The sequence below is a fragment of the Shewanella gelidimarina genome, from assembly GCF_023283945.1.
GTDB lineage: Bacteria > Pseudomonadota > Gammaproteobacteria > Enterobacterales > Shewanellaceae > Shewanella > Shewanella gelidimarina.
Map to the genome: position 1 here is coordinate 115344 of NZ_JAKIKW010000007.1, position 57671 is coordinate 173014.

The window sequence follows — 57671 nt, forward strand, 5'->3', positions numbered from 1 at the left end:
TATAAGCTAACTGTTTATTTTGCTTAGTCCTTGTTCGAGTACAAACTACTCCCATTCGCTCGCGTTGTAAGATTTGCGCCCCTTTACTTAGATATAAGAGGGTTATTATTCTGCCTCAAAGGTACTCTACTGCTATTAGTTAACATCAGAAAACCCAAGCTATATAACAGTTTCAATGACTTAAACCCCTAGCGAACAAAAAAACCACAAACAGATGTAAATCTATAACACATTGGTAAAGTAATTATTATTTTTGCCGATAAATAATATGGTTGCCGTTCTAGGATTGAGAAATAATTATGAAAGAAGTTAAGTTTCGCTGGGTCGATAAATACCTTATCCATATGACGTTAAAATCAAAATTTGCGGTTATGGCAATAATTCCTATTTTTACTTTGATAGGTTTCACACTTGTATTAAGTGATCATTTCGATGAAAACCTACAACAATCTCAACTAATACAAGCGCAACAATATAATCAAAAAATGAGCGATGCGCTCGACAAAGCCTATCAATTTGTTGCAGATGAAGACAAACAGCCTTTTTTAAATGCGTTAAACGGTGATATCAGCCTATATGATGAGAATGAGGCTAGTCGAGATGCCAAATCTTTAGCAAGTCAAGGCGGAGGAGCTCAAGTACAAGGTAACCGTATTGAAAGTGTCAGCCGCAGCCAAAACGGCTTGATAACAGTATCGAATATTGCATTCGAGCAACAGAGCAGCAACGGTTATTTTATCTACGGTACGCTTGCTGGATTGATTCTGTTAATTTTAATCACCAGTTACTATATCTCTAGCTTTGTCGGTGGCGCGCTATACACCAATGTTATGGCGTTAAAGAGAGCGGCTGATGGCGATCTCACTGGTCGACTTAACTTTTTTGAAGTCAAAGATGAGTTTAGTATCTTAGCGATTAGTATCGATACCTTGGTTGATCGGCAGCATAAGCTGGTCACCCAAATGACCCATGCCAACACCCAGATCCGTAACGTAGTGCAAGCATTTAGAGATACTGCTCAAGAAGGCCAGTCGCTGGCAATGAACCAAAGGCAACATTTAGATTCTCTTGCGACCGCAATGGAAGAGATGACAGCGGCAGTGAAAGAGGTTGCCCGTAATGCAGAGCAGTCTTCTATAGAGACCCAAGAAGCAAATAACCAAGTTGATGCAGGCTCCCGAGACATCGCTGTGACAGTGGATGCTATTGGTGGTCTCAGTAATGAAATTGCGCAAGCGTCTGATGCTGTCAATAATCTTAACGAAAACGCCGCAAAGATTGATGAAGTGGTGACTACCATTAATGCTATTTCCGAGCAAACTAATCTGCTCGCGTTAAATGCTGCAATTGAAGCCGCAAGAGCCGGTGAACAAGGTCGAGGTTTCGCCGTCGTCGCTGACGAAGTCAGAACGCTAGCGGGACGAACTCAAGCCGCGACCGTTGAGATAAAATCGATGATCGAGGCGCTTCAATCTGGTTCGAGAAATCTAAAACATGTTATGAGCCGTACGGTCGAAAAGGCTGAAGAAGGTAAAAAACATGTGCTCGATACCGGTAACGATCTTCAAGGCATTGCACATCATAGTGCTAAGGTCTACGAAATGAGCATATTGATTGCAACATCCGCCGATGAACAATCTGCCGTTGCCAATGAGATTGCCACCAACTTAATGGAGATCCGCAATCAATCCCACGATGTTGAGCAATCCGCTAATCAATCGGTTGCAGGCTGCGATGAACTGCACGCAACAGCGGAACAACTTGATACATTGTTGATAGGGCTCAAAATATAGTTAACATTGTTAATATAAAAAAGGGTAGCACTTTAGTGCTGCCCTTTTTTGTGTCACTATCTAAATTGTTACAATCCTAATAGTGTATTGTTTTACAATAATTTAACAAGGCTTGTATACTTGACCTATCGTTTCAATTTTATCCTTAAACAGTATGGATGCTCGTTAAGGAAGCAACTCACTATTTGAGCGTAACTTTAGCATGCAAAATCGTAAGAACCGCCCCCCTAAATTGACTGATTGGCGTAAAAGTTTACCGATGAAATTCATGTTCATCCAACTCGCGGTGGCTACAATCATCATCTTAGCCAGTGTTTGGTTTCTTAAGTCTATTGAAATAAATCGACTTATTGATAATCAGCAAACATTGAATATTAATGTCGGTAAAGCGATTACGGCAACTTTGCAGCAAAAAACCAATCGAATTGAACGTTTAGCCGTCTCTATTAGCGCGCTTGGTGAACTGTACCAGCACAACCCTTCTCTTTTAGACGAAAGTATTCCAGCATTACTCGATCAGTTAGGCCAAGAAGCGGTTATTCTCGGCGGTGGAGTTTGGCCCGAGCCCAAGGCTTTTGACAAAGATAAACGTAAAGATAGCCATTTTTGGGCACGTAACCCCGGCGGGAAACTGCTCAAAATTGACGATTACAACCAAGACGACAACCCGAATTACTACCAAGAAAACTGGTATATCCCAGCAAAGTATTACCCTGCAGATACCACATATTGGTCTAAATCTTATATAGACCCTTTTACACAAGACCCAATGATTACCGCCTCGGTGCCGATGTGGTCTCATCATGAGTTTATTGGCGTATCTACCGTTGATATTGCGCTATCGAGCCTCGACGGTTTTTTCAAAACAGCCCTATCAGGCCAAAGGGGCTATGTATTTGCATTGGATCAGCAAAATAGGTTGCTCTCATTCCCAAGCCTAGATACTGATCTTACTGAAGAGGGAGTCCTAAAGCGTTTATTTCAACCTTTTGCTGATTTCACCGAACAATATGAGTCGTTCAAACCACTGCAAGCTAGAATAGATGAAATTGACGCCGAGTTTATGCGCCAGGCCAATATAGACAGGGCTTACACTGCAAAGCAACTTGAAAATGTCACGGCAAACATCCCCCCGAATGAACGTGCCAAACTTACCGCGCTGATTAACCAAAATGCCAAAAACAAACTGCAAAGTGTTCAGTTAATTGCCAGCATAGAGCTCGACAACGATCCGCAACTGCAAGAGCCTGTTATCGTCACCGTTTTCTTAATGCCGGGGACCTATTGGAAAATCATTCTTGTGACGCCATTAACAGCGGTAGAAACCAGCGCTAAGTCGATGGCGAGTTCCGTAGGTCTTTATTTAGTGGGCATTCAGATTTTTGCACTGATGTTGTTATTTATTTTGCAAAACAAACTCTTTATTAACCCCATTAGTCGAATGGTAAACGCACTGAACAACAGCAACTCTGCATTGATTGAACTTGAAAGCAGTAATCGAAAAGATGAGATTGGCATGCTCGCAAAAGCATTCAGTTCTCGTACGCACCAATTAGAGATCGCACTGGCCAGTTTAGATGCCACCAACCTTGCTTTAGAAAAGCAGTTGGAGGTTCAACAGCTAGCACAAGCAGAACTAAAAGAGAGTAAAGAGCAGCTCAATTTGGTATTGAACTCCGCGCATAACTTAATATTCATCAAAAATATCAATGGTGAGCTCACACTTGTTAACGATCAATTCTGCCGTACTGTTGCGTTAAATCGAGATGATATTATTGGTGTAAGAGACCATTTAGTATTGCCCAGAGATGTCGCCAAAATAAATAGCGACAACGACAAGATGGTTCTCACGCAGAAACGAGAACTCAGTTACGAGCAAGCATTCCCAAGTGAAGGTAACTTTCACACCTATTTAGTCACCAAATTTCCAATATTGAACAGTCAACAAGAGGTTGTATCCATAGGCACGATTGCATTTGATATTAGTGAAACCAAAAAGCTTGAGCTAAAAAACAAAGCCCAGTTTGAGATCCTCAGGCAAGAAAAGTCCAAAAACATCCGTTTCATTGAAAAATTGGAACAGACCAATAGACGACTACAAGATGAAACAGCACAAGCACGCATACAATCAAATAAGGAGTTTAACTACGAAAAAGTTAAACTCGATAATCAAGCACTATACCCTACCCTAGTGGCAAACCTTGTCAGGCCAATATTTCGACAGCAAGATGAACTCGCAGCCAAGGCTTACCGCTTATCAAATGGGTCCCTTAATGCGGCTGATTTTGGGGTGGAGTTGACCGAACAGACAGAACGGTTAAGACATTTAGAATACTTACTTTCAGCGCAAGACTACGGGGCTAAGCCAATTGATTTAGTCCAACTATTAGAGCATATCATCGCGCTATTACGGCCTAAGTTTGTCGACGCCGATATTGACCTAGAGATCCAAAGTGATAATAGACTCATCGTAGACGGTATCCACTGGCACTTTTTAATCCTGTTTTATAGGCTCATTAATAACACGTTAACCGATGCATTTGATCCTCATCAAACGAACAAAAGTATTAAGCTTATTTTGGTGAAACAGAAAAATGAGCTGGTCATCACCGTGTATGATAATGGCAAAGGATTTACCACAAACCAGCGGGATGCATTACAGCTGCAAATTACTGAAAATGAAATTCATGGCACAATATCTACATTGTCGGTGTGGCTGCAAAGTGAGTTTAACGGAAAAGTACAATTGCGCAGCTTGCAGGCTGAAGCTCAGTATAAAACACAAATCAGTTGCTCTTTATCGCTAACATAAAAAAACACTCATTAGAGTGCTTTTTTATGCGCCTAAAGAGCGTCAATCAAGCTACATTGATACATCCACAATATAATGACCTTGTATCCAGTTTCGGCCGATTAACAGCTTGTAGGTCATTTTACTTCTATCTCGTAGATTAACTTTAACTTTATATTCTTCACCTAACTCGCCAATCTTGAGTTCAACCATGTAGCGAGTTTCACTGCCTTGCGCGTTGCGAATAAGTGATGTTTCAACGATACGAGATTTTACGACCTTAGACTCACCCTTTTCATTCTCAGTGGTAAAATGAATCACCTTACCGACATTTTTATTCATGTCGGTCTCTTCATTTTCAATCTTAAAGTCAACGGCATGTAAGGAGTTTTCTACAGCCCCCGTATCAATACGAGTTTTAAACATCATACCTGACTCAACAATACTGATCGGAGCGGTCGGGCCAATATACTTTTTATCAGAAACATCCACTACATAGCGGCCTTTGAGCCAGTTACGGCCAATGAGCAATTTATAATCCATATGGCTACGATCACGTAAATTAACTCTTACCTTTCGCTCTTCTCCTTTAAAGCCAACATCTAGGTCGACCATATAGCGTGTTTCTGTGCCTTGAGAATTACTGACTGTCGATGTCTTAACAATCTTAGCTTTTATGCGTTTAGACTGACCCTTTGCATTTTCCGTCGTAAAGGACAACGTTTTACCGATGTTGTCCTTCATGTTTTTAGCACTGCCACCTTCCACTTTAAGATCGACAGCATGTAAAGAGGTATTCACCGCCCCTGTATCGATACGCGCAACATAGGGTAAATCAGCATGTGCTACAAACATATTCGCTGTAGATCCAATAACCGCCTTATCATTGGCCTGAACAGATAATGAAGTCATCAAGGTCAAGAGGCACCATCCCATTTTTTTTAGCATCGCTATTCCTAAATAAAGTTAAGTCAATTTATGGCTTGTTTGAAGTTATCATAGCAAGAAATCTTACCGTTTGACGCCAAAGCTGTGTCGACAATGATGCTTATCTCATCGATAAACAATTCATTAAGCTTGAATTTTTATCGGTAGCACGCCAACCAAATAAATTTAGCAGCTCAAAGCTGACGTTAAGTTGAACAAAGTGTCTAAACAAGTGCTTAGAAGAAATGAAGAACAAATAGCAGCAACAACATAGCTGAAAAGACGCAATGGCATACATACCAGCGCTTATGAAAACTCTGTTTGTAGAGCCTAACGTTCCGATAAAACTGCACGCCTAGCCAGACAAGGATAAACGGTACAAAAGGGAGAGAGATGACGAGAGGGAAAAAACCCCAGCCTAAGTCCAATGCATTCTGACTGAATAGGCGCAAAAAACACCAAAAAACAAACAAGCAAAAATAAACAAGCAAATGTTGTCCATTTATAGAGCGCTTTAGATTTTCTAGCATCGAATTCCCCATATTCATAACTGAACATTAGGCCTTATTGGAACAAGCAACAAGGCTAAATAGAGAGAATTCTGTAACGAAATATAAAATCAATTTGCACTATGTGGCCATGAGCTTAGCAATTTCTTGGTCAAACAAGTTCTTGATCAGGCATGAAAACTCTGTAATGAACAATGTCTGTTCAGCAGTTGCTTTATGCGTCGCCACTCTTGCAAGGATCTCTTCCAGATCATACACAATCGAGTCAACCTCTCTAATCACTATGTTTCGCTGAGCAAAGCTCAAAGACGGATTTTGACCACAAACCATGATAATTTGAGCTGCAAGCTGTTCTTCAAACAGCTCCATAACCGTGTCTTCAGCCGCTGATTGATGTTGTTGCGAGTTTTCAAATATACCTAAATGTTCAGTCAAATATTGAACAAGGTGCATATACCCGTCTGTATCGGTAACCATATCCCTTCCGAAATATGCAAAGTGCATAAATGATAAAGCGGCTCAAAAAGAGCCGCAAATTCTTTTGGATAAGAATCTTATCTGAGTTTAAAGTGAAATGATATTGCCTAGATCTATTTCTTGAGATTCAAAATAAAGGAGACTGGCACCGCGTTACTAATTGCCGACAACCCTGCTATCTCGCGCAACTTTTCAATACCTTGCGTCAAACCAAAGCTGTCTGAATTAACAATGACAGGCATGACACTCGCAACGAGTAGATTCGCGTCAGAAAGCCTAGCAATGCTCACCGTAAAGGGAAGACTCACTTTCTTACCGTGTAAGTCCACCTGCCCATCAATAGTGGCTACTTTTGACTCCCCAACGGCAATACTGTTGAGCAGCTTCTTATCTACTTTGGCAGATAACGTCAGCTTGGGGTACTTATCAACTTCAAACAATAACGACCCCATGCGTTCGTCTCTTATCTCAACTTGGGTATCAACACTCGCAAGAGAAATAGTTAACTCAAATTCGCCATTATCGTTTAGCGTTCCTGCTATGGTTTTAAAATGGTGAACTTCGGCGATATCGCCTTTTTTAATCGAAATAAAATTGACGTTTGATTCATCATTTGTGACTTTCCAGCTTGCTGCTGACGTGACAAACGATAACGGAATGAGTAGTAATCCAATTATTATATTTTTCATGGTCGCTCCCTCTAGAAAAAATAGTGATAGATATCAATATGCAAAACAACATCAAGTGCTAATTTAGCACAAGCAGTTACTTCACACAGTAAATTCTAATTTCACAGTATGTGATTATTTTAGTACATAGGGTGCTTTTGCTGCCGTTAAAAGCAAAAATGCCACTTAATGAAGTGACATTTTTATCAATAACTGACTATGGGGCTAATCTATCTCGCTGCCATTGACCATCGGCTGATTTAACATAAATAAATCGATCATGCAGCCTGTTCTCGCCGCCCTGCCAAAATTCAATGCTTTTTGGCTTAACGATGTAGCCTCCCCAAAACTTTGGCAGTGGAACATCGCCATTGGCAAACTTAGCCTTCATCTCGGCGAATTTTGTTTCCAGTGCTTTCCTGGCTGAAATTGGGCTAGATTGCTTTGAAACCCATGCCGCTATTTGACTGTCTTTGGGGCGAGACATGAAGTATTTCAATACTTCCGTCTTTGATAATGGCTCGGCTATACCGGTTATCGCCACTTGCTTTTCTAACGTGTGCCAAGGAAATAGCAAACTTACCTGTGAATTATGAGCAATATGCTGCGCTTTACGGCTCTCAAGGTTTGTAAAAAATACAAAACCATCATTACCAAACCTTTTAAGTAAAACAATCCGCTGGAACGGCTGACCACTTTCATCGACAGTACCGAGTGACATCGCCGTTGGATCTTTTATCTCTGAGTCCTTAACCACTTCTAGCCAAGAAGTAAAAAGGTCCATTGGATCATCAGGTACATTTTCGCTGTGCATCTCTCCTAGAGAATACTCTCGCCTGATATCGCTTAGCTCTGACATCTATCAATCCTTTCATATTGCATGCTAAAAGAAGTACTGCAGATATTCATGTAAATACCTGTCCCAATAGCTTACTTAACTTTGCCGTTAGAATCAGCCCAAACATGCAATAATTCAAGCCCTAATGTGGCACCTGCCAGTGCAGTGATCTCAGCACTGTCATACGCTGGTGCAACTTCCACCACATCCATACCAACGATATTCATACCATTCAAGCCACGAATAATTTTCATCGCTTTATCGCTCGTTAGACCACCACATACGGGTGTGCCGGTGCCTGGCGCAAATGCTGGATCTAAGCAATCAATATCAAAGGTAACGTACATTGGCATATCGCCGACTCTTTCACGGATTTGTGCGACGATTTGCTCTGCACTTTGATCATTCGCGGCTCCTGCATCAATGACTTTGAAGAGGTGGTTTGATTGATCGTACTCCGTTCTGATACCCACTTGAATAGAGTGTTCTGCAGCAATAAGCCCCTCTTTTGGTGCGTGATAAAACATCGTACCGTGGTCATACTTACTGCCTTGACTGTAAGTGTCAGTATGCGCATCGAAATGGAGTAACGCCATTTTGCCATGTTTTTTGTAGTGAGCACGTAGTAGAGGCAAAGTAACGAAATGATCACCACCGAAACTTAATAGCGCTTTACCCGACTCAACAATTGCCGTGGCAAAATCTTCAACTCGCTTAGTAAAGTCAGCAGAATCGCCGCAGTCATAGACAAGATCACCGGCATCAACCACTTTAATGTGATCACTTAGTTTAAATTGCCAAGGCCAGCGCGACTCTTCCCACGCTAAGTTAACGGAGGCTTGACGGATTGCACCCGGTCCCATGCGGCCGCCTGAACGTCCTGTGGTTGCCATATCAAAAGGCAAACCTAACACCACAACATCTGCATCACTCTCTAATGGCTTAAACTCTAGTGGCAATCTTAAGTAGCCAAACGCATTTGAGTAAAGCGAGTAATCAGGTTTGTCAGCGATAGTAGTCATAAAAGCTCCGTAAAAGGTCTAAATTCACAATGTATGAGCTGTTAACTTTTCGCTAGCAGCTTGAATATAATGTTTATAATTAAAATAATTCGTTGTATTAAGCTGCAGGTCACAACGAGCTACTTCAATATGTTCAGGAAAGCCACTGGTGCTAATTTGTTGATTAACACCGATCACATCCCAACTACGGGGGTGTAAGATATTTAACATGGCGGTGAATATATTGAACGCATATAGCTCAAAGTTCAAGTTCGTTTCAATACTCACATAAGCACTTTGTGCTTGAGGTGTAATATGAACGGTTATGAACTGTTCGCCATTCAAACCATTTACTGAGTACCCACAAGGATCGAAAAGGTGATCATCAAAAATGAAGTCGGGTAATAATGCGTGTAAATTGAGCTGGCTCAATATCATCTGCTTGATTTGACTGGGTTGACGAAGATAATCAGCGACCTCGCCTTTGATGTGATACATCAACAAGTTAGTGCTACTGCAGAGCTTTTCAGTCATTTCGCTGCAAAAAAGATAATGGTGATGACCATCTAAATGACCCACACGATATGCGGTTCCGCTTAGCCTAGATTGTAATTGTTTGGCGTCATCTTCAAAGTGTGTAGATTGAAGGTGAGACAAAAACTCGCTCTTTCTCTGATAGTTAAATGATGAAATATTATCTTCACCGATTTCATCAATCAAAAAAATGCCAGCTTTAACTAGGTTGGTATTGCCACATGTAATGAGTAACAGTTTGTTATCCCAAACAAAAAGGCTAGATTCACTTAGGATATAAGCATCACAGTCGTCATTTGACATGACGGAAAGAATGTCTGCTCCTGCTAGTAAAAGTCCACGATCCCAGAACGCACGTTCATAGCTTCGTAGTGAACGAACTCCATATTTGACTCGGAGCTCGATTTTCTTTTCTGAACCTTCAAAAAACATCTAGCGTCTCTTTTTTGCGTAAAAAATAAGACCAGCGCTGAGTACACTCAACACTGGCCTGATAAAACTCAACATCTATCTAAACTATCAAAAATCTTCTAGATACGTATACCCTTTTAAGCCTAACTGCAGCTCTTCAAGAATACTACAGCGCTCATCTTCATCAATATGCTTATTAACTAATTCTTCATACGTTCTCATAAATGAAACCGCTTCCAAATTCACATACCTAAGCACATCTGCGACCGTGTCTCCTTCTAAGACCGAATCAATATTAGTGCGGCCATTTTCATCAATTCGAACCACTGCAGAGTTAGTATCCCCAAATAGGTTATGCATATCGCCTAAGATTTCTTGATATGCCCCGACTAAAAAGAAGCCTATAAGGTAAGGGCTTTCTTGCGTCCAAGCAGGTACAGGCAGCGTGGTTTCAATACCTTGTCCATCAACATATTGATCGACAATACCGTCTGAGTCACAGGTAATATCAAGCATGACTGCGCGGCGCTCAGGTGCTTTATCTAACCCTGAAAGGGGTAAGACCGGAAAGACTTGATCAATGCCCCATGCATCAGGCAATGACTGAAACAACGAAAAATTAACAAAGAACTTATCGGCTAACTTTTCGTTTAACTCATCAATAACCGGACGATGGAAACGATATTTCGGACTCATGCTGCCTTGTAATTCATGGCATACACGCAAATTAATTTGCTCAGCCCAGGCTCTATCTGCAAGGCTCAGTTGTCCTAATGCAAATAGAGAGTGCGCTTCGCTAAGATCGCTTTGACAGTCATGGAAAATTTCAATTAGTGCTCTTTGATCCGCTTTCCCACTCACTTCAGTCCAAGATTGCCACATATTTTGTAGCAACTGTGGCGCATCATCGCTTGGAGGTAGGATATTTTCCGGCTTATATGACTCAGTACCGATAACATCTGTCAATAATACCGCGTGATGTGCGGTTAAGTATCGGCCAGATTCTGAGATAATCCTCGGCATCGGCTGCTCATATTCTTTACACATATCATTAAGCACGCTAACGATATTGTTAGCATATTCAGTTAGACCGTAGTTCATCGAGTTAGCGCTTTGACTACGAGTACCATCGTAATCAACCGCCAGTCCACCGCCAACATCAAAGCACTTAACATTAGCGCCTAGTTTCATTAATTCACAATAAAAACGGCCAGCTTCACTTACGCCTTGGCGAATATCTCGAATATTGGCAATTTGCGACCCTAGATGAAAATGCAGTAACTCTAATGAGTCCAACATACCTGCATATTTCAATTCATCGATAACTTTGAGAACTTGCGCGGCTGACAGCCCAAATTTAGACTTTTCGCCGCCACTCGCCTGCCACTTACCCTTGCCTTGAAATGCTAAACGCACTCTTAAGCCGAGTCTCGGCGTCACGCCAAGCTCTTTAGCTTGTTCTAGCACCACTTTAAGCTCAGACATTTTCTCAAGCACAATGTAAACCTTATGCCCGAGCTTCTCGCCAATTAATGCTAAGCGAATATATTCTTTATCTTTATAACCATTGCAGATAATCACAGAGCTGGCTTTTTGAGCCATTGCAAGGACAGCCATTAATTCAGGCTTACTTCCCGCCTCAAGCCCTAATTGCGGCACTTCTTTTTCAACTTGACTCGCCAAGATCTCTTCAACAACCGTTTGCTGCTGATTAACCTTAATCGGGTAGACTAGTAGATAGTCAGCTTCGTATTGGTACTTTTGAATCGCCTGATTAAACGCCTGACACAGACTATTAACTCTGTGATGAAGGATCTGTGGAAATCGAACTAAAACAGGCAGAGCAACGCCCGCTTTAACCATATCTTTGGCAAGTTCATTTAACCCAATTTTACAATCAGGACGACTAGGATCTGGAGAGGCTGTTACTTCTCCCTCATCACTAATACCATAGAGCCCTTGGCTCCAATAGTTTACGTTGTAACTTGCACGTGCATCATCAATAGACCAATTGCTCATATTTTCCTAACCTGCCTATTTAACCTATGTAACGCCAAACAAAGCCCATTGCTCCATTTAACCATCTTATTACTTTGTGCCATTCACGAAAAAATGACGAACTCTATGTCCTGTGCTGCTGCACTAACCGCCTTTACGCGCACTGAAAGCTTACGTTGCTAGCTGATAAACATAGCATGTAAAACGCGTGGGTTGAATTCATCACTGCGTTTTTGTCGGTGGTAACCTTGCTAAACACCGGGTAAACATTGCGTGTTATTAGCGCCATTTGACCGTGTTTTTTGGGGCGCAATTAAACCTTGAGGAGGTGAATAAATCAAGCTTAACCTTAAGGATTTCAGCAAAAATATTGGTATCGCCTAGGCTAAAGTACCAAACCATCACCACAACGACAAAACGCCCCCTAAAATGACCCCATTTATTCCGGCTAAATCACATCTTCTCTGTATTAGTGCATTGTGACTAAAGCATATTGAAATGAATTCCACTATAATCGCTGCAGAAGTTAGTTGTCATAGTTAAAAAGTAGAGAGAAACATGATTGAGATAGGCAAACCCTGCAAGCTCGAAGTTGTCAAACAAGTTGAATTTGGCGTTTATTTAGATGCCAAGGACTTAGGTCAGGTGCTGCTCCCGAGCAAAGTCGTCCCGAAAGAGTGCCATGTCGGCGATATGGTCAACGTGTTTCTCTATTTAGATTCTGAAGACATGGTTATTGCAACGACTAAACGTGCATTAGGACAAGTAGGCCAGTTTGCCTTTTTGGAAGCAAAAGTGAATGGTCCCTACGGATGTTTTCTTGATTGGGGATTAGACAAAGATCTGCTGCTTCCTTTTGGCGAGCAACATCGTGAAATTGAAGAAGGTAAATCATACCTTGTCTATATCTATACCAGTCACGTTGATGACCGCATTGTAGCCTCCTCTAAAGTCGATAAGTTCTTAGATTTAACAGAACCTACTTATGAAGATGGTGAAGAAGTGAGTCTTATTATTGGTGGAACAACTGATCTTGGCTTTAAGGCGATCATCAACAATGCACATTGGGGTGTACTTTATACCAATGAAGTCTTCACTCGTCTTAGCTTTGGTCAGAAAATCAAGGGCTTTGTTAAGCGTGTTAGAAGCGATGGTAAAATTGATCTATCTTTGCAGAAAGGCGTCAAAGAAGAGTTAGATCAACATTCAACAACCATCTTGTTTAAATTAAAACAAGCTGGCGGTTTTTTACCCCTCAATGATAAAACAGATGCTGAAGTCATATACGCTCAAATGTCTATGAGTAAAAAAGCCTTCAAAAAGAGTATTGGTGGCTTGTATAAGAAAGAGCAGATCACTATCTCACCCGAAGGGATCCGCTTAGTCGATTAATATCTGACTGTGTAGCCAGTGTATACGGCTATAAATACAGCGATTATAGGTGATGTAAGTTAAACCACCTTTGCATTGAAGCATGGCTCTGTTATAACAAAGCCATGCTTTTTTATTAAGGGATCAAAATGGAACTTACTCAACATGAAGCACGGATTATTGGTGTGCTACTCGAGAAGGAGCTCACTACGCCTGAACAGTACCCTTTATCTCTCAATAGTTTGACATCCGGTTGCAATCAGAAGTCTAGCAGAGAACCCGTGCTTAACTTAAGCGAATCAGACGTTCAAAACACACTCGATAGCCTAACAAAAAAACGCCTAATTTCAGACCAATCAGGCTTTGGTAGTCGCGTCCTCAAATATAAGCACCGCTTCTGTAATACTGAATTTAGTGATTTGCGGTTAAATCCTGCGCAACTGGCCATTGTTTGCCTGCTATTACTCCGCGGTCCACAAACACCAGGAGAGTTAAGAACGCGTAGTAATCGATTACATGAATTTGGCGACGTCAGTGAAGTTGAACATGCATTAATTGAGCTCGCGCGCAGAGAAACACCACTCGTTGCTCTGTTAGCAAAAGAGCCCGGAAAAAGAGAAGCACGTTATTGTCAGCTTTTCACCCCCTGCAGTACAAACGTAGAATCTAGCGCCTTATTGCCTATCGAAGCAGTAAAGCTCGACAACTCACAGCAGGGACTGAGCGACAAAGTCGCTAAGCTCGAAATTGAAGTCAGTGAATTAAAGGTACTGGTGCAACAACTGCTAGCAACACAAGCCGATATCGAGTTAAATAATAATTAATTCACAAGTACTCATGTATGGTTAACGCCCGTCAGTTCTGGTGTTAATCTGTTAGCCGTTTTAATTCCACAGATTAAGGGAATAGTTTGGAAAACAGTCAACATAGCAACAATTTGCGCAATACCCTTTTACTTGCCCAATTTGAAGTCAAAAAAATGTTATTCAACCCTAGAGGGATGATTGCGCTTGCCGCTTTTGCGCTCGTTTGGTTACTTATTTTACTCTATCCAATCCGCGGAGCATCAGAGTTTTTAATCACTCCCCACTACAAAGATCTTATCGAAGGCATATTTGGGCCGGACGTTGTTAGTGAGTTGTTCAAATGGTCTGTCGCTGAATTGGCTATTTATTGGATTGCAGCGCTGTACCTGTTTCCAATGTTCAGTATCTTTATTGCAGCAGATCAGTTCTCCTCTGACAAATCTCGCGGTACATTCCGCTTCTTAACGCTTAGAACCAGTAGAGAAAGCATTTTCTTCGGCCGCTTTTTAGGCCATATGACAATTCAAACTATTTTGGTTTCTTTAACGGTGTTAGCCACTATTGCGCTCGCGGTGAGTAGAGAAACGGCACTATTAATGCCCGCAATAACCAGTGGCATATTGGTTATCGTCAACCTTGTTATAGTGATTTTACCCTATACCGCATTAATGGCGATACTCTCGCTCTACGCAAACTCAGCGCGTCAGGCAACCATATATGCCATTCTTATTTGGGCTGCAATGTCGATAACCATCGCTGTCATCAATAACTTCCTACCCATCATTAGTGAATTAAAATGGATCCTTCCAGGCTCACAGATTTCATTAATGATTAACACCCAAGGCTTAGGCAGCTTTGCATATGCTCCTGTGGCTTTATTGCAAACAATAGTGCTTCTGTTACTAGGACGTATATATATCAAACGGAGCGCGCTATGAGACTCATTGAATGTAAAGGTTTATCGAAATCCTACGGCAGTAAACAGGCATTAAGGCAGGTTGATCTTAACTTGGAAGCCGGAGAGCCGATTGCTTTAGTTGGACCCAATGGGGCGGGTAAAACCACGCTATTCAGCCTTTTATGCGGTTATATAACACCTACTGATGGCGAGGTTAGTATACTGGGTCATACGCCTGGAGATAGCGCACTGCTTGGACGTGTCTCTTCTCTGCCTCAAGATGCCACTCTTGACCCTAACTTTGATATCCTGACTCAACTTGTGCTGTTTGCTACTTTGCAGGGCTTTTCTAAAAGTGACGCGAAATCGGAAGGCCTAAGAGTTTTATCTTTAGTCGACCTCGCCGATTGTGCCTCACAGAAGCCTAAATCATTAAGCCACGGTATGGCAAAACGAGTCGCTATCGCTCAATCGTTAATTGGTTCGCCAGAATTAGTATTATTAGACGAACCGACAGCGGGTCTTGATCCCGCCAACGCCAAGAAAATTCGTGAATTGGTTAGAACGCTTTCAAGCAAGACAACCTTTATCATCAGCTCACACAATTTAGATGAACTTGAAAAACTCTGCGGACAAGTTTTGTATCTAGAGCAAGGACAGCTAACCCAATCAGTGTCCATGAATGATAACTTACAAAATCAGTATATTACGTTAACGATGCAGCAGTGTGATGCCGATAAAGTCGTTGATGCTGTCATGGCACTACCTGACATAAACTCAATTGAGAAGAAACAACATAACGAGTTTTTGATAAAGCATAATAGCGAAGAGGATTATGCCATTGAAAGTGCCCTATTCGCTTTATTCAAGCATAACAACTGGCAATATAAAGCCATTCTCAAAGGACGCACCCTTGAAGATAAACTCTTCTCTTAATAAGTGACTCGCTGAATACATTGTCTATTGAATGATGATTGCACACGACTGGTACCAAGGTGCCAGTCGTGTTTTCAGCGTCCAATGGGCCCTGTCCCGCTACTAACATCACTTTCTACAATACTTCAAACTGCATAATACTCTTTACCCAACACCGCTTAACCCGCCCAATAACCAAAGTAATCAGTGCTCCCCATTGCATTGATTGTAGATAATGGTGGTCCGTGAAAAAGTCCATAACACGGAATAATGCTCAATCGATAATCGCTATCAATCGCCGTGCAGCTAGCAAGCGAATTGTGACAGAGAAAACCTAAACTAAAGATAGTCGCATGCTTAAGCTACAAAACAGCGTAGAAAACTAACATCCAGTAACCCATGGAGTCTATACGATGGTACTTTTGGGCTAGTAACATTTAGGCAAGTAAGATAGAGCATGTTTTGTGTTTAGGGGCGTAACTAGATTAGGTAAAACGGAGTGAGATTTACATTTTATTGCGGAACAAAGCAGGGAATGGAATGTTTTTAAAATACAGAAAAGAAAAAAGAGCCGTGATAAATCACGGCTCTTCGGAATTTTTTTGCGATTAGCTAGATGCTAATCAAGCTGGTAACTAAACTACAGTTACGTTCTCAGCTTGTGGGCCTTTTTGACCTTGAGTAACAGTAAACTGAACTTTTTGACCTTCGTCAAGAGTTTTGAAACCGTCAGAGTTGATAGCGCGGAAGTGTACGAATACATCTGGGCCAGACTCTTGCTCGATAAATCCGAAACCTTTATCAGAGTTAAACCACTTAACAACGCCAGTAACTTGAGACATAATATTGAATCCTGTAAATATAAATTAAAGCCTTAACGGCGGTAAAGCTGGAAAATGCCGGTTTACTTAATGTTAACAGGACGAACATTGTCGTATTGAACACATAAAAATAAGCCCTAACCTTCAAGCTGCAAACACTATAAACGATTCCCATGATAAGTCAACATACATTAATGACTAAATTTATAGTATTTTTAATACGCTATCAGCGCTCAGGAAAATCCAAAACTGAAATAACATGCAAAACTTAAACACTCTATTAAAACAGAGGCTTAAATCACGATCGCTGACTGGTACGCCCTATACTAGTGAGCTCTAAAGACTTCTATCTTGAAATCTAATTCACACTCAAATCCTGAGGCTGATAACTCCAGCTTTTGTTCGTCTGTAAGCTTCCAGTTATAGGGTGTCATTTGCAAAAAGTGACGAATATCGCTTTCGTCATTCAATATTAGCGTACTTTCAAGTCGCTTTTGTTCTAATAATGTAAAGCCTTCAATGGCCGATGGCTCTTGAGTATGCTCTTTGGGTGTCTCATATATGAGCTCTTTCAGTGCAAAGTGATGTCGCGGCCCAGCACATACGGTGATCAAAATTCCGCCAGACTTTATCACTCGTTTAAGTTCCGTATCTAATGAAGGCGCGTAGATCCTCAGCATGAAGTCAAAACTATCATCAGAAAACGGCATATCAAAAGCACTGGCAACACTAAAAGCGATATTCGGGTAACGTTTTGCGGCATACTTCAGAGCTGACTTACTGATGTCTAATCCGTACAAGGTAAAGTCATCACCTAGCTCTTGAGCCAAACGATTCGAGTAATACCCTTCGCCACAACCAATATCAAGACCATATTCAGCATCATTAAGATAAGCCTTTGCCAGCTGATTAACATTATCACTTAGCTCTTGATAGTAACCTTTATTGAGGAACTCTCTTCGAGCAAACATCATCTCTTTGTTGTCACCAGGATCACTAGACTTCTTCTTTTGAACTGGAAGTAAGTTTACATAGCCTTCTTTCGCACAATCAAATCGATGATTAGACTCACAAAACCAAGTTTTATTCTGCAGCATTAAAGGTTTTTCGCATATTGGGCAACGGTAAATCATCAATCATTCTCCAATGCAAATGAACTCTCAGTATCATCTGCCATAAGTTGTTCTATAATTTTATTTAGCTGTGGTGGCGCTAATAGTTGATAGCTTTCAAGCTTTCTTATCAACATATCTTGGTCAATATCAACGTTAGCCGCTCGATACAAGTTTGGTCGTTCGATGAGTTGAGAATAGAGGCGAGTCAGTAACTGCCTTTTTCTTATCAATTGGGCATCTAGTTGACTTATATCGTCATTGGCTTGGTTTAAAAATCCTTGAGCAGCAAAGTGTTTTAAGTCGCAACAAATACTGTCTAACTCGCTAATTTCTACTAAAAGGCTTTCAGCAGTGGGTTCTACATCCATTGAACGAGCGATAATGTGTTTCGCTCGTTGGATCTCTCTCGCCAAATTACCTAATCGAAAGTCCGCTTCTAAAGGGACTAACTCCCATTTTACAGGCCCCACAATATTGAACTGGCAGCCATTACCGATACTCACTGCGACAAAGAGCCCTTTTCTAAGCTGCTCGGCACAAAGTCTAGGCGAAATGCCCAGCGTTGAAAATAAGCGCCAACCTTGACCAACGCTACGATTAAGGATTGCATCAGATGCGGCATATTCATTCGCTTCGATAACATCAAGCGACAAGTATGGATGAAGCCGAATCATCAGTGACATTTTAGTCACTGTAACGCTTACAACAACGACTTCAGCAATAGGGCCAGATTGCAGCTGCAATACACTAAAGTTGCCAAACTGCTCAGACAAAACAAGTTTTAATTTTGATTGGTGGTTAATTTCGATTATTTGCGGTTGGATTAACAACGGTTCAAGCATACAACACCTCATTGACGTAGGCATATTGTACTTGCTATGGAGACTAGGTTCCAGTTATCAAACTGGCGTAAATTCAAGCAAATAAGAGCCTATTTTCTGGAGGTTAAGACAATTGAACTAAGGCAATGCTATGATGAAACTACTTAATAGAAGTTAATAGCCATGATTTTATGCCTTCAAAAACACAGAACACCCTCTTCTGGCACGACTATGAAACATTCGGTGCAAACCCAGCAAAAGACAGACCGTCGCAGTTTGCAGGGATAAGAACAGATATGGACCTCAACATTATTGAGGAACCAGTGACCTTTTATTGTAAGCTGGCAAACGATTATCTCCCCTCGCCAGAAGCTATTTTGATCACTGGGATCACGCCGCAACTGGCTAATCTAAAAGGGATGCCTGAAGCTGAGTTCATGGCTAAAATTAACCAAGAATTCAGCCAAGAAAAAACCTGTGTTGTCGGTTACAACTCAATTAGATTCGATGATGAAGTCACTCGTTATGGCTTTTATCGTAACTTCTTCGATCCCTATGCTAGAGAGTGGCAAAATGACAATAGCCGCTGGGACATCATTGATTTAGTGCGTGCATGTTATGCATTTAGACCCGATGGAATAAACTGGCCACAGAAAGAAGATGGCTCTCCCAGTTTTAAACTTGAACAACTCACTGTTGCTAATGGCCTTAGTCATGAAAAAGCGCACGATGCGATGTCTGATGTTTATGCAACCATTGCTATGGCTAAGCTTATAAAGTCAGTACAGCCTAAGCTCTTCGATTACTACTTCAGCTTACGACGCAAACAAGAAGTCACTAAGCTAATCGACGTGCTAGAAATGAAGCCGTTAGTGCATGTAAGTTCGAAAATTAGCGCGCTAAATGGCTGCACCACATTAATCGCACCGCTTGCCTTTCACTCCACCAATAAAAATTCGGTTATATGTGTCAATCTAACCATGGACGTCACGCCACTCATCGAGTTAACGGCTGAGCAAATTCGAGAACGAATGTACACAAGGCGTGACGATTTAGCTGAAGATGAGCTACCTATTGGCATCAAACAGATCCATATCAACAAAAGCCCATTCCTTGCCGGTGCTAAAACGTTAACCGATGAGAATGCCGCGCGTCTTGATATCGATAAAGCATTTGCCAGAGAGCAATACAAAAAGCTTAGACAGCACCCGGAGATAAGAGAAAAGCTGGTTGCGGTGTTTGATATTGAGTCTGATAGAGTCATTACAGATCCTGATCTTCAGCTTTATAGCGGTGGCTTCTTTAGTCGCGCAGACAAAGCAAAAATGGAGATGATCCGCAATACTAAGCCCGTCAACTTAGCAGCACTTGAGCTGTCATTTGATGATGAACGCCTACCGGAAATGCTATTTCGATATAAAGCACGTAATTATCCTGAAACACTTGATGAGTCAGAACTTCTTCGTTGGCGTGAATTCTGTCAGCCAAGACTCAATGATCCTGACTATATGATCAGGCTTGAAAACATCATTGAAGAAACGGAACAAAATGAAACAAAGCAGAAATTATTACAGGCTTTGTGTCATTATCTTAGAAGTCTTTAGGATTTTCAGACGGCAAAATGCGATCTAGATCGCATTCTATATGTAACAAGCTTACTAGAATGTTATTTCATTAGCGTTAATAAAAAGGCAGTAGCGTATGCAAGACCGATTTTTAAAAAGCATAGCTAATTTACCAGAGTCTCTGGCTAAGGCACTCGTTCCGATTTTAGATAAAGACTTTGCTGGGCACATTGATGCTAAGCAACTTGATGAGTTAAAGACTGCATCACAGATGTCTGAGCAAGATTTATTGTTGGCGCTATTGCCAATATCCGCAGCACTTGCAAGAGTCCCTATCAGCAATTTTTATGTTGGCGCTATTGCTAAAGGTAAAAGTGGTGACATCTATATGGGTGCCAATCTTGAACTTGCTGGTGAAGCACTGTTTCATTCTGTGCATGCCGAACAGAGCGCGATTAGCCATGCTTGGCTAAGTGGTGAACGTCAAATTGAAGATGTCATCGTTAACTTTTCTCCATGTGGGCACTGTCGCCAATTTATGAATGAGCTGGTTGAAGGCCAGAAGGTGAACATCCACCTTCCTGAACAAAAGACTCAACCTCTTTCCCATTATCTACCCTACGCCTTTGGTCCGAGCGATCTGAATATCACAGAGCCCTTGCTAACCAAACAGCAACATACACTAACGCTTGATTCTGCCGACCCGATGATTATTGAGGCTGTAGATCATGCAGGTCTGAGTTACGCTCCGTACACTAAAAATTATGCTGCTGTGGTATTAGAAACAAAAGATGGCGCGACTTATTGTGGCCGTTATGCGGAAAATGCTGCATTTAACCCATCGATGTTACCAATGCAAATGGCCTTATCGACAATGACGCGCCATAATCGCGACTTCAGTGAAATTAATCGTGCAGTGCTCATCGAGTCCTCTAAGGGCATAGTTTCATTAGTGGGTGCGACATTGGATGCACTGCATGCGGTGGCCGCTGTAGAACTTGAACATATCGTGGTTGAACCTGAGTAGCATTTAAGGTGTAAACTGAAAATGGACTGTCTAAAACAGTCCATTTTTTTTATATAAAATAGGCTTAGTTAACGTCTGTTTTTTTCAAGTTTAGCCAGTAAACCAGAGGTATCCCAACGATTGCCTCCCATCGACTGTACTTCCGAATAAAATTGATCTACCAGCGCGGTTAGCGGCAAGTGAGAACCATTGCTACGTGCTTCTTCTAGTGCAATGCCTAAGTCCTTGCGCATCCAGTCAACCGCAAAACCAAAGTTATATTCGCCCTGCCACATTGTTTGATAACGATTTTCCATCTGCCACGATTGCGCAGCGCCTTTACTGATCACTTCAACCACTTTTTCACCGTCTAAACCCGCGCTACGAGCAAAATGCAGACCTTCAGCGAGTCCTTGTACCACGCCCGCGATACAGATTTGATTCACCATCTTGGTCAATTGCCCGGCACCGACGTCACCAAGTCGCTCTACACAGCGTGCATAGGAGTCAATGACTGGTTTAACATCATCAAAAGTCGTTTCTTCACCACCGGCCATGACCGTCAGCACACCGTTTTCGGCCCCTGCTTGCCCACCAGAGACTGGTGCATCGATGAAGCCAACTTCAATTTTGCTTGCAGCAGCTCCGATCTCCCTTGCAACGTCTGCTGAGGCCGTGGTGTGATCAACGAGGATAGCGCCGGGTTTCATACCGGCTAATACTCCGTCTGGCTCAAGTGTTACTTGTTGTAAGTCAGCATCATTGCCAACACAAATAAATACAATGTCTTGGCCTTCTGCTGCCGCTTTGGGAGTGGAATAATATTGTCCTGAAAACTCCTCACACCAAGCCTTAGCTTTAGACTCAGTACGATTATATACCGTCACATCATGACCATTTTTAACCAGATGACCCGCCATGGGATAACCCATCACGCCTAAACCGATGAATGCAACTTTAGCCATTATTATTCCTATTTGTAGGGTTGTTTTATGTTGTTTAAAGGCATTCTACTGCGGTTCGCGTGAACAAAACAGTCTCTCGCAGATAATAAAAAAGCCAGCAAAATGCTAGCTTTCTATTCTTTCATTCAGACTTAGCCCTATAAAGTCACGTGCGCTTCCATTTCTGCACCAATCTTTTTACGCATATCCATTAACCGCACTGCAGACTCACGCAATTCAATATCAGCATCAGTGTTCGGAACCCATTCAGGCACCTGTGTTGGCTGTCCAGCATCGTCAACCGCAACCATAATCAACACACAATGCGTTGTAAGATGCCTTTCAGACTCCTTAGGGTCGCCTGCTTTTACATCAATCCCTAAATGCATTGACGTTCTACCGGTATAAATAACTTTAGCCGTGACCTCAACGATATTCCCAACATGAATCGGCTTAACAAAACGAATTCCGCCAGCATAAGCCGTAATACAATATTTACCACTCCAACCCGCAGCGCAAGCGTAACCCGCGAGATCAATCCATTTCATGACCGCGCCGCCGTGGACTTTACCACCAAAATTAACGTCTGCAGGTTCTGCTAAAAATCGTAACGTGAGCTGTCTATCGGTTCCTGCCATATCGACCTCAATATATAGTAATTTAACCGCTGAGTTTACACCCTTTTACCTCCCATCACATGACAATCCAAACTGAGCCCCGCCAGTAACAGACATTATCCATCAGCAGCGACTATAAACGCGAGTTCTAATATTGGGCATTCGCGTCCACATTCTCCCCAACATAGAGCGCATTAAACTCTTACCGAGTACTGCTATTTCAAGCCTTGAACTTAATCACTGCTCGACATGCTAAATTTCGAATTCCAAAATCGTTTGGGTATAGCTGATTTTTTAGCACAAAAAAGCGCCTTAAAGACGCTTTTTAATCAAATTGATGAACTAGATTTTTTTGAACAGCAATGAGCCGTTAGTACCACCAAACCCAAACGAGTTACATAGACCATACTCAAATTTACAGTCACGTGCAGTATGAGGAACAAAGTCCAAATCACAACCTTCATCTGGATTGTCTAAATTCAACGTTGGCGGAACGACCTGATCTCGAAGTGCTAACAAAGTAACAATAGCTTCAACAGATCCTGCCGCGCCTAAAAGATGCCCTGTCATTGATTTAGTCGAGCTAACGGCTAAGTCGTATGCATGAGCACCAAACGTCGACTTTACCGCTGCAGCCTCCGCTCTATCGCCCGTAGGAGTCGATGTACCATGGGCATTAATGTAGCCGATAGCTTCACGACCGATTTTGGCATCATTTATTGCATTAGCCATTGCTGCTGCTGCGCCTGCGCCATCGCTTGGAGGTGACGTCATGTGGAACGCATCGCCGCTCATACCGAAACCGACAAGCTCACCGTATATGGTTGCACCACGTGCTTTTGCATGTTCGTACTCTTCCATAACCATAACACCAGCACCATCGCCAATGACAAATCCATCACGGTCTTTGTCCCAAGGTCGGCTAGCTGCCAGTGGATCATCGTTACGGGTAGAAAGTGCCTTAGCAGAGCCAAAACCTGCAACCGCTAATGGACAAGTCGCATCTTCTGCGCCACCTGCGACCATGACATCAGCGTCGCCATACGCGATTGTACGCGCCGCAAAACCAATATTATGCACACCTGTAGTACAAGCCGTTGTGACTGCGAAGTTAGGGCCTGTCATGCCGTATTTAATCGACAGGTGACCTGAAATCATATTAATGATGGTGCTTGGTACAAAAAATGGCGACACTTTACGTGGTCCACCTTTCAATAAAGCGCTGTGATTTTTCTCAATCAAAGGTAATCCGCCCATGCCCGCACCAATAGCGGTACCTACACGTCCAGGATCAACCTTGTCCATCTCTAGGCCAGAATCTTCTACAGCTTGTATGCCAGCAGCCATACCGTATTGGATAAACAAATCCATCTTACGGGCATCTTTACGTGACATGTACTGTTCAACGTCAAAGTCTTTAACAGAACCGCTAAAACGAGTAGTGAACTCGCTAGCATCGAATTTGGTTATTGGTGCGATACCACTTTTACCGGAAACCAGTGCTTTCCAAGTTGAATCTACAGTATTGCCCACAGGGCTAACTAGGCCTAAGCCAGTTACGACGACACGACGTTTAGACACGCTATCACCTTTATCTAATTAAAAATGAATTGTTATGATAGTACTAAAGAGTTTGAACTACCAATACCTTCACGAGCCAGGTCTGATTGGTGTATTGAAGCGGAAGCGAGGAAATTATTGCTTAAAGACTTACATCAACCAGCGGCTTTTACAAACAAAAACAGGCGGCATAAATGCCGCCTGTTTTCAGAAATTCTAGATTACTGATTCTTAGAAACGTAATCGATCGCTGCTTGAACAGTAGTGATCTTTTCTGCTTCTTCATCAGGGATCTCGGTATCAAACTCTTCTTCTAGAGCCATAACCAATTCAACAGTGTCTAGAGAATCGGCACCTAAATCGTCAACGAAAGATGCTGCTGATTTAACGTCTTCTTCTTTAACACCTAGTTGCTCGATGATGATTTTCTTTACACGTTCTTCGATGTTGCTCATTGTTTTCTTTCCTATTCAAATTACGCACTTGCGTAAGATTGCGAGTAGTTTATTGAATTTGACAGACATTGCAAGCTTAACTTTTGTGGTCTAACCACAAAATGGGCTCACAGTTGATGCAGATCACCTCTCGAAAGAGGTAATAGCCCGTCATTCACTTAAACCATGTACATTCCACCGTTCACATGGAGAGTTTCTCCAGTGATGTAAGCGGCAGAGTCGGACGCTAAAAAGAGGACTGCGTTAGCAATTTCCTGCGCCTGACCAAGTCTTTCCATTGGAACTTTAGACATAATAGCTTGTTGCTGCTCTTCCGTCAGCTCATCTGTCATGTCTGTCTGGATAAATCCAGGAGCAATAGCATTAACTGTTATTTGACGAGATGCAACCTCTCTTGCAAGAGATTTTGTAAATCCGATCAAACCTGCTTTAGCAGCAGAGTAGTTAGTTTGGCCTGCATTGCCCATGGTGCCTACCACAGAGCCAATATTGATGATGCGCCCATGACGTTTTTTCATCATAGGTCTCATGACCGCTTTTGAAGTGCGAAATATCGAAGTTAGGTTAGTGTCAATAATATCTTGCCACTCATCGTCCTTCATTCGCATCAATAAATTGTCACGAGTAATGCCTGCGTTGTTAACTAAAATATCAACATCGCCGGCTTTTTCTTTAATTGTGCTGAACAAGATTTTAACCGAGTCGCCGTCAGTAACGTTTAAAACAAGACCGTGACCATTATCACCTAAATAGGCTTGAATAGCTTCTGCGCCACGTTCACTTGTTGCTGTCCCTATAACCACAGCACCAGCAGACACTAGAGTCTCTGCTACTGCACGGCCAATACCACGGCTAGCACCCGTTACAAGGGCAACTTTGCCAGTCAGATCAAAACTTATACTCATTAGTCTTCCTTATTCGGTCAATGCAGCGAATGACGCGACATCGTTAATTGCTTTTGCTGTTAGTGAGCGATTGATACGCTTACTAAGCCCAGTCAGTACTTTTCCTGGACCAATTTCAAACAAATCGGTGATACCTTGCGCAGCCATTAGCTCTACAGTTTCCGCCCATCTGACTGGACAATATAATTGACGAACCAATGCAGCTTTAATCTCTTGTGCCGCATTAGGGCTTGCGACATCAACATTATTGATCACTTTTACTGAAGGTACGCTGAATTCAATGTCAATTAGCGCTATTGCAAGTTTATCTGCAGCGGGTTTCATCAATTGGCAATGTGAAGGCACGCTCACGGGTAGCGCAACGGCCATTTTGGCACCGTTTTCTTTACATATTGCCGCAGCGCGTTCTACAGCTGCTTTTTCACCCGCAATCACGACTTGACCAGGACTGTTATAATTAACAGGGCTAACGACTTCGCCTTGAGCGGCTTCTGCGCACGCTGTTGCGATAGCGTCATTGTCTAAACCGATTATGGCAAACATGGCGCCAGTACCGGCTGGAACCGCTTGTTGCATTAGCTGACCACGTAGCTCAACCAATTTAATCGCCGCTTCAAAACCCATCACACCAGCACACACTAGTGCTGAGTATTCACCCAGACTATGACCTGCCATCACCCTTGGTAAACTTTTACCAGAGGCTACATAAGCGCGATAAATTGCAACACTTGCCGCTAATAACGCTGGCTGAGTTTTATCGGTTTGATTCAGTGCTTCAACCGGACCTTGTTGCACGAGTTCCCAAAGGTCATAACCAAGAACGTTGCTTGCTTGAGCAAATGTCTCACCAATAATCGGTTGAGATTCGGCAAGTTCTGCCAACATTCCTAATGCCTGTGAACCCTGTCCTGGGAATACAAAAGCTGTATTTTCCATATTAATCTACCTTTAAAATTGACGTCTTACCGTTAATACGGCTGTTAGAACCGAACTAAAGCACTTCCCCAGGCAAATCCTGCACCGAAGGCTTCAAGTAAAATCATTTGACCACGTTGGATACGCCCATCTCTCACGGCTTCATCTAAGGCAATCGGCACTGACGCAGCAGATGTATTACCATGCTTTGCTAAAGTCAGTACTACTTTATCAAGACTCATGTCCAATTTCTTTGCGGTCGCTTTGATAATTCTAAAATTAGCCTGATGTGGCACCAGCCAATCTATATCAGACTTTTCAATATTATTTTGACGCAATGTTTCAGTGACAACGTGGGAAAGTTGCGTAACTGCAACCTTAAACACGTCGTTACCTTTCATCGTCATGTACCCCAGTTCTTCTGAGTCATCCCCTTTACGCGATGGGATAGAACACTTTAACAAATCAGCTTGACGACCATCAGCATAAATATGCGTTGAAATGATACCTGGTTCTGTGGATGCACTTAATATTGCTGCGCCGGCACCATCGCCAAATAGAATGATAGTCGAACGGTCTTCAGGTTTACACAAACGAGATAATACATCTGCACCGATAACTAACACATTACGCGCTGCACCCGATTTTACATATTGGTCAGCAACCGACAATGCATAAACAAAACCAGAGCATGCCGCTGCAATATCAAATGCCGGAATAGTATGAATGCCAAGCATCGCTTGAATTTCACAAGCCGCGGCGGGGAAAGCATTGCTCGCACTAGTGGTGCCACAAACAATCATATCGATTTCAGTTGCATCAATACCGGCCATTTCGATGGCTTTTAATGCAGCTTGATACCCCATCGTCGCAACAGTTTCTTCTGCTGCAGCGATTCGACGCTCTGAAATACCTGTGCGATCAACGATCCATTGGTCGGTGGTTTCCACCATTTTTTCTAGATCTTGATTACTGCGCACTTGTACCGGTAGATAACTACCAGTACCGAGAATTTTTGTATGCATAAGAAATTTATCAGCTATTAATATCTAAAAGAATCGACTCTAGACGGTCTTCGATCATCTGAGGGAGTCGACGTTGTGCTTCTGTTACTGCCAAGCTTATTGCTTGTAAAAAAGCAGCTTCATCTGCACACCCATGACTTTTTACTACAATTCCGCGCAATCCTATCAGACTTGCGCCATTGTAGTGGTCGGGGTTCATCTGATCTAACAAAGAATGAATGCGTGGCGCTATGATTTTGGCGAGAATACGTACAAAAAAACCATCAGACAGGCCTTTTTTCAACTGGTGTATGAGTAGTCTTGCAATACCTTCCGACGTTTTCAACGTAATATTGCCGACAAAACCATCACACACGATCACATCGACATTACCCGAATAGATCTCATCACCTTCAATAAAACCAGTGTAGTTCACTTGAGGAATTTGTTGCAGTAGTTGACCCGCCTGCTGAACCTGGTCATTACCTTTAATCTCTTCAATACCGACGTTGAGCAAGGCTACCTTTGGTGAAACCGTTTTATCAACCGTTTCACTCAGCACTGAGCCCATCACCGCAAATTGAAGTAAAGTTTCTGAATCGCAAGATACGTTTGCACCTAAGTCTAATAAATAAACAGGCGTGTTATTTACCGCAGGTAAACAGGTAACCAGAGCTGGGCGGTCAATGCCGGGCAAAGTCTTAAGCAGTACTTTGGACATCGCCATTAACGCACCTGTATTACCCGCGCTCAAGCAAGCTTGTGCTTTACCATCACGCACTAATTCTATTGCGAGACGCATAGAGCTTTGCTTACGATTTCTTAAGGCATGGACAGGTCGATCGGACATAGTAACCACTTCGGTTGTATGTTTAATCTCAATACGATTTTTAACTGCTGCTTCAGCAGATACAAGATATTTGTCTATCTGGACTTGATCGCCCACGAGTATGACTTTTAAGAGGGGGTTTAAGCGAAGTGCCTGCAAAGTTGCAGGCACTGTGATGCGGGGACCAAAGTCGCCCCCCATCGCATCTAACGCAAGCGTCAGATTTGTCATCAGGGTCTCAACAATTACTTGTTGATAACCTTTTGACCACGGTAAAAACCATCCGCAGTCACATTGTGACGAAGGTGTAGTTCACCACTCGTTGAATCCACAGACAATTGAGGCGTGCTCAATGAATCATGTGAACGACGCATTCCGCGCTTTGAACGAGATTTTTTGTTCTTTTGTACAGCCATGGGACCAGTCTCCTAGATTACTTGCTCTTCAGTTTTTCTAACACTGCAAACGGATTTGGACGCTCCTCTTGAGCGGGTTCGATCTCGCCTACAACTACGTCTTGTTTACCTTGATGACAATCTTCATTCTCATGCATGGCAATCAAAGGCATAGCGATTATCAATTCATCTTCGATCAATTGATGTAGACGCACTTCGCCAATTTCATTGCACTCAATAGGCTCATACACATCCGGGAGCTCATCGATTTCAGCTTGAGTCTTACAAAGACCAAAACTAAACTCGACCGTAACCTCAGTGGTAAATAGTGTCATACAACGTTGACAATCCAGAGTGAGCTCCGTCACAGCCTTCCCGTTAAGGTAGACTATCCCCTGTATATCTACGCCACATTCAAGCGACACTGCCACATCAGAACAGTCGCCGGCACATAATTCATTTAATCGCTTTAACTGCTTACCGGGCACCAAACCTTCATACGAAAGCTGGCTAGCGGAAGCGCGAACGGGATCAATTGAAACCGGTATCTTTACTGTTTGCATAAGGCGCGCATTTTAGGTGAATTTTAGCAGAAGTCAACACCCTTATTCTTCCAAGGTGATTAACCGCCGATGGATTCAGCTAAGTGAGTTGTTAGGTAACCGCATTGTACAAGAAACCCAAGGCGCATGACATTAAATTTCAGTGGTAAATGCGTTTAAGTGTTCGTAAATCCATCGAAGGCGCAAATTTTGTGATAACCACGTAACTATCGAGGTATTTTCGCATCGAATTAATACCCATCCGGCTAAGCATTAGGCCCGTTTGATGCCGTTTGTTATCCCCCGACTTGAATAAACGGCAAGTAAAATAGACGCACGACTCGCAACGTTAGCTATTAGCACTGGGTAATGAAAATAAACACTGGGTACAAAACCTTTTGCGCTAACCAATCTTAGCCTGACTTATCGTCGAGCCAGCCCTTGATACCCAACTCACGATAGTATGATCAAGCATTGCTATCCCTTCTCTCGCCACCGCGCCCAATACCATGGCAAATAGAATGGTGGGATAAAACGGTCGACTCACGTCACCACTTAAGTGCACCACAACGCTGAGCATAATTAGAATCGCGACCCATAGCTTAAACATATTTATCTCCAAGTGAATGTCTTCTGTGGCTGCATGGTATTCACTAACACCTGTATAACGGCTGAACATTACCTGTTGACATCAATTTACCCTATCAATAGATATTATTACGTAAAATCGAAGTAAGGCCATCATCCATTGATGTCGTCTTGTTAATGATAAAAAAGGCGATGAGTACAATAATGACTTGCTAATGCCATTCATCTTTAGCGAAAATACTTATCTATAAAAATATCTCGATTGCCAACTCTAAGGTTAAACCATGTCAAAAGCGCTTATATTGGCTTCCACATCTCCATTTCGAAAGCAACTCCTAGACAAGCTCAACTTACCCTTCAGCTGCTGTTCTCCTGAAGTCGATGAAACACCTTTAGATAACGAATCCCCAAAAGACTTAGTTCTTAGGCTATCCAAGCTTAAAGCGGCGGCAGGCGCAGCCCAATATACCAAGGGTGTCGTAATTGGTTCTGATCAAGTAGCAGTCATCAATAATCAAATTATTGGCAAACCTCTTAATCGTGAAACCGCAATAGAACAACTGTCACAATCGAGCGGTCAGTCCATTACCTTCTATACAGGACTTGCACTACACGATGTAGAAAGCGGTCAGGTTGAAGCTATCGTTGAACCCTTCATTGTCCACTTTAGGACGCTCACTCATAAAGCCATTAGCCGCTATGTCGACATTGAACAACCTTTTTATTGTGCAGGTAGCTTTAAATGTGAAGGTTTAGGTATTGCACTATTTGAACGCTTAGAAGGTAAGGACCCCAATACATTGATCGGGCTTCCGTTAATCTCTCTCATCGATTTATTGCACCAACAAGGGATAGATGTGTTGTAAATGACCATGTCTGCCGAGACAAAATGAATATGATAAAAGTAGGCACAAGGCTAAGCCGTATCCACAGGAGTGAGCCTACATCTCTTATGAGGATAAGCTGACTCATGTTCAACAGAATGGGATACGGATGAATGAGGTCTGATGCGCCTGAGAGTGGTTTATTACCATATAGCAGAAGTTTTAGCGTTTATCCCACTTTTATCAATGTTCACCACAAGCTCTATTCTGATTTAACAGAAATACAGCAAGCCAAAAATATCGAAGACTTAGCTATCATGGCCGTCTTGCAGCCATATCTAATACCCATAGCATTCTGTATCGGTTCATTCAGTGGGAATTCAGCGCTGAAGGCAAGTCGGGAACTTAAAGCTAATCGTTATTCTCGGCTCTGGCATCCTTCACTCTACCTTCTGCATCTGACCTTCCCTGTAAGGGGAGAAGCGTCTGATGTTGTATGAAAAAATGAACCATTCAATCGTATACCAAGAGTTCCCGCCCTAGCTGGCGGCGCTTAAGCATTCCACAGCAATAGATGCAATAAGCTACTCGACCTCGAAGAGGTAAAACAGAACAATGACAATGATGCTCATAACGCGAGGGAGTGAATATGGAATAAAGTCGTCAAAAGCATGCAAGCTGCAGCAATTGAGACCGATATAATGACAAGGATGGACAATGACGAGTCACCAATCTGGATTGACGAGACCGCGGCACTGTCATCCTACGAGTGTTAACGCTGCTTAGCGTTAAGCCCGAAAGCAAACCTATAAATGACTTATAACACGCTCAATAGCGCTAACGGCGTAGCGATAATGGCTTTGGGCTTAGCTACAATCAGTTTATCGTGGCTATGAGCGCCGTAGCTAACGCCTACCGCATCAATGCCAGCGTTATTTGCCATGTTCAAATCATGCAAAGAGTCACCGACCATCACCGCACGTTCAGGCGCAACATTAAGCTCTTTTAACAACTCGAGTAGCATATCAGGATTAGGCTTACTTTTTGATTCATCAGCGCAGCGGCTAGATTCAAAATGATGACCCAAACCTGTTTCGGCTAAAACGCGATTTAAACCATTTCTCCCCTTGCCTGTCGCCACGGCCATACGATAGTTTCTCGCAGATAGCTGCTTTAGTAACGTTTCGCTATCCTCAAACAATGGGCTTGGTGTGGTGTTTAGCGTTAAGTAATGCTCTTTATACGAGGCTATCATTGGCTCAAAGTTAGCTTGCTCCAACAATGGATAAAGTGTCTTAAGCGCTTCATCCATAGATAAACCAATAATATCACGAATGGCGTTTTCGCTCGGCTTAACTAAAGATAGAGAATCAGCCATCTGTTGCATACAGGTCACAATTTTACTGATGGAATCCATTAAGGTTCCATCCCAATCAAAAATGACGAGTTCGTATGACTTCATGTTCATGCTTTTTTAAGCTTGGCTAACGTTGATTCTAGAACAGGATCCATTGGCGCTTTCACTTCCATCATCTCTTCAGTGTCAGGATGAATAAATCTAAGCTGAGCGGCGTGTAAAAAGAGTCTATTCAATCCGTGGACACGCATCGAATCATCAAATTTCTGTTCGCTGTACTTTTCATCACACGCTATAGGGTGACCCGCATATTGGCAATGCACACGAATTTGATGAGTTCGCCCCGTGATAGGACTTGCTTGAACAAGCGTTGCATCACTATAACGTTGCATGATCTTAAAGCGGGTTTCACACTCTTTACCCTCTTTATTGACTCTAACGATGCGCTCACCAGATTTAAGCGTTAGTTTTAATAAAGGTGCTTTGACTGCCTTATCATGCTTCTGCCACTCACCTCTAACAAGCGCTAGGTAATCTTTTTGCATCTTCTTAGATCTAAGTTGATCATGTAGATGTTTTAGCGCACTGCGTTTCTTGGCAATGAGCAACAGGCCTGAAGTGTCTTTATCTAAGCGATGAACCAGTTCTAAAAACTTCTGCTGAGTGCGTAACGAACGCATTGCTTCAATAACACCAAAATCAACACCACTGCCACCATGCACTGCGATACCCGATGGTTTATTCAGTACTATAATAAACTTATCTTCGTAGATAATACGGTCTTCTAACTGCGAGACCTTGGTTAATTTAGCTGACGGCCCAGGACGTTCACTCGAATCAGAGACACGCATAGGCGGGATACGCACGATATCTCCATCTTGTAATTTGTACTCAGGTTTAATACGTTTCTTATTAACCCTGACCTCCCCTTTACGTACAATCCGATAGATCATACTTTTAGGAACGCCTTTCAATTTAGTTAACAAATAATTATCGATACGCTGTCCGGTATGGTCTTCATCGATGGTAACCATTCGAACTTCTACTTTAGGAGATGGAGTATTCATGCTGCGCCGCTATGTGTTTCGTTGTGCATATTGTACAACAAGTGAAAAGAATTGTGCCTTTTCAATTGCTGATTTTATCTATTATTGCTATATTTCTCTCGCTAACGGGGATAACCAGTGGATAAAGTGTTCACAAATCCCCCATGCATCACGTTAAAGCATGAGACTAAAAATGTTTACGGTTTGATAGTAAATAATTGATTTACAGGTCGTTGTATCAATCAAAAGGTCAATAAATGGACCTTCACGACTAAATCAAAACGTAATCCCAACTTACAACTGGTTTCTCTGCTTTAAACGCCCCAATTTCGAAGAATAATTTTAACTCGTCGTCAGACGTTACCATTTCGAATTGGCATTACCGGAAAGTATTTAAGAATTTATGGGGTTGGTTGACGTTTTACAACGAATTCCTTGTTTTTGTAAACATTAAAAAATAAGCCATAAATAGGATGCGACACGCAGAGAATGCGTCTAACAGCAATGCGCACCTTGCCTAGAGACCGACCGTGAGGTCCTGTTTTTTAATCCTAGGCCCGTAATGCAGTGAAATAAGTATCGTTTGATGACCTTTATTAAAGAAGAATTAAATCATCATGAAACGGATGTTAATCAATGCAACTCAATCTGAAGAGTTGCGCGTAGCCCTAGTTGATGGGCAACAATTATACGATCTAGATATTGAAAGCCCAGGTCACGAACAAAAGAAATCAAATATCTATAAAGGGACGATCACTCGAGTAGAGCCGTCTTTAGAAGCTGCTTTTGTTGACTATGGTGCCGACCGCCATGGCTTTCTCCCTTTAAAAGAGATCGCACGCGAATATTTTCCAAAAGGTTACTCTTTCCAAGGACGTCCTAACATTAAGGAAGTCATAAAAGAAGGCCAAGAAGTTATTATTCAAATTGATAAAGAGGAGCGTGGCAACAAAGGCGCTGCACTCACAACTTTTATCAGTCTTGCGGGTTCTTATCTTGTATTAATGCCAAATAATCCACGTGCTGGCGGTATTTCTCGTCGTATTGAGGGTGACGAACGTACTGAGTTAAAAGCGGCACTTTCTGAGCTTGATATTCCACAAGGTATGGGCCTCATCGTTCGTACTGCGGGCGTAGGAAAAGAGCCAACTGAATTGAAGTGGGACCTAAAAGTTCTACAACATCACTGGGCTGCAATTAAAGAATCGGCTGAAAGTGCGCCGGCTCCTTTCTTAATCCACCAAGAAAGCAACGTGATTGTTCGTGCTATCCGCGACTATTTACGTCGTGACGTTGGTGAGATCCTAATCGATCACCCACGTATTTATGAAGAAGCTAAAGAGCACGTTTCGTTAGTACGTCCTGACTTTGTTGAGCGTATTAAGCGTTATGATGCTGAAGTGCCGCTATTTACGCATTTCCAAATCGAAACCCAAATTGAATCGGCCTTCCAACGTGAAGTTCGCTTACCCTCTGGTGGTTCGATTGTTATCGACCCAACAGAAGCACTAACCTCTATTGATATTAACTCTGCCCGTGCCACTAAGGGCGGCGATATTGAAGAGACAGCGCTAAACACTAACCTAGAAGCGGCCGACGAAATTGCACGTCAATTACGTCTACGTGATTTAGGTGGTTTAGTGGTTATCGATTTCATCGATATGACCCCAGTTCGCAATCAACGTGAAGTTGAAAAGCGTATGCAAGATGCTGTTCATCATGACCGAGCACGCGTCCAATTAGGCCGTATATCACGCTTTGGTTTGATGGAGATGTCACGCCAACGTTTGCGCCCTTCTCTAGAAGAGTCAGCAGCTCACCTTTGTCCACGTTGTCATGGACAAGGCACCGTTCGCGGGACTGAGTCACTTGCCCTTTCAATTTTGCGTTTGATGGAAGAAGAAGCCATCAAAGAAAACACATCGCAAATTGAAGCAATTGTTCCTGTTGATGTTGCTGCGTTCCTATTGAACGAAAAGCGTAAAGCAATTCGTATCACCGAAGAACGTCACAATGTTGAAGTGTATGTGATCCCAGATCCAAACATGACCACACCTGATTATCGCGTTGTACGTCATCGTAAAGATGACCAAATCAGCGAATCTAGCTATAAATTGCTTGAGCAAGAAGAAGCTAAGCTTTACGAGCCTCGTAAACTTGAAAGAGCTGCGCCACCACAGCCAGCATTGAAAGGTTTCTCAACGCCACAAATAGCAGCGCCTACACCAGCAGAAGCTAAACCCGCACCAGTGAAACCAGCTGAGCCCGGTTTATTTGCTAAAATTGCAGCCGCTATCGGCTCACTTTTTAGTAGCAGTGAAGAAGTAAAGGTTGAACCTAAGCAGCAAGATAAATCAAGCCGCACTGGTCAAGCACGTAACAATAATCGTCGCAATAGCAATAACCGTCGCAACGACCCTCGCCGCAACCGCAATGAAGGTCGTAGTGACAGTGAGCAAGGTAAAGATACGCGTACTAAGAGCAATCGCAGTGACGCTAATGAAAACCAAGCAAAAGTGCAAGAAGAGACTAAACGTCCACAACGTAGCGAAAAGCCACGTAAGGCCGTAGAAACAACTAGCACCGAAACTGTCGAGCCTAAGCAAGAAGCTGCACGTGAGCGTCGTCAACGTCGTAACATGCGCCGTAAAGTTCGCGTCAGTAACGAGCAAGAAGAAACTAAAGCAGTGGTAGCTCAAGCTGAAGAGCCTGTTCAAACACAAGCTGTTGCAGATGATAAGCCCGCTCGTCCTAAGCGTCAGCCTCGTAAGCCAAGAGCTAAAGTTGAAACAGTAGAAAATACTGAAGCAACTGATGACGCTGTTGCAGTAGTGGCTAACGTTGAAGTCGCAAATGTTGTTGAAACCAACACAGCGACAGATACAACGCCTATGACTGAAGTTGTTTCAACACCGATTGAATCAGCTGAGTCAGTTGCCATTGATCAAGCTGAAGATGCAACGGCAACAGATGATAAATCACGTGAGCCTCGAGAAGGTCAGCGTAGAAGCCGTCGTAGTCCTCGTCACCTTCGTGCCGCTGGCCAACGTCGTCGTCGCGATGAAGATGAAAACACCTCTGAGACTCCAGCATTTACACCAAATGACATGGTCGAAGTTGAAACGCCAGCTCAAGCTTATGAAACTCACGAAGAAGCACCTGTTGCTAAAGTTAATGAGCCTAAAGTTGAAGCTGCTCCTGTTGAAGTCTACGTTAAAGCCGAAACAGTAAAAGCTGAGCCTGTTGCAGTTGAAGCCGAAGCTGTAAAAGCTGAAGCTAAACCTGTTGAAGCTAAAGCTAACTCAGTAGCAAGTTCATCAGCGATGAATACATCACCGGCTTACAAGCCTGCGACTGAAGTTAAAGCTCCTGCTCCTGCAGCTAACGTGGTTGAAGCACCTGTTGTTGCTAAGCCTGCACCAGCGGTTACGGCAGAAGTAAAACAAGAGTCTAGCCCAGTTGTAACGGCTGAGCCTGTTAAAACAGCTATTGCAGTAAAACCTGTAGAAGCGGTTAGCTCAAAGGCTGTATCTGCACCAATGGCAAAACCAGTAGCCATTAAGCCTACTGAAAGTAAAGCTGTTGAAGTCGAAGCGGTTGCACAGCCTGCGGTAACTGAAGCAAAGCCTGTTGCTAAAGCTAAGCCAGCAAGTCGTTTTGGTTCAATGGTTATGTCTGATACGACAAAGCCCGTTGTTAACGTTAGAGAGAACATAGAGACCCCAGCTGGTCGCCAATATGAAACCTCTGAACAAAATGATGAAGTAAAATCAAGAGTTTCAAACAGTGCTAACTCGGATATGACTCGCACCTAATCTAGATTTAGACTCGCGACAAAAAAGCCATGCTGAAGAGCATGGCTTTTTTATTTTAAAACAACGTGAATTTTGATAGTATTCGCGCCCAGACTTATTCCTATTCAACAAACTGTTAACAGAGGTTAAATGTTCGATCTCATTCGTCACAAAACGGCCAGTTCAAGAGCTGACTTACTTTCAGGCTTAACCGTCGCCCTTGCTTTAGTACCAGAAGCGGTAGCATTTGCTTTCGTAGCGGGTGTTGAACCTATGGTCGGTTTATATGCCGCCTTTATCATGGGATTGATCACTGCCGTTATTGGTGGCCGCCCAGGTATGATTTCTGGTGCTACTGGCGCTATGGCTGTTGTTATGGTCGCACTCGTTGCCGAACATGGCGTGCCATACCTTTTTGCCGCGGTTGTACTCGCCGGTCTCATTCAAGTCTCAGCGGGTGTTCTTAAGCTCGGTAAATTTATCCGTATTGTGCCCTACCCAGTCATGATAGGTTTTGTTAATGGCTTAGCGATTGTTATTTTCTTAGCGCAGCTAGGACAATTTCAAACACCTGACGCTAATGGTGTTATGAGCTGGTTACCTCAAGACCAACTAATACTGATGTTAGGTCTTGTGGCTGTTACCATGGCAATCATTCAATTTTTGCCAAAGCTAACGACTGCGATCCCATCGTCACTAGCTGCCATTCTAACCGTGACTTTGCTGGTCACCTTCTTAAATCTAGATACGCGTACAGTATTGGATTTTCTGAAATCAATGAGCGGTGATGAACACGCAACAATCGCGGGTAGCTTACCAACCTTCTCTATACCGGCTGTTGAATTTAGTTTAGCAACCCTTTATATCATCCTACCTTATTCACTTATTCTAGCCGCTGTTGGCCTGATTGAGTCGCTATTAACATTGACCGTCATTGATGAAATGACAGGTACTCGTGGTCGTGGTAACAAAGAGTGTATTGGTCAAGGTGTTGGTAACATCACTAGTGGTTTCTTTGGCGCTATGGGTGGTTGCGCGATGATTGGTCAATCAATGATCAACATTAACTCTGGCGGCCGTGGTCGTCTATCAGGGATCTCGGCAGCACTAGCCCTACTTGCCTTTATCTTGTTCGGCTCATCATTAATAGAAATGATCCCGCTTGCAGCACTTGTTGGCGTGATGTTCATGGTGGTGTTAGGTACATTTGAATGGGCTAGCTTTAAAGTCATGCGCAAAGTACCTAAACACGATGCGTTTGTGATTATCCTAGTGACAATCGTGACAGTATTCACTGATTTAGCATTTGCAGTGTTTGTTGGTGTAATTGTGTCAGCATTAGTCTTTGCATGGGAACATGCAAAACATATCAACGTAGAGATCAGCGAAGATAAAAATGGCTGGAAAGTTTATAAGCTAAATGGTCCATTGTTTTTCGGTTCAGTTGCTGAATTTTTAGACCTTTTTCCGGCTAAAACAGATCCTGAAGATGTGATCGTCGACTTCCAGAACTCTCGCGTTTGTGACCACTCTGCACTTGATGCTATCGATACCTTAGCTGAGCGTTATGTCAGTGAAGGTAAAAAACTGCATTTACGTCATCTCAGTAATGACTGTAAAGAGTTACTGCATAAAGCAGGTGACTTAGTTGAAGTTAACTTAATTGAAGATCCTCACTATAAAGTGGCTGACGATAAGCTCGATTCATAAGCGTTTACATCAGCAATAAAAAAGACGAGCTAAATAGCTCGTCTTTTTTTGTCTGCGATTGACTGCCTATTTCACGACTTATCTTTCATTAACTCTGCAAAGAGTACTTTTACTTTATCGACTTTAGGTTTAACGATAATTTGACAATAAGGTTGCTCACCATTAAGTTCAAAATAGTCTTTATGCCCATCTTCAGCAGCAAAAAAACCATTAAAAGCTGAGACTTCAGTCACTATCGGGTTTTGCCATACGCCCGCATCAGTCATCGTAGCAATCATGCCGTTAGCAATTTCAGCCTGCTTCTCACTATGAATAAACACAACGGAGCGATACTGTGGCCCGCTATCGTTTCCTTGCCTGTTTAACGTAGTTGGATCATGGCTTTGCCAAAATACGGCTAACAGGTTGTCGTAGCTAATGATCTTAGGATCAAACTCAATATGCACAACCTCAGCATGGCTTGTCATGCCACTGCATACCGCCCTGTAATTGGCATCATCAGCATCACCTCCAGCATAACCAGAAACAACACTATTAACGCCTTTTAAAGCCGTAAAAACCGCTTCTGTACACCAAAAGCAACCGCCACCAAAGGTAGCCAATTCATACTGTTGTTCAACGATAGGCGTGATTGATGCTGACTTAAAGGTCATCGATACCGAATTAACACAGTGTCTGACATTCTTAGGAGTGAGAAACTCCCCTTCAAATACATGGCCTAAATGTCCATCACACTGTGCACAGACGATTTCAACACGTTGACCATCAGCATCAATATTGCGTTTTACCGCGCCGCTAATTTCATCATCAAAGGCTGGCCAACCACAATGGGCATTAAACTTACTGTCTGAGTTGTACAAAGGCGCATCGCATTTCTTACAACAATAAGTTCCTTCAGCTTCGTGCTGATAATACTCTCCGCTAAAAGGTCTTTCAGTGCCTTTTTGCTCTATGACTTGTTTTTCAAATTCTGTCAGTTTATGCATGATAACTACTCTATCTATACTTTATATCTTGATCCACATAGACCATAGATCCAACCAAATGCTTTCATATACCATCACTAATCGGCCATTTTATGGCGCAATTTGTATATCCGATAAATCAACACCCGCTCTATATTCTAGCCAATAATGCCACAGAACAGCGTGAATGTTGCTTACTTAACAAAAAACATTAATTTTTTTAGCCGTATAATACTCAGCAGTGTTAATTGATAACACCCTAATATCTAATGTATTAATGTCTATCTCAATGACACTATTCATCTTGGTAAACAATAACCGATGTGATCTAAATCACTAACGTTTGCGTCGCGGTATTCGCGCCGCTAAACTTGCCCCGGGCTAACTAAAAATAAGAATAGACAATATGATTTTAGAGACAATTGATTATAGAGCGACCGGCAGTGCAGAAAAATTTGTAAAATCACTGCGTGACACTGGCTTTGGCGTTTTAAGTAACCATCCAATCGACAAACAACTCGTCGAAGATATCTACACCGAGTGGCAAGCGTTCTTTAATACCGACGAAAAAAGACAATTTCTATTTAAACCTGAAACACAAGATGGATTTTTCCCTGCGGAAATTTCGGAAACAGCCAAAGGCCACACCGTTAAAGATATCAAAGAGTATTACCATATCTATCCATGGGGACGTATTCCTGAGCAACTAAAAGCCAACATTTTAAAGTATTATGACCACGCAAATAGCTTAGCGGCGGAACTGCTTGAATGGGTAGAGCTATATTCACCAGCAGAAGTGAAAGATAAGTTCTCAATCGCGTTACCAAAAATGATAGAAGACAGCCAAAAAACACTTTTACGCGTACTACACTATCCGCCAATGTCGGGTAATGAAGAAGCCGGTGCTATCCGCGCTGCTGCGCACGAAGACATCAATTTGCTGACGGTACTCCCTGCAGCAAACGAGCCGGGTCTGCAAGTTCAGCTAAAAGACAACTCTTGGATCGATGTGCCAAGCGACTTTGGTAATATCATTATCAACATCGGTGACATGTTGCAAGAGGCATCAGGTGGCTATTTCCCATCGACTAGCCATAGGGTAATTAACCCTGAAGGCAGCGATGTGACCAAGGCTCGAGTCTCTCTGCCGCTGTTTTTACACCCTAATCCTGAAGTAAAATTATCAGAGAACTACACCGCGGATAGCTATTTAATGGAACGACTACGTGAATTAGGCGTAATTTAGCCTCTATTACATTCAAAAAGCGCTTTTACGCGCTTTTTGTTTGTTATAAATAAGCTTAACAAGGTAAAATCCCCCCAATAATGTAATTTGATAGTAGAGCAGGCACATGGCAATTCAGTGGTATCCGGGACACATGCACAAAGCACGTAAAGAGATCGAAGAGGTTATGCCTCAGGTCGATTTAGTTATTGAAGTGCTCGATGCCCGTATCCCTTACAGCAGCGAAAACCCAGAGGTGCAAAAGCTTCGCGGCGATAAGCCTTGTATCAAACTACTGAACAAATCAGATTTGGCCGATCCAGAGACCACCCAAGCTTGGATTGAATACCTTGAACAAGAGCAGGGTGTAAAAGCCATGGCGATTACCACTTTGCAAGCAGCTCAAGTGAGAAAGATCCCTGATCTTTGTCGTAAATTTGTGCCAGGCAGAGACAAGCTCGAAAAAGATATTCGCACCATGATCATGGGGATCCCCAATGTCGGTAAATCCACCATCATCAACACCCTTGCAGGCCGTACAATTGCTAAAACAGGTAATGAACCTGCGGTAACTAAAATCCAACAACGCATTAATTTACGTAATGGTATCGTGCTGTCTGATACCCCCGGTATTTTGTGGCCAAAAGTCGACAATGAAAGAAGCAGTTACCGACTTGCCGTGACTGGCGCCATTAAAGATACCGCGATGGAATATGAAGATGTCGCTATGTTTGCCGCTGAGTATTTCCTCCTAGCCTACCCTGAAGCGATGAAAGAGCGTTATAAGCTAAAGGAATTGCCAAAAACTGACATCGAGTTACTTGAAGCTATTGGCCGTAAGCGTGGCGCATTGCGCCCAGGTGGTCGTATCGATTTGCACAAGGTATCTGAACTTCTTTTACATGAGTTCCGTTCAGGAAAAATTGGCCAGCTATCATTAGAGACACCTGCTATGGCAGAGATAGAAAAAGCAGAAGTGGCCAAAATACTTGCAGAGAAAGAAGCTAAAGAAGAGATCAAACGTGAACAAGAGCGATTAAAGCGTTCCGGCAAACGTTTTAACTAAACCACAAGAACCACAATAATAAAAAGCGCTTAATCGGCGCTTTTTTTTATGCATTGCTGTGACACAGCAGATCAAACTCCCACTCTAGATGTGACTATCCTAAATATGTTATATAGTCCCCTCACTGTCATCCTACCGCTATGCCTTTGTTCATTGCCTCCCCCAGCGCTTTACCTAATTGAGCATTACAATCATTTCGGATTAATCACAGTTCCTTGTATCGGTATATGACCGCCTCAGGTAGCAGCTGTACCAATAGTCACTGCTCCCAAATGGTATTAGTTGTCCTTTTCACAGTCTCATTCCTAGGGTTTACATGCTCTCAAAATCCTGTTCTTTTTTTCCTCGAATAGTGGATAAGCTGAAGTAGTTTGTAACACGCCTTGATGTCGTATGCGCCATCAGCAGAAACTCGTTAAGTCTGTCTTCTTCATGTAATGGCTTAAGTGATTAGGATTACACTTCATTGTCGGTAAAACTCGCCAGATAAACTTCCTGCCACCACAGCTCTGTGTAGCTTGTGCCACTGAGCCATTATTTTATATTAACAATTTTGGCTCGCTTACTAATACATACGATGTATTGCTAATGTAATCTAACATGTAAATTATTTGAATCACTCGCTCAGTTGATCTTTGCTTGAACTTGTCTGAGTAGAATCACCCCACCAGCAATGTCGTAAAGCTAATACCCAATACTATGAATAGTCAGTTACTGCGAAAAATACATATCTATCTATCACTTATTTGTTTCTCATTTCTATTCTTATTTTGCTTCACTGCCATCACTTTGAATCACCCAACAATGTTCTCAACTGAAGCGACTATTGAGCAGCAACACATCTCGGTTATTAGTGGTAAACCCGATGCCTTTATCACTGCTCTCGCCTTAAATGATATTCAACTATCAGACTCTCAGACCGCACAATTACTTGATAATAGCGAGTTGACAATAGCCACCGCAGGCAAGCGGATTGATCTTTACATCGATTATGAAAACAACCTAATAGAGTTAATCAATACTGATTTTGGGCTCATTGCCATGTTGAATGAGCTACACCAAAATCGACATACACCGGCTATGTGGACCCTTATTTCTGATGCCATAGCCGCTATCATCATGCTTATTTGTATCAGTGGCACTTGGTTAAGTTTAAAACATAAAGCGCAGCGGAAACGCTATCTGTATTTGCTAGCAGCAAGCGCTGTAGCCCTCATTACAATGGCCTAATGACAATGAAACTAACTGTAAAATGGCTAATCGCAACTTATTGCTTGATCTTATCGCCAGTGACGTTAGCGGTTGCAGCAAATGAAGCAAACAGTCATCTAGCCAGCAAGCCTGTTAACAATAGACTCGACAAAAGAATCCATAATAAACTAACAGTCAAAATCAATTTTATGCAGTTTGATACCCTAACCGAAAAACCTTACTTAGCACTTTGGTATAGCTTGCCGAACAAGCATTATACGCCGCTTAAGGTACTTAGAGCCGATAGTAAGTGGCTAAGAGATCTTAAATCCTTTTGGCGCTATATCGCTCGCTACCAGCGAGAAAGATTAGATGGCATAACCTCCGCGACAGTAAAATCTGGCAAGCACAGCTTTAGTTTCGCACTCCCTAAAACAACAAGGACTCAAACACATGGTTTTTGGGTAGAAGTGGCGAGAGAAAATGGTTCGAGAGAATTGCTTAAAATTAACATGCAGCCAGGTCAACAAACTCAAACCTGTATTGAAGGCACTAAAGAGATCAGTTTATTCTGCGTAGACTACCAATAAAGATCAAAGTTAACGGCTATTATTGCTTTCCTGTGTAGATACAAGCATTCAGTGATATTTGGTTCACTGTAGCGACCATAGAATTAACAAGGTAATTCACTCTATGGAATCAAAATGAAAAAAGTATTCGTTAACGCCCTCCTCATCGCAGGGGTCAGCACCACAGCTAATGCACATGAAGTATGGATAAATAGCGGCAGTTTTGAGCTCAATTCAGATCAGCAAACCGTATATAGCTTGGATGTAGCTCGATCAGCAGACGCATTTATTGCGGAAGCAAACCACAATGTAAAATACCTTAATGTTGTCTCACCAATCGGCAAAGCGCTAAAACTGAACGCGGTATTCAGTGGCACAAATAAAGAGGTCTTTGAACAGGATTTTTCGGAAAATGGCACCTATTTATTTAGAAGTCCAATGACGCAAGTATTCCTCACCTTTTACCGCGATTTATCAGGGAAAAAACACAAGGTCAATCTCCCTAAAAGCCGTTACAACGAATTGCCCGACAATGTCAAAGTTGAAAAAACGGTAGAAAAACAGATGATAACTGAAACATACATCAGCTATAACGGCTTTTCTGAACCTAATGTCTTACAGCAAGATGGCATCACTCTTACCAGCTCAACACATCCTAATATGTTTTCCGTCGGGGATAAAATAAGCTTTACTGCAACATTCCAAAATCAACCGCTGATCAATGCCGAATTTACGATTAAGAGCATGAATAGCATCTACAATAGCGAATTTGAGCAAATTGAAATCCTCACCGATGCTAATGGCCAAGTAGAGTTTACACCTACTAACACGGGTCGTTATGTCATTGCTGTTGAACATGGAATTGAGCTAAACAATGATAAGAATGCTGATCAACGTTCAATCGAACTGTTTAGAAGCTTCGACGTAGTACAGTAAGATCCCTGTGCAGCGACGTTTGCCGCTGCACTTTGTCAAGACACTTTAGCGAAATGCCTGCCTCATTTTCTATAGCGCCAACTTCCCGTGGCGCTTTACTTCATACTATACAAATCGTAAAAAGCCGCTGTTCATTAACTATATTCCCAACGAATCACCGTATAAACAGGTAAATTAGACCAGGGTAATAAAACCTTATTATTTTATCAAAGATAATGAACTTTGGTTCACAGTTGCAACACTATACTCACGCCCAAACCAATAATGATAACAATTATCATTTGTATTTAATGGGAAGAATCAACAGTGAAGTCACTCCACATATCTTACATTGCTAGCAGTATCGCCCTCGCTCTCTGGTGCCAAACAGCGCAAGCAGAAACCGGTAAAGAAAGTACCGAAACCGTCTACCGTCTTGATAACATTACCGTGACTAGCCAAACAGAAGAACAACAAGATCCGTTAAGCATGACTCAATCGGTTAATGCTATTTCAAGAGAGACAATACAAACATTAAGCCCGACAAATATTCCTAACGCACTCGAAATAATTCCAAATGTTGATATACAAGGCGGCCCTTCATCAACTAACCAAAACATCACAATCCGTGGTCTGCCTCAATCACATGCTTACATTGTTATTGATGGGATCTACCAAAGTAACTATGCCTCAAAGCGTGGCAGTTGGTACTTGAATCCAAACTTGGTTAACAACATACAGGTCACCGCAGGCCCCAGTTCAGGAGCGGCAGCGGGTAAAATAAGTATTAGCACCATTTCAGCACTGGATCTTCTGGATGAGAATGAAAAGTTTGGGGCAAAAATAGATTTAGGTTATCGCAGCAACAATACACAGCAAGATACTGGACTAACCTTATTTGGTAAGAATGGTGCTACCGATTACCTCCTATCCGGAAGCTATGTCGACAAAGACGCCTATGAAATAGGGGGTGGCGGCAGTTACTATAAAACGGCTGGCAGGCAGAAGAGTGGCTTATTTAAGTTGGGTCATCAGGTATCGTCCGATCAGCGTCTACAATTCACGCTAAATCTCGATGACAGCCACGGACATCAAGTACGTAATGACATTGGCTACCGAGATGTACAGTACACAGGAGCTTCGCTCATATGGGAAGACAGCGGACAAAATAATCCCTACCTCAACCTTACTTCGACTCTGTATTACAATGGTGTCGATTCCTATGGTGCAGAGCAAGGGCGTGCAGCAGAACAAATACAAGATATCAAAGATTCAAGCATTGGGTTTGTCGTCAGTAATGACAGCATCTTCAGCATTGCAACCGTGGATACACTATTGCATTACGGCCTATCTGGCCATTTCACCGATCATGATGGTGTTATCTATGATAAAGACTATGAAACGGGTGACATTACCGATGATAGCGCTACTGATGAAGCCACAACGACCAGTAGAAAATTAGCTGGTTGGCTAAACTACCAATTACCGATTACAGAGTCCCTCGAGTTAATCCCAGGTTTACGCTACGACCAGTTCTATATTGAATCAGCCAATGCGATAGACGCTAACGATCAGCCTCTTTTGCGCGATGGACGCACTGAAAGTCGTTTATCAAAATCAATTAACCTCAATTATTACTTAACGGATGATATCACCCTGTTTGTATCGTATGCAGAAGCACTTAACGCCCCCCAAAATGGAGAACTGTTTACCTCAGGGAGAGGCTTTAAGCCCAACCCCTACTTAAAATCTGAACGAGCAGACAATAAAGAAATTGGCGTTGTTTGGGATACCCAAGACCTTTTTAGTGAACAAGACAGTTTTACCACTCGAGTTAACATTTTCAGAAATGACATTAAAGATTATATAGGCACTGCCTATACCGACAACGAAAACTATCCAGACGGTGTAAAAGTCAATATCGGTGAAGCAAGACTAGAGGGGTTTGAGTTTGTCTCGAGCTACAGTCTCAATGATTGGAATATGAGCTTAAGCTATGGTCAGACACGCGGCACTGATATGACCACTGGCTGGTACTTAACTGATATTCCATCAAACAAGTTCAACTTAAATATTGATACCAGTATCAACGATAGCTTGGTTCTTGGTACACGAGCAACCTATGCGCTCACGCATAACAAAGTGCCGACTCAGCAATTGGGCGAAAATGGCGTAATAGAAGAGATCCCAGCTGCAGGCTTTGATGCTTGGTTCACCATGGACATATATGCCAGCTATACGCCGCTAAGCATTGATGGGCTTGTCGCTAAGCTGTCTGTAACTAATTTGTTTGATAAGGCTTATGCACATCAATTGGACTTTGAGCGTAATGGCGATGAAAAACCCGCTAATGAATACTATGAAGAAGGCCGCTCTATCAATTTACAGTTGAGTTACCAGTTCTAGCCTATCGCCCGCGGCATCGTATTTGCTGCGGGCATCAAATACAAACAAATCTCATTTACATTGACATTTCATTGACAAGCCAAATGTTATCTTGTGTTTCAATCGGAAAGCAAGCGGCTCTTTTCAAACTAAATACTACTCATTAAAGCTTGCCTAACAATCGATATACTGAATATGGAACCGTCATAAATGTTTGAAAAATCGCAGGTGTTACTCGTAGAAGATAATGATGAACTAGCAGGCTCTGTTGCAGATTATCTCAGTGTACTTGGCTATGGTGTTGATTTTGCTTTTAATGGTGCCGCTGGATTGCAGTTACTCGAAAGCAACCAATATGATATCGCTATCTTTGACGTTGCCATGCCAAAAATGAACGGTTTGCAGCTTTGCCACAAACTACGGCATGAACTGTTCAACTCTATTCCTGTGCTCTTTTTAACCGCTAGGGATACCCTTGAAGATAAAAAAGCAGGCTTTCAAGCTGGGGCGGATGATTACCTTGTAAAGCCCTTTGCACTAGAGGAATTGCACCTACGGTTGCAAGCTCTACTTTCCAGAGGACCAAGGCGTGACATAGGGATCCAAAAGATTGCAGGCCTGACGATAGATCATAACCAATCCTTAGTGAGTTACGACGGAAAGCAAGTGCGTTTATTAAGCTTACAGATGCATATCTTAACCATATTACTAAAACACTACCCCAACGTTGTTTCAAGACAAATGCTTGAACAAGCCATTTGGGATGGAATGCCACCAGAAAGCAATCCTCTACGCACTCATATCTACCGTTTACGAGCAACCTTAGAGGTCGCATTTGAAAAAACGGTTATCCGCACTGTTTATGCTAAGGGATACCAGATTGTTTAAAGTCGACAAGTTTAACCATGTATTGACTGCTACTTTCTTGATGTATACCAGTATCTTGTGCGCAGTTTATGCTTATTTACTTTTTCATGCGGTACATGAAATCGAAAATCAGGCTGCACAGATCTACCTGCAAAATGCCCAAGTGGATGTTCTAAAAGAACTCAACACAATTGAATTACAACGTCAATCCGCCACCACGGTTCCTCAACACTTAACCATGTTACCAAAGGACTTAAGCCGTGTGTCTGACGCCGATATCATTAACGTGTTAATAAAACACTTTAAGCAAAGTCGTCCACTATTGAATATTTACAGCTCGATAACGGCTAATGTTCCAGCCTATTTAGCTCCACTCTCGGTGGGGTTTCATGAGTACAAATCCGAAGATGCTCAAATTTTAGTATCAAGATTACCTGAACACAATATCACCCTCTATTTGGTTTATGACGAAACCAATGCCTCTAGGCTAGACGAAAACACACCAAATTTAATTGTCGGACTCACCTCGGTAGCGTTACTCATTTGCTTCATCGGTATTATGGTTTCCATTGCTCTGAGTCGAAAAATAGCCGAGCCACTCAAGCGGCTAGCACAAGAGGTGAGTAAACCCGCGCCACTATTACCGCTTATCGGCCATAACCGCGCTGACGAAATAGGAACCCTCAGCCGTAGTTTTACAGCCTCAATTGAACGGGCAAAACAATTTCTATATCGAGAAAAACAGTTTTCGCGTCATGTTAGTCACGAACTGCGTACACCGCTAAGCATAATAGGCAATTGCGTGAGCTTATTAAAACTTGAACGTGCCACTGAAGATGCCAAAGCTACAGCGTTAACCCGCATAGATAGAGCAACAGCCAATATGGTTCAATTAATTGAGACATTCCTGTTACTCGGGCGTGAACAACAAAGTGGCATCATCAGCCCAATTAACTTACGCCAAGCCATATTTGCCGAGTTAGACAAAATCGACTCCTCAAATACGAGCACCTCGACACTGCCGAAGATCCTTATCTGTCACGACGGCATAATCCAATCGGACGCAGCACTGTTAGGCATACTGCTCAACAACCTACTCCGTAATGCCCTCGCCTCATCTAATAGTCTGGTGCGGATAACGCTCAGTGACGAGCAACTGCTTATTGATAATGACATTGTTAAAGACCATAACGTTGCCCAGGCAGGTTTTGGTTATGGCACTGAGATCATCAATAGAATTGCCGAGTGTTTACGTTGCCAACTAACAATAAGTAAGAGTGCAGATAGATATAAAGTCACCGTCAATTTCAATCACTAATCCATTACTTAACGTAACGACACACCCTATTTATCTATCATAAACATCAGAAGGATACACAGTGAACTCTCCCGATTGGCTAATTCAAGGTGGTTGGTGCCTATGGCTGCTTATCGTTTTGTCGGTGACCTCATTGAGCCTAATTATCTATAAATTGATTAGTTTTGCGAAACTTGGGCTTAATCAAAAAAACGAATATAAATTTTGGCTTGATTCGATGCCAACCATCGATAAATTTTTGTTTACTGGCAAACATATTCGCCTACATCACCCTGCTACAAGGTTAATACAGTTTTGTGTTGCCATCTTACCTAATACCATTGAGAAGCAAGTATTCGAAGACAAAGTCACCATTAAAGCAGAACAAGAGATAGTGCAACTTAAACAGGGTATGCGCGCCCTTGAGGTTATCTCAGCGCTTGCTCCTCTTATCGGTTTGCTCGGCACAGTACTGGGGATGATTGATGCATTCCAAAATCTGCAGCAAGCGGGCACCAAAGTTGACCCTGCTATGCTGTCAGGTGGAATATCACAAGCATTATTGACCACAGCAGCTGGGTTGATTGTCGCCATACCTACGACTGCCGCTTGGCACTTTTTTGACAACCTTATTACTCAACATAATGCCGCTATTGAGCACCTACTAACCGAATATTTATCGCTGCCATCGACCAGAAAGTTCGGCTCATGAAATTAAAATCAGCAAATAAAACTCGGCCTCAAATAAGCTTAACCCCGTTAATTGATGTGGTGTTTATCTTGCTGATATTTTTTATGTTAGTAACCAAAATGACGACTTATCAATCGTTAGCACTATATCTGTCTCAAATGAATGACCAAACCAGTGCCTTAAAGCCAAAGAAAGAGATTGAAATAACGTTAGTGACCACGGGTAAGCTTATGTATCAACAGCGGGATTACAGCTTGCTTAGCTTTAGCCAATCGGTCCCTGCCAACACAATTAGTAAGCTCAACATTAATATTGAGTTTAATGTTACCGCGCAGCAGTTCGTAGCCGTAAAAGAGACATTATTAAGTTACGGTTATACCGATATCGAAGAGTGGGTTATGGCGAGTCAAAATGAACATTGAAACCAGTACCCGTCCGGTGATTGAACCCATGTTATCGCTGATTAATGTGGTGTTTTTATTACTTATATTTTTTTTAGTCGTTGGCCATATTACGACAGAACAACAAACCGAGCTGCAGATACTGACAACACAGCAGCACTATGTCGCAGTCACTGAGCCTAATGAAAACTGGCTTTACGTTACTCAATCAGGTGACTGTTTTTACCATCAAAAATTGTTATCACTGGAGCAATTTCAACGGGTGTTTACCGCTAAACAAAGTCTATATATTGCTGTTGATACTTCTCTCGTAATGGGGGATTTACAACAGGTTATTTCAACCCTAAGGCAACTCGATATAACCGACATATCTCTGATCACCCGTTTAGAAGAAAGCCACAGCAAATGAAACCTTCAATGACAACATTAGTCGCCCTAACGATAGCATTAGCCATTCATGCGCTGACATTTTTGCAATTGATTTGTCAGCCACATGTCGCTCATTCCGCTAGCCAACCCGCGTCATTCTCGGTGACAAAAATGTCTTTTGCTCGTCAGCAGCAATCGACAGCGACTGATGCACATAAAAGCCAGCCCCGATTACAACCCAGTGAAACAACGGCCGAAATAATAACGCCAAATAAAGCATCCGTGACACGAAATCTTGCTAATGAAAAACAACATACCAAAGTGCAATATGAAATCCCCCCAAAAACACAGCAGACTAAAGTGATACCATTAGCAGTAACAGAAAACGCCTCAGTCAACAGCAAGCAACTGACAGAACATACCCTAGCGACTGAAACCACAAATACTGAAACACAGAATACTGGAACAATCATTACGCCAACAGCAAACACTCCAACATCAGCGCTAAGCAATAATTCTGCCGTATTATCAACCTCAGGAGGTAAGACTTCAACGGAGGTAAGTCGTCAAGCCAACTCGCCAAATAACCTCGTTATTGACCCCATTGAGCGCAAGACCAATCAATATATTAACTTTATTAGGTCTGAGATCCTAAAACATAAACATTACCCTAAACAGGCAAAATTAAGACGTCACCAAGGCAGCATTACCGTAGCTTTTACATTAACCGCCGAAGGAGACATTAAGAATATACAACTACTGCAGAAATCATCGAGTAAATACCTCAACAAGAGCGTTCGTAAACTACTGCGCCGCATTCAACTACCGGCAGCAGAGCAACAAATCAGACAGGTCTTTCCGAAACAGATCAGCCTAACGTTGGAATTTACCTTAAACACGTTAAACAGCTAACTCAATGTGATGTGTGAACCTATAAGTAAACTCTTGCTAGCAATAAGACCACAGTCCATTTTAATGGCGATATTTGGTCGCTAGTACCCTAGTTTGACATTCCCTTCACAGCAACTTAGTTAGCTTACTTCCTATTAAGAATAATCATCCCAGATACATCATTGTGTCACTGCAAGCATGTGCAATTAACCTAGGTAATAAAATGACCTCCCCAGATGAAAGACATAGTCTTAATAGATTGTATTTAGCAAAATTTAAAAAGTACCAACCACTCGTCTTGGTTCTTGTGGCGCTTATTGTCACTTATATTATACAAATCACCGCTCCATCTGCTGCAGTAAAACCTGACAGCAAACCCGTGATCAACGTCAACGTCATTGACGTAAGACAGCAAATATTCACCCCTAGCTATAGCGCTTACGGCACCGTCATCGCAAAAAGCAGCTTACGTTTAATAGCGCAAGTAGAGGGGCGACTCCACTATCTGGCCGACAATGTGATTGCTGGTGGTGTACTCAATATAGATGATGATATTTTCCAACAAGACCCAGCGGATCTATCTGCATTACTGGCGCAGCGTCAAGCTGAGGTTGAAATTGCCAGTGCGCAACTTTCATTAGAATTAGGTCAACAACGTATCGCGGAAAAAGACTACAAAATGATGCAAAACGACTTTAATGAAAATGAATGGCAATTGGATCTCGAACTCCTGCTTAGAAAACCACAATTAGCCCAAGCACGGGCCCAACTCAGTATCGCTCGTAATGCACTCACCATTGCAGAAAGAGATCTTGAACGCAGCCAGTGGCGTAGCGATAAACGCTATTTTGTTGAATCTAAGAGTGTTTCACAAGGTGACTATTTAGTGAAAGGGGATGAGATTGCCAAGCTGGTAGACATCACCGAACTAAGAGTTCCAATTTACTTGCCGAGAGAACTTGCCGCAAAAGTCACCATAGGCCAAGTCGTATCACTCTATCAACCCGATACTCAACGTACTGTCACCGCAAAAATAAGCCATATATTACCTATACTTGAGAATAAAGTTCAGCTGCAAAAAGTGTTCGCAGAGTATCAACCTGCGACTAATGATCTTAGCCCACTTATTATTGGTGACTTTGTCGAGGCGACGCTACTATTCGCCCCCATCAAGAACACATTAAATGTGCCTCTATCAGCCATTGATGATAATTACATATGGTTAGTCACAGCCAACAGTACTCTCAAGCGAGAACCCGTTACCATCGTATATCAAGATAAAACCAGCGCAGTGATTATTAATACCCTCAGTGAAAGCGAGCAGATTATCAGCAATAAAATGCATGCTCCACAAGCCCATCTCAGCGTTAACATTGTGGAGCGATTCTAATGATCAAACCACACTCTACTCAGCCTGTTCCACTTTCAGAAAAACCGACGTCATTAGTCAATCAACTCATAAGTTGGATGATTGACAATCCCGTAGCCGTTAACTTGCTTACCGTGGCGATCCTCGCGTTGGGGATCTACAATTATGCGGATATTAGGCAGGAAACATCACCGTCATTTAGCGTCGATGAAATCGAGATTAGCGCAAGTTTCCCCGGCGCAACACCTAAAGAGATAGAGCAAGGTATTGTGCTACCCATCGAGCACAGTCTAAGAGAGAACACCCAAATAGATCGACTCTCTGCAACCGCCATGGAGGGAGAAGCCACAATAGTGCTAACACTCAATGATGGTGTCGATGCCAATAGCGTGATGGCTGATATTAAAAATGACCTTGATGCCATAAACAGCTTTCCGGCAAGTATGGAACCTCTACAAATTGCCTTAGTTGAAGAACTTGACTCTTTAGTCGAGTTTGGCCTTTACGGCGACCTTTCAGAAATTGAGTTAAGGCGGCAAGCGATAATACTCAAAAATGCACTATTAGAGCAGTTTGATATTGCAAAGATTGAAATTGAAGGTGTTAGAGAGCCTGAGGTGATTATTGAGATCACCCAAGATAAGCTTTACCAATATCAGCTGACTTTAGCTGACATTACTGAAAAAGTGGCGGCGGAGGTCAGCGATGTCTCTGCGGGGAGTATTAGTACTAACGCAGGCGATATACTGATCCGTACTCTTGGCCGCAAAGATCAGCTTAACCAATTTAAGCAAATCAATATTAAATCTCAAATTGATGGTGCAGAGGTCAGTCTCGGTCAAATAGCCGATGTCAGTTTTGGCTATTCTCAGCTGGAAGCCCCCTTTTTAATCAACGGTAAACAGGGAGTTATGCTGGTTATTTATCAAAGTAAAACGGCCAAACCACTACAGCTCAGTGCCAATATCCAAGATTTCGTCCTTCAATACCAACAAACACTCGCTATCAATGCAAACATAACGGTACTTGATGACCAAGCCCACTCATTTCAAACCCGTATAGATCTGTTATTAGGCAATGGATTAATCGGTATGGTGCTAGTGATTATCGCCTTGTCGCTATTTCTCGATATGCGCTTAGCTTTTTGGGTATGCATGGGGATCCCCATCGCAATTGTCGGCTCACTCGCTTTTATGCCCATACTTAATATTCCGCTTAATATGGTCACGTTATTTGCGTTTATTATCACCCTAGGGATCTTGGTTGATGACGCGGTCATTGTGGCAGAGAATATCTACCAAAAGGTTCAACAAGGCTGCGAAATGGAAACCGCACTTAAACAAGGCGTCACAGAAATGAGCTTGCCGGTATGTTTTTCGGTCGCCACTAACATCATCGCCTTTGTTCCACTATTGTTTGTACCTGGCGAGCTTGGTGTTATGTACAAACCAATGACAATGCTGATTTTTGCCATTTTTATTGTCTCTTTAATTGAGGCACTATTGATATTACCTCATCACCTAAAGCAGCTTAACAAACCCAAAAAACAGAACTTGTTCAGTAAAATCCAACATAAAAGCTTTACTGCATTTGAAACCCTAAGAGATGTTCATTTTAATAAAGTACTTCGTTTGGGCTTACGCCAGCCTCTAACTATTATCGTTCTGTTTATCTCTATCACTTTAGTAACCTTTAGTTGGGTTAAGTCGGGTCGAGTTGACGCTGGTTTTGTACCCAAGGTTGAATCACAACGTATTGATGCCGAGGTTGAATTTCCAGCAGGCTCAGCACTTACTGACAAAAAGCAAACCATGGCGTTGATACAAGCAGCAGGTATACGGGCTTTCGAACGCCTAGATGCGCCAGATAGCTATAAACACATTATGGTGGCGATTCGTGCTAATTCGGCAGCAACAACCTTTCAGATTGTTGATGATACCGAACGTGCTTATACCGCAAGAGAACTTGTTGATACTTGGCGCAGCGAAATTGGCGAATTGGCAGGGGTGAAATCACTGTTTTTCGATTTTGAAGTTGGCCCCGGTGGTGGAAAAGAGCTATCGATAGAGCTAGGTGCGAGTGACAGCGAAGTATTAAAGCAAGCCACTTATGATCTAATGTCTCAATTGAGACAAATCGAAGGCGTAACCGATATTGATAGTGGCCTTATCGATGCACAGCGTGAATATACCTTAAGCATCAATGCGCGAGGCAGCATGTTAGGTTTTGACAGTGATAGTTTAGGGGCTTTAGTTCGTAATAGCTTTTATGGCGATGAAGTTAAACGTCAGATCCTAAACAGCGAAGAGCTCAAAATTCGAGTGATGCGCCACCGAAATGAACAGTTCAAAGCCAATCAGTTGGGAGAGTTGCTTATTGTCTCCCCTACGGGAGAGCAAGTCTTACTAAAACAGATAGCCAATATCACGCCGATTTTATCAGCAACACAAATCGACCGAGTAGACGGTATAGAACAGATTGAAGTCAGTGCCAGTTTTATTCGAAGTATCGCCAATGTTGCTCTAATAACATCAACGATTGCAGAATCAATCATTCCCAACCTAATAAAAAAATATCCACATATTGAGATAGAGTTAGGCGGCAGTGCTCGTACTGAAAGAAAGGTTAGTGCCCAACTAATGACCGGGGTATTGCTAGCATTGTTTATCGTCTTTTCATTCTTAGCTATCTATTTCAAGAATATTATTGATGCGATATTAATCATGAGTGTGATCCCGCTTTGCTTAGCCGCTGCGATGCTTGGCCACATTATTTTAGCCCAAAGCTTTAGCGTGATGAGCCTGTTTGGCATAATAGCGTTATCGGGATTGGTGCTTAATGGCTCATTTGTGCTCTTATTAGAGATAAAGCAGCACTTACGCCAAGGTCTTGATATTGAAACGGCAATAATTAACAGCAGCTTAGGCCGCTTTAGGCCTGTAGTTATCACCGCCATGACCACCACTGTAGGCTTGGCGCCCTTGTTATTTGAAACATCAACTCAAGCGCTATATCTTATCCCAATGGTGATCAGTTTAAGCTTCGGTACATTCTTCTCAATCGCTACTATTTTGATTTTTGCACCCGCTGTTTTTTTGCTTAGCGAGCGTTGGCATCACCATAGAGCTCAGCAAAGAAGTGCGCTTGAACTTAATTCATCAGCTAACAACAAAGCCACCGAAACTTAGGCTTAGAATATAAGCAAACAACTTGACTGTAGAGTCCTAACAATCATTATGTGAGCCGAAGTGCTATACCCATTCCATAATGGCTACTTTGGCTCGCTATTGTGTCATCAATGGTATTTTTGCTGATGAATGCAACTGTTACGGCGCGCTTAAAAGGTCGGGTGCGGTAGACTTTGCTCCCCCGAATCTCACACCTTGGTAGACATACCATGCTCTAAATGCTGACATGCCATCTTGCAAACACACCTCTTTAAGGATCTCATCAACCCGTTTTCTATCCGACGGTGGTAATACTTGCTCCCTCATAAGCTGATATAACGCATCATGAATTAAGGAGCCTTGCATAAAGTTTTTGCTGTCTATTGCCGGGCTACTTGGCCCATCCCATGCGTAACCTGGCTTTATAATTAAGCGACCGGTGGCGTTGATCTCAAGAAAAAGACTGGCAATCGGCACCTTAACAGACAGACCTGTCTCATAGATTAATTCTGAATGTAGGTTGTATTTGTATTTCCTACGCTGCTTACATTTAATCAATGCCCTCTCCCAAGTATGCACTTCGCTGTCAATAACACTGCTAGTTAAGGTTTTGCCAGTAAGAGATATAAATCTTAGTGCGGATAACATACTGAAATAACAGTAAGAAAGAAATAGCCTTGCAGGTAACGAAAAGGTGAAACAGTGAATTAAAATGGATCTCTAACTCGTAAAAAGCTCGCAAATCTAGGGGTGCCTTTTTGTGTTTTACCGTAGTATTTAAACGTTATAACGCTACCCACCTTTGGTGGGTTGCGGCGCTCTTCATCAGTAAAACCGCTGCCAATACTAAATCGTTTTCCCTGCATACTTTCAACCAATAATGCCCCCATCATGCCAGTGTATTTACCCTTTCCTTGCTGATGCGCTAAAACAACAGCTTCTGCGTCGTAAACAGGTTTTAATTTAACAATGTCATTACTGCGCCCAATTTGGTAATGCGCCGTTTTTCGATGCAGCATCAAACCTTCACCATTTGCCTCAACGATGACATTAAGCCTTGCGTCTAATTCAGCTTGGTCACCAATCGAGAACTGCTCAATAACGTTAATGTAGGGACTAATCTGTGATAAATCAGCCAGTGCTTTTTCATATCGTTCAATAAAAGGCGTACTTTCAGCTGGCAGGTCAAAAACCATAAAGCTCACTTGCAGCCACTCTGCTTTACTTGCGTTATTTTTGCGGACAATAGCCGAAACCTGTTCGAAATGATTACGATCAATCCATAGCTCGCCGTCAATGGGGTAGTTTGGGAAACCTTCAACAAACCAATTGGGTACATTGATGACTCTGCCTGAGCGAGACAACATATCGGAGCCATTCCAATAGCCCCTTACCCCATCAAGTTTTTCACTTATTAAGTAATCAGACAATTTAGTGATGCGCTGCTGTTTATATTCTTTTGCTAGTTGAATAGGCGGTTTAGCCATTTCTGCTGCGGTTAACTCCGCAGTCACAACAAAGAAAAACGCCAATCCCCCGCAACAAAGACCTAC

The 57671-nt window shown here is 42.5% G+C and carries 51 protein-coding genes (1 of these 51 only partly in view); 25 read left to right on the plus strand and 26 right to left on the minus strand.

Features of this window, described 5'->3' with window-relative positions:
• Positions 1 to 299: 299 nt before the first annotated feature.
• Both L2729_RS08450 and L2729_RS08455 read left to right on the plus strand, forming a co-directional pair.
• A complete protein-coding gene (locus tag L2729_RS08450; RefSeq protein WP_248987878.1) occupies positions 300 to 1793 on the plus strand; it encodes a methyl-accepting chemotaxis protein in 1494 nt (497 codons plus the stop codon).
• 202 nt (positions 1794 to 1995) lie between these two features.
• Complete coding sequence (locus L2729_RS08455; RefSeq protein ID WP_248987879.1) at positions 1996 to 4605, plus strand: PDC sensor domain-containing protein; 2610 nt, start codon at positions 1996 to 1998, stop codon at positions 4603 to 4605.
• Between the two features lie 51 nt (positions 4606 to 4656).
• Here L2729_RS08455 and L2729_RS08460 read toward each other — a convergent pair whose 3' ends face one another.
• From L2729_RS08460 to speA, 7 genes are all read right to left on the minus strand, one after another.
• Positions 4657 to 5532 carry a putative ATP-dependent zinc protease gene (locus L2729_RS08460; RefSeq protein ID WP_248987880.1) on the minus strand — a complete coding sequence of 292 codons (876 nt, stop codon included), beginning with the start codon at positions 5530 to 5532 and terminating at the stop codon, positions 4657 to 4659.
• A gap of 608 nt (positions 5533 to 6140) precedes the next feature.
• A complete protein-coding gene (locus L2729_RS08465; RefSeq protein ID WP_248987881.1) occupies positions 6141 to 6497 on the minus strand; it encodes a DUF3802 family protein in 357 nt (118 codons plus the stop codon).
• A 113-nt stretch (positions 6498 to 6610) separates the two neighbouring features.
• Entirely contained in the window at positions 6611 to 7186 is a 576-nt protein-coding gene (locus L2729_RS08470) for a YceI family protein (RefSeq protein ID WP_248987882.1), read from the minus strand.
• Positions 7187 to 7382: 196 nt separating this feature from the next.
• Positions 7383 to 8024 carry a pyridoxamine 5'-phosphate oxidase gene (pdxH, locus tag L2729_RS08475; RefSeq protein ID WP_248987883.1) on the minus strand — a complete coding sequence of 214 codons (642 nt, stop codon included), beginning with the start codon at positions 8022 to 8024 and terminating at the stop codon, positions 7383 to 7385.
• A 71-nt stretch (positions 8025 to 8095) separates the two neighbouring features.
• Entirely contained in the window at positions 8096 to 9025 is a 930-nt protein-coding gene (gene speB / locus L2729_RS08480; protein WP_248987884.1) for an agmatinase, read from the minus strand.
• A 24-nt stretch (positions 9026 to 9049) separates the two neighbouring features.
• Complete coding sequence (locus L2729_RS08485) at positions 9050 to 9970, minus strand: S-adenosylmethionine decarboxylase proenzyme (protein ID WP_248987885.1); 921 nt, start codon at positions 9968 to 9970, stop codon at positions 9050 to 9052.
• An 87-nt stretch (positions 9971 to 10057) separates the two neighbouring features.
• Entirely contained in the window at positions 10058 to 11968 is a 1911-nt protein-coding gene (gene speA / locus L2729_RS08490) for a biosynthetic arginine decarboxylase (protein WP_248987886.1), read from the minus strand.
• 537 nt (positions 11969 to 12505) lie between these two features.
• Here speA and L2729_RS08495 point away from each other — a divergent pair.
• The 4 genes from L2729_RS08495 (at position 12506) to L2729_RS08510 (ending at position 15958) form a co-directional block, all read left to right on the plus strand.
• The gene (locus L2729_RS08495) at positions 12506 to 13339 is read left to right on the plus strand and encodes a CvfB family protein (RefSeq protein WP_248987887.1); all 834 of its coding nucleotides are present in this window, start codon (positions 12506 to 12508) and stop codon (positions 13337 to 13339) included.
• Positions 13340 to 13467: 128 nt separating this feature from the next.
• A complete protein-coding gene (locus L2729_RS08500) occupies positions 13468 to 14142 on the plus strand; it encodes a YceH family protein (RefSeq protein WP_248987888.1) in 675 nt (224 codons plus the stop codon).
• Positions 14143 to 14297: 155 nt separating this feature from the next.
• Positions 14298 to 15062 (plus strand): ABC transporter permease subunit, encoded by a 765-nt coding sequence (locus L2729_RS08505; protein ID WP_145992417.1) that lies wholly within the window; start codon positions 14298 to 14300, stop codon positions 15060 to 15062.
• On the plus strand, positions 15059 to 15958 hold the full coding sequence (locus L2729_RS08510; protein ID WP_248987889.1) for an ABC transporter ATP-binding protein: 900 nt from the start codon (positions 15059 to 15061) through the stop codon (positions 15956 to 15958). The genes L2729_RS08505 and L2729_RS08510 overlap by 4 nt, the downstream gene beginning before the upstream one ends.
• Positions 15959 to 16572: 614 nt before the next feature.
• Here L2729_RS08510 and L2729_RS08515 read toward each other — a convergent pair.
• From L2729_RS08515 to L2729_RS08525, 3 genes are all read right to left on the minus strand, one after another.
• The gene (locus L2729_RS08515) at positions 16573 to 16779 is read right to left on the minus strand and encodes a cold-shock protein (RefSeq protein ID WP_012155714.1); all 207 of its coding nucleotides are present in this window, start codon (positions 16777 to 16779) and stop codon (positions 16573 to 16575) included.
• Between the two features lie 305 nt (positions 16780 to 17084).
• On the minus strand, positions 17085 to 17891 hold the full coding sequence (gene rlmA / locus L2729_RS08520; RefSeq protein ID WP_248987926.1) for a 23S rRNA (guanine(745)-N(1))-methyltransferase: 807 nt from the start codon (positions 17889 to 17891) through the stop codon (positions 17085 to 17087).
• The gene (locus tag L2729_RS08525; RefSeq protein WP_248987890.1) at positions 17891 to 18715 is read right to left on the minus strand and encodes a hypothetical protein; all 825 of its coding nucleotides are present in this window, start codon (positions 18713 to 18715) and stop codon (positions 17891 to 17893) included. Before L2729_RS08525 ends, rlmA begins: the two co-directional genes overlap by 1 nt.
• A 170-nt stretch (positions 18716 to 18885) precedes the next feature.
• On the opposite strand from L2729_RS08525, the gene sbcB reads away from it, so the two are divergent.
• Both sbcB and cdd read left to right on the plus strand, forming a co-directional pair.
• Positions 18886 to 20298, plus strand: a complete 1413-nt coding sequence (gene sbcB / locus L2729_RS08530; RefSeq protein ID WP_248987891.1) for an exodeoxyribonuclease I — start codon at positions 18886 to 18888, stop codon at positions 20296 to 20298.
• A 97-nt stretch (positions 20299 to 20395) separates the two neighbouring features.
• Positions 20396 to 21286, plus strand: coding sequence for a cytidine deaminase (gene cdd, locus L2729_RS08535; protein WP_248987892.1), 891 nt, complete (start codon positions 20396 to 20398; stop codon positions 21284 to 21286).
• Between the two features lie 68 nt (positions 21287 to 21354).
• On the opposite strand, the gene L2729_RS08540 is transcribed toward cdd, so the two are convergent.
• The 11 genes from L2729_RS08540 to L2729_RS08590 form a co-directional block, all read right to left on the minus strand.
• Positions 21355 to 22230, minus strand: coding sequence for an NAD(P)-dependent oxidoreductase (locus L2729_RS08540; protein ID WP_248987893.1), 876 nt, complete (start codon positions 22228 to 22230; stop codon positions 21355 to 21357).
• Positions 22231 to 22367: 137 nt separating this feature from the next.
• Positions 22368 to 22847, minus strand: coding sequence for an acyl-CoA thioesterase (locus L2729_RS08545; RefSeq protein ID WP_248987894.1), 480 nt, complete (start codon positions 22845 to 22847; stop codon positions 22368 to 22370).
• Positions 22848 to 23168: 321 nt separating this feature from the next.
• The gene (fabF, locus tag L2729_RS08550) at positions 23169 to 24407 is read right to left on the minus strand and encodes a beta-ketoacyl-ACP synthase II (RefSeq protein WP_248987895.1); all 1239 of its coding nucleotides are present in this window, start codon (positions 24405 to 24407) and stop codon (positions 23169 to 23171) included.
• 200 nt (positions 24408 to 24607) lie between these two features.
• Positions 24608 to 24841: an acyl carrier protein gene (acpP, locus tag L2729_RS08555; protein ID WP_011496723.1), complete on the minus strand. Its 234-nt coding sequence runs from the start codon at positions 24839 to 24841 to the stop codon at positions 24608 to 24610.
• Between the two features lie 158 nt (positions 24842 to 24999).
• Positions 25000 to 25746, minus strand: a complete 747-nt coding sequence (fabG, locus tag L2729_RS08560; RefSeq protein WP_248987896.1) for a 3-oxoacyl-ACP reductase FabG — start codon at positions 25744 to 25746, stop codon at positions 25000 to 25002.
• Positions 25747 to 25755: 9 nt separating this feature from the next.
• Positions 25756 to 26682 (minus strand): ACP S-malonyltransferase, encoded by a 927-nt coding sequence (gene fabD / locus L2729_RS08565; RefSeq protein WP_248987897.1) that lies wholly within the window; start codon positions 26680 to 26682, stop codon positions 25756 to 25758.
• A gap of 44 nt (positions 26683 to 26726) precedes the next feature.
• Entirely contained in the window at positions 26727 to 27686 is a 960-nt protein-coding gene (locus L2729_RS08570) for a beta-ketoacyl-ACP synthase III (RefSeq protein ID WP_248987898.1), read from the minus strand.
• A gap of 10 nt (positions 27687 to 27696) precedes the next feature.
• Positions 27697 to 28725: a phosphate acyltransferase PlsX gene (gene plsX / locus L2729_RS08575; protein WP_248987899.1), complete on the minus strand. Its 1029-nt coding sequence runs from the start codon at positions 28723 to 28725 to the stop codon at positions 27697 to 27699.
• A gap of 14 nt (positions 28726 to 28739) precedes the next feature.
• The gene (gene rpmF / locus L2729_RS08580; protein ID WP_012142966.1) at positions 28740 to 28910 is read right to left on the minus strand and encodes a 50S ribosomal protein L32; all 171 of its coding nucleotides are present in this window, start codon (positions 28908 to 28910) and stop codon (positions 28740 to 28742) included.
• 17 nt (positions 28911 to 28927) lie between these two features.
• On the minus strand, positions 28928 to 29452 hold the full coding sequence (gene yceD / locus L2729_RS08585; protein WP_248987900.1) for a 23S rRNA accumulation protein YceD: 525 nt from the start codon (positions 29450 to 29452) through the stop codon (positions 28928 to 28930).
• Between the two features lie 382 nt (positions 29453 to 29834).
• A complete protein-coding gene (locus L2729_RS08590) occupies positions 29835 to 30041 on the minus strand; it encodes a hypothetical protein (protein ID WP_248987901.1) in 207 nt (68 codons plus the stop codon).
• 262 nt (positions 30042 to 30303) lie between these two features.
• On the opposite strand from L2729_RS08590, the gene L2729_RS08595 reads away from it, so the two are divergent.
• Entirely contained in the window at positions 30304 to 30885 is a 582-nt protein-coding gene (locus tag L2729_RS08595) for a Maf family protein (protein ID WP_248987902.1), read from the plus strand.
• 775 nt (positions 30886 to 31660) lie between these two features.
• On the opposite strand, the gene L2729_RS08600 is transcribed toward L2729_RS08595, so the two are convergent.
• On the minus strand, positions 31661 to 32305 hold the full coding sequence (locus L2729_RS08600; protein ID WP_248987903.1) for an HAD-IA family hydrolase: 645 nt from the start codon (positions 32303 to 32305) through the stop codon (positions 31661 to 31663).
• 2 nt (positions 32306 to 32307) lie between these two features.
• Positions 32308 to 33267, minus strand: coding sequence for a 23S rRNA pseudouridine(955/2504/2580) synthase RluC (gene rluC / locus L2729_RS08605; protein WP_248987904.1), 960 nt, complete (start codon positions 33265 to 33267; stop codon positions 32308 to 32310).
• Between the two features lie 596 nt (positions 33268 to 33863).
• Between rluC and rne the strand changes: the two genes are divergently transcribed.
• Both rne and L2729_RS08615 read left to right on the plus strand, forming a co-directional pair.
• The gene (rne, locus tag L2729_RS08610; protein ID WP_248987905.1) at positions 33864 to 37061 is read left to right on the plus strand and encodes a ribonuclease E; all 3198 of its coding nucleotides are present in this window, start codon (positions 33864 to 33866) and stop codon (positions 37059 to 37061) included.
• Between the two features lie 129 nt (positions 37062 to 37190).
• Positions 37191 to 38750 (plus strand): SulP family inorganic anion transporter, encoded by a 1560-nt coding sequence (locus L2729_RS08615; RefSeq protein WP_248987906.1) that lies wholly within the window; start codon positions 37191 to 37193, stop codon positions 38748 to 38750.
• Positions 38751 to 38821: 71 nt separating this feature from the next.
• Here the strand turns inward: L2729_RS08615 and L2729_RS08620 are convergent, their stop codons facing one another.
• Entirely contained in the window at positions 38822 to 39736 is a 915-nt protein-coding gene (locus L2729_RS08620) for a bifunctional methionine sulfoxide reductase B/A protein (RefSeq protein ID WP_248987907.1), read from the minus strand.
• Positions 39737 to 40121: 385 nt separating this feature from the next.
• Here L2729_RS08620 and L2729_RS08625 point away from each other — a divergent pair, with 385 nt between their 5' ends.
• The 14 genes from L2729_RS08625 to L2729_RS08690 all read left to right on the plus strand — a co-directional run bounded on the left by L2729_RS08625 (position 40122) and on the right by L2729_RS08690 (position 56139).
• The gene (locus L2729_RS08625; protein WP_248987908.1) at positions 40122 to 40961 is read left to right on the plus strand and encodes an isopenicillin N synthase family dioxygenase; all 840 of its coding nucleotides are present in this window, start codon (positions 40122 to 40124) and stop codon (positions 40959 to 40961) included.
• Between the two features lie 106 nt (positions 40962 to 41067).
• A complete protein-coding gene (gene ylqF / locus L2729_RS08630) occupies positions 41068 to 42006 on the plus strand; it encodes a ribosome biogenesis GTPase YlqF (protein ID WP_248987909.1) in 939 nt (312 codons plus the stop codon).
• Positions 42007 to 42810: 804 nt separating this feature from the next.
• A complete protein-coding gene (locus L2729_RS08635; RefSeq protein ID WP_487250771.1) occupies positions 42811 to 43236 on the plus strand; it encodes a PepSY-associated TM helix domain-containing protein in 426 nt (141 codons plus the stop codon).
• 5 nt (positions 43237 to 43241) lie between these two features.
• Complete coding sequence (locus tag L2729_RS08640; RefSeq protein ID WP_248987911.1) at positions 43242 to 43787, plus strand: DUF2271 domain-containing protein; 546 nt, start codon at positions 43242 to 43244, stop codon at positions 43785 to 43787.
• A 114-nt stretch (positions 43788 to 43901) separates the two neighbouring features.
• Entirely contained in the window at positions 43902 to 44702 is an 801-nt protein-coding gene (locus L2729_RS08645; RefSeq protein WP_248987912.1) for a DUF4198 domain-containing protein, read from the plus strand.
• Between the two features lie 306 nt (positions 44703 to 45008).
• Positions 45009 to 47087 carry a TonB-dependent receptor domain-containing protein gene (locus tag L2729_RS08650; protein ID WP_248987913.1) on the plus strand — a complete coding sequence of 693 codons (2079 nt, stop codon included), beginning with the start codon at positions 45009 to 45011 and terminating at the stop codon, positions 47085 to 47087.
• A 189-nt stretch (positions 47088 to 47276) separates the two neighbouring features.
• The gene (locus tag L2729_RS08655) at positions 47277 to 47954 is read left to right on the plus strand and encodes a response regulator transcription factor (RefSeq protein WP_248987914.1); all 678 of its coding nucleotides are present in this window, start codon (positions 47277 to 47279) and stop codon (positions 47952 to 47954) included.
• Positions 47947 to 49251, plus strand: coding sequence for an ATP-binding protein (locus L2729_RS08660; protein ID WP_248987915.1), 1305 nt, complete (start codon positions 47947 to 47949; stop codon positions 49249 to 49251). The genes L2729_RS08655 and L2729_RS08660 overlap by 8 nt, the downstream gene beginning before the upstream one ends.
• A gap of 61 nt (positions 49252 to 49312) precedes the next feature.
• Positions 49313 to 49942, plus strand: coding sequence for a MotA/TolQ/ExbB proton channel family protein (locus L2729_RS08665; RefSeq protein ID WP_248987916.1), 630 nt, complete (start codon positions 49313 to 49315; stop codon positions 49940 to 49942).
• Positions 49939 to 50343, plus strand: coding sequence for an ExbD/TolR family protein (locus tag L2729_RS08670; RefSeq protein WP_248987917.1), 405 nt, complete (start codon positions 49939 to 49941; stop codon positions 50341 to 50343). The genes L2729_RS08665 and L2729_RS08670 overlap by 4 nt, the downstream gene beginning before the upstream one ends.
• The gene (locus L2729_RS08675) at positions 50333 to 50731 is read left to right on the plus strand and encodes an ExbD/TolR family protein (RefSeq protein ID WP_248987918.1); all 399 of its coding nucleotides are present in this window, start codon (positions 50333 to 50335) and stop codon (positions 50729 to 50731) included. Before L2729_RS08670 ends, L2729_RS08675 begins: the two co-directional genes overlap by 11 nt.
• A gap of 8 nt (positions 50732 to 50739) precedes the next feature.
• Entirely contained in the window at positions 50740 to 51603 is an 864-nt protein-coding gene (locus L2729_RS08680) for an energy transducer TonB (protein ID WP_248987919.1), read from the plus strand.
• Positions 51604 to 51805: 202 nt separating this feature from the next.
• Positions 51806 to 52972 (plus strand): efflux RND transporter periplasmic adaptor subunit, encoded by a 1167-nt coding sequence (locus L2729_RS08685; protein WP_248987920.1) that lies wholly within the window; start codon positions 51806 to 51808, stop codon positions 52970 to 52972.
• Positions 52972 to 56139, plus strand: a complete 3168-nt coding sequence (locus L2729_RS08690) for an efflux RND transporter permease subunit (protein ID WP_248987921.1) — start codon at positions 52972 to 52974, stop codon at positions 56137 to 56139. The genes L2729_RS08685 and L2729_RS08690 overlap by 1 nt, the downstream gene beginning before the upstream one ends.
• A gap of 138 nt (positions 56140 to 56277) precedes the next feature.
• Here L2729_RS08690 and L2729_RS08695 read toward each other — a convergent pair whose 3' ends face one another.
• Complete coding sequence (locus L2729_RS08695) at positions 56278 to 56676, minus strand: DUF1353 domain-containing protein (protein ID WP_248987922.1); 399 nt, start codon at positions 56674 to 56676, stop codon at positions 56278 to 56280.
• 149 nt (positions 56677 to 56825) lie between these two features.
• Positions 56826 to 57671: the 3' portion of a DNA ligase gene (locus tag L2729_RS08700; protein WP_248987923.1), read on the minus strand. It continues 42 nt past the right edge of the window; only the last 846 of its 888 coding nucleotides appear in the window; its start codon lies off the right edge, out of view; the stop codon is at positions 56826 to 56828.

Coding starts and splice junctions, on each gene's coding strand:
- cdd (WP_248987892.1), top strand. CDS start 20,396: ATGCAAGACCGATTTTTAAAAAGCATAGCTAATTTACCAGAGTCTCTG.
- pdxH (WP_248987883.1), bottom strand. CDS start 8,024: ATGTCAGAGCTAAGCGATATCAGGCGAGAGTATTCTCTAGGAGAGATG.
- L2729_RS08485 (WP_248987885.1), bottom strand. CDS start 9,970: ATGTTTTTTGAAGGTTCAGAAAAGAAAATCGAGCTCCGAGTCAAATAT.
- L2729_RS08540 (WP_248987893.1), bottom strand. CDS start 22,230: ATGGCTAAAGTTGCATTCATCGGTTTAGGCGTGATGGGTTATCCCATG.
- L2729_RS08615 (WP_248987906.1), top strand. CDS start 37,191: ATGTTCGATCTCATTCGTCACAAAACGGCCAGTTCAAGAGCTGACTTA.
- L2729_RS08680 (WP_248987919.1), top strand. CDS start 50,740: ATGACAACATTAGTCGCCCTAACGATAGCATTAGCCATTCATGCGCTG.
- L2729_RS08495 (WP_248987887.1), top strand. CDS start 12,506: ATGATTGAGATAGGCAAACCCTGCAAGCTCGAAGTTGTCAAACAAGTT.
- L2729_RS08670 (WP_248987917.1), top strand. CDS start 49,939: ATGAAATTAAAATCAGCAAATAAAACTCGGCCTCAAATAAGCTTAACC.
- speA (WP_248987886.1), bottom strand. CDS start 11,968: ATGAGCAATTGGTCTATTGATGATGCACGTGCAAGTTACAACGTAAAC.
- L2729_RS08545 (WP_248987894.1), bottom strand. CDS start 22,847: ATGGCAGGAACCGATAGACAGCTCACGTTACGATTTTTAGCAGAACCT.
- L2729_RS08525 (WP_248987890.1), bottom strand. CDS start 18,715: ATGCTTGAACCGTTGTTAATCCAACCGCAAATAATCGAAATTAACCAC.
- L2729_RS08640 (WP_248987911.1), top strand. CDS start 43,242: ATGAAACTAACTGTAAAATGGCTAATCGCAACTTATTGCTTGATCTTA.
- rpmF (WP_012142966.1), bottom strand. CDS start 28,910: ATGGCTGTACAAAAGAACAAAAAATCTCGTTCAAAGCGCGGAATGCGT.
- L2729_RS08500 (WP_248987888.1), top strand. CDS start 13,468: ATGGAACTTACTCAACATGAAGCACGGATTATTGGTGTGCTACTCGAG.
- L2729_RS08465 (WP_248987881.1), bottom strand. CDS start 6,497: ATGGTTACCGATACAGACGGGTATATGCACCTTGTTCAATATTTGACT.
- L2729_RS08590 (WP_248987901.1), bottom strand. CDS start 30,041: ATGTTTAAGCTATGGGTCGCGATTCTAATTATGCTCAGCGTTGTGGTG.
- rne (WP_248987905.1), top strand. CDS start 33,864: ATGAAACGGATGTTAATCAATGCAACTCAATCTGAAGAGTTGCGCGTA.
- L2729_RS08510 (WP_248987889.1), top strand. CDS start 15,059: ATGAGACTCATTGAATGTAAAGGTTTATCGAAATCCTACGGCAGTAAA.
- L2729_RS08625 (WP_248987908.1), top strand. CDS start 40,122: ATGATTTTAGAGACAATTGATTATAGAGCGACCGGCAGTGCAGAAAAA.
- fabD (WP_248987897.1), bottom strand. CDS start 26,682: ATGGAAAATACAGCTTTTGTATTCCCAGGACAGGGTTCACAGGCATTA.
- yceD (WP_248987900.1), bottom strand. CDS start 29,452: ATGCAAACAGTAAAGATACCGGTTTCAATTGATCCCGTTCGCGCTTCC.
- L2729_RS08470 (WP_248987882.1), bottom strand. CDS start 7,186: ATGAAAAATATAATAATTGGATTACTACTCATTCCGTTATCGTTTGTC.
- ylqF (WP_248987909.1), top strand. CDS start 41,068: ATGGCAATTCAGTGGTATCCGGGACACATGCACAAAGCACGTAAAGAG.
- L2729_RS08505 (WP_145992417.1), top strand. CDS start 14,298: ATGTTATTCAACCCTAGAGGGATGATTGCGCTTGCCGCTTTTGCGCTC.
- L2729_RS08635 (WP_487250771.1), top strand. CDS start 42,811: ATGTTCTCAACTGAAGCGACTATTGAGCAGCAACACATCTCGGTTATT.
- rlmA (WP_248987926.1), bottom strand. CDS start 17,891: ATGATTTACCGTTGCCCAATATGCGAAAAACCTTTAATGCTGCAGAAT.
- L2729_RS08515 (WP_012155714.1), bottom strand. CDS start 16,779: ATGTCTCAAGTTACTGGCGTTGTTAAGTGGTTTAACTCTGATAAAGGT.
- L2729_RS08455 (WP_248987879.1), top strand. CDS start 1,996: ATGCAAAATCGTAAGAACCGCCCCCCTAAATTGACTGATTGGCGTAAA.
- L2729_RS08645 (WP_248987912.1), top strand. CDS start 43,902: ATGAAAAAAGTATTCGTTAACGCCCTCCTCATCGCAGGGGTCAGCACC.
- L2729_RS08450 (WP_248987878.1), top strand. CDS start 300: ATGAAAGAAGTTAAGTTTCGCTGGGTCGATAAATACCTTATCCATATG.
- L2729_RS08460 (WP_248987880.1), bottom strand. CDS start 5,532: ATGCTAAAAAAAATGGGATGGTGCCTCTTGACCTTGATGACTTCATTA.
- L2729_RS08690 (WP_248987921.1), top strand. CDS start 52,972: ATGATCAAACCACACTCTACTCAGCCTGTTCCACTTTCAGAAAAACCG.
- L2729_RS08655 (WP_248987914.1), top strand. CDS start 47,277: ATGTTTGAAAAATCGCAGGTGTTACTCGTAGAAGATAATGATGAACTA.
- L2729_RS08570 (WP_248987898.1), bottom strand. CDS start 27,686: ATGCATACAAAAATTCTCGGTACTGGTAGTTATCTACCGGTACAAGTG.
- acpP (WP_011496723.1), bottom strand. CDS start 24,841: ATGAGCAACATCGAAGAACGTGTAAAGAAAATCATCATCGAGCAACTA.
- L2729_RS08620 (WP_248987907.1), bottom strand. CDS start 39,736: ATGCATAAACTGACAGAATTTGAAAAACAAGTCATAGAGCAAAAAGGC.
- L2729_RS08675 (WP_248987918.1), top strand. CDS start 50,333: ATGAACATTGAAACCAGTACCCGTCCGGTGATTGAACCCATGTTATCG.
- speB (WP_248987884.1), bottom strand. CDS start 9,025: ATGACTACTATCGCTGACAAACCTGATTACTCGCTTTACTCAAATGCG.
- rluC (WP_248987904.1), bottom strand. CDS start 33,267: ATGAATACTCCATCTCCTAAAGTAGAAGTTCGAATGGTTACCATCGAT.
- fabG (WP_248987896.1), bottom strand. CDS start 25,746: ATGAGTATAAGTTTTGATCTGACTGGCAAAGTTGCCCTTGTAACGGGT.
- L2729_RS08595 (WP_248987902.1), top strand. CDS start 30,304: ATGTCAAAAGCGCTTATATTGGCTTCCACATCTCCATTTCGAAAGCAA.
- L2729_RS08600 (WP_248987903.1), bottom strand. CDS start 32,305: ATGAAGTCATACGAACTCGTCATTTTTGATTGGGATGGAACCTTAATG.
- sbcB (WP_248987891.1), top strand. CDS start 18,886: ATGCCTTCAAAAACACAGAACACCCTCTTCTGGCACGACTATGAAACA.
- L2729_RS08685 (WP_248987920.1), top strand. CDS start 51,806: ATGACCTCCCCAGATGAAAGACATAGTCTTAATAGATTGTATTTAGCA.
- plsX (WP_248987899.1), bottom strand. CDS start 28,725: ATGACAAATCTGACGCTTGCGTTAGATGCGATGGGGGGCGACTTTGGT.